We start from the raw sequence: 55097 nt of genomic DNA, 5'->3' as shown, positions 1-55097 counted from the left end.
TGGGCGCCCGCGTCCAGGAACAGGCCCGACACGGTCAGCCCGTCCACGTCCGCCGTCTTCACCAGCGGCACGCCGTTGTCCGAGCGCAGCGTCGGGAAGCCGATGCCCAGCACGACGGTGCCGGCGCGCTTGACCTGCAGCGTCTCGGTCAGCAGGTACTCACCGGGCGTGAACAGCAGATGCTTGCCGGCGGCCAGCTGCGCGTTCAGCGTGGCGGCCGTGTCGCCCGGTTTGGCGATGAAGAAGCGGGCGATGGGCAGGGTCTTGCCCGCCGTGAACGCGCCGCCAGCCCAGGAGATGCCGGCACTGTCACGCCGCAGCGCCGGCACGCGCACCGCGAAGCCGCCGTCCTTCTCGACGAACAGGAAGGGCTTCTCGCGCACCAGCGGCGTCTTGCCGACCTCGGTGAAGCGCCGGCCCGGCGTGGGGAACTCGCCCGCCGGCGCCTGCGGCACGCCGACGAACACCATGTTCCAGTTGGCGCCCGTCCAGCTCGCCCACTCGCTGTTGCGCGAGATCCATTGCTGCTGCGTCGCCGAGTTGACCTGGCCGTCCACCCGCACGTCCGAGAACCAGCCGCCGCTGGCCCAGCCGTTGTTCTGGTTCAGCCGCATGTGGCCGCGCACGTGCATGCGCCGGAACGGCACGGCCTGCGACACAGCCCACTGCATCGTGTTGTCGCCGATGCCCAGCGTGGGCGTCACGGAGAAGTTCTCGGCACCGCGCCAGAAGTTCTGCGTCGCGTTGTCGTTGTCCAGCAGCGCCGTGGAGCGCAGGTCGCCCACCACGTGTACGTCGTCGGGGTGGCGGCCCAGGCCCAGCACCTGCGTGTAGAAGCCCACCGGGATGCGCAGGTTCTCGTAGGTGCCCGGCATCAGCAGGATGGCGTCGCGGCGCGGGCCGAAGTGATTGGGCTGCTGGGCGGCGTAGATGGCGTCGATGCGCTGCTGCAGGCCGGGCGTGGCCGGGTTCAGCAGGTGGACGTTGGGGCCGAAGTCCGGCGGCGCGGCCAGGGCCGCCAGCGGCAAGGCCAGCGCGGCGCTGAGGACGCGGGAGGATGCGATCGAGCGGGACATGGCAAATGGAATCGGTTCCAATGTCCGCATTGAACCATGCCCGCCCGGCGTCGGCCGTCAGCGGAATCCCGGCCTCAGAAGCTGGAGCCGGGCTGCTTCAGGAACTCGGCCTCCTCCGCCGTGGACGCGCGGCCCAGGATGGCGTTGCGGTGCGGGTAGCGGCCGAAGCGGTCGACGATGGCTTTGTGCTTCAGCTCGAAGGCGTGCGTGTGCGCCGGCGCGCGGGCCTTCATCAGCGGCTCGGCCACCGCGTGGATGACGGCCGACTCGCTGTGCATGTAGGGCATGTAGAGAAAGGCGCGCCGCTCGGCGGGCAGCGCCAGGTCGGCGCCTGCCGCGACGGCCTCCTGCGCGAGCGCCAACGCCAGCGGGTCGGCCGAGAAGGCGTCTGGCGTGCCGCGGTGGACGTTGCGGGCGAACTGGTCCAGCACGATGACCTCGGCCAGCCGGCCCTCGGGCGTTGCACGCCACGAGAACAGCTCGCAGCGCCGCGCCTGCTCGTGCAGCGCGCCGAAGCGGGTGCGGATCAGGTCGTCAAACGCGGGATCGACCGTCCACCACTGGGCCGGCTTGATGTCGTGGAACCAGAAGTCGAGGACGGTGTCGGGCATGGGTTCGGGCCGGGTGGTGCGTCGCGTGCATCATCGCCGCCCCCTAGGGAGGCGCCCATATAAGACCCTCCCTAGCCTTCAACGCGCAAGGCCCGCCCGCCACCGACACGACGTGCAGCGCCTCAATTGCAAGCAGGCGCGAGCGACCGCGTCCTACAGGCCGGCGGCGCGCCGTCCGCTGCGCCGCGCCGAGGCCCCTGCCTAGATTGGAGGTTCAGCGGTGCGCATCCGGTGCACCGGCTTCGACGAAAGGAAACGCCATGAATGTCACCCGCCTCGCTTCCCTCACGCTGATCGCCGCCCTGGCCGCCCCGCTGGCCGTGCAGGCCGCCGACACCAAGCCCGCCGGCCCCACCAAGATGTGGGTCAAGGACTCGGTCGTCACGACCAAGATCAAGGCCCAGCTGGCCGCCAGCAAGGTCTCGTCGCTGGCCATGGTGCATGTGGACACCGATGCCGACGGCTTCGTGCAGCTGACCGGCAAGGTCGCCAGCCAGGCCGAGAAGGACCGTGCCGAAAGCATCGCCAAGGCCGTGGACGGCGTGAAGTCGGTCGACAACCAGCTGACCATCACGGCCAAGTAAGCCGGCCTGCTGGTTGCAAACCGATGCAGGCCCGCCGGGTTTGCACGGAGGCTGGCCGGTACAATTTCACGAGTCCCGAACGGCGGGCCTGCGCGAGCAGGCCCGCTCTTTTTTGCCCCGCAACACCATGTCTTCCCGCCGACTGCCGCATATCGATGTCCTGAAAGCGCTCGCCGCCCAGGTCATCGTGCTGCATCACCTCGTCAGCTATGGCCCCATCGCCCGCGCCGCACACGACGCGCTGCCGTTGCTGGCCGGGGCCATGCACCAGTACGGGCGCATGGCCGTGCAGGTCTTCCTCGTCGTGGGCGGCTACCTGAGCGCGCGCGGGCTGTCGCCACGCGGCGGTGCGCTGCGGGCGGCCGTGCCCGAGTTGCTGTGGCGCCGCTACCTGCGGTTGACGCTGCCTTTCCTGGCCGCGCTGGTGCTCACGCTGGCGGCCTGCGGCGTCGTCGCCTCGTCGTGGCCCGAGCTGGTGCCGACCGGCGTCAGCGCCGGCCAGCTGCTGGCGCATGCGCTGCTGCTGCATGACGTGCTGGGCTATGAGGCGCTGACCGTGGGCGCCTGGTACGTGGCCATCGACCTGCAGCTGTTCGCCTGCCTCGTGGGCCTGCTGTGGCTGGCTCGCAGCGGCTGGCGCCACCCGAGCCGGCTGCTGGTGGCCCCGCTGCTGGTGGCGGGGCTGGCGCTGGCGTCGGCGTTCGTGTTCAACCGCGACACCTCGCTGGACGCCTACGCGCCCTACTTCTTCGCCGCCTACGGCCTGGGCGCGCTGGTGCACTGGCTGGGCCTGTGGCGCCACCGGCGGCTGGGTTTCGTGATGCTGGCCGTGGCCTTCGGCGCCGCACTGGCGCTGGACTGGCGCGACCGCCTGGCGCTGGCGCTGGCCACCGCGCTGTGGCTGGCCTGGGCCGAGGCGCGGCACGCGCAGGGCCGGCCGCTGCTGCCGGGGCGCTGGGGGCCGGCGTTGGCGGCCTGGTCCACGCCGTCGTATGCGCTGTTCCTGCTGCACTTCCCGGTGCTGCTGCTGACCAACGCGCTGCTGGCCAGCCTCACCGACGCATCGCCCGAGACCGGGCTGATGCTGCTGGTGGTGACCTGGGCGCTGGCCAACTGGCTGGCGCTGCCCTTCCACCGCCGCATCGAGGCGCCGGCCGCGCGACTGGATCCGCTGGCCTGGCTGCCCCGGCTGCGCGCCGCCTGAACAAAGAAGGGCCGGCACGCGGCCGGCCCCGGTCTCAGGTCACTGAGGCCTTACAGGCAGCACAGCAGCTGCTGCACGCAGCAGGCGATGTCGCCGCAGCAGGCGTGCGCGGCCAGCGCCGCGGCAGAGCCGCCCAGCAGGGAGAGGGCCGCAACGGCCTTGATGAGCTTGGATGTCATGGTGTCCTTTCAAAGTTGATGAAGCTTGCGTGGCTGACATCCAGCGGGTCGGGCGGCTTCCACGGCTCACGGCGAGGGCCGGCATCGAAGGGCACGTCCGCCTCGGGCCATGCGAGTTCGTCCAGCCCCGGCGGGAGCGGCTGGCCGGCCGGCGGCGCCGGCTGCGGCGCGGCGCAGGCCTGGCAACTCGCGCTGGCGCACTGCACCATGCCCTTGCACCCCTGCAGGCAGCAGTCGCTGTACCCGGCCGCCACGCTCGCGGTGGCCTGCCCGACGACCCCCAGGCATCCCAGCAACACGACGAACACGGCCCACCACCTGCGCATGCCGCGGATGGTAGGCGCCGCCGCCTTCCGCAGGTTGACCCGGGTCAATGCGCCGGTGACCGCGTGCTAAGGTTTCGCGCTGCCTGCCGGAGGAGGCAATCCCCATGACCAGCTCACCCACCGCCGCGCCCAGCCGCGAGCAACTGCTGCACAGCCTGTACGAGGCCGCCGAGCTGGAGCACAACCTGATGTGCACCTACCTCTACGCGGCCTTCAGCCTGAAGCAGGGTGAGGCCGAGGGCCTGCAGCCGCAGGAAGCCGAGGCCGTGGCGCGCTGGCGGCGCGAGATCATCGCGGTGGCCGTCGAGGAGATGGGCCACCTCGTCGCCGTGTGGAACATCACCGCCGCGCTGGGCGGCGCGCCCCGCATCGGGCGCGGCAACTTCCCGCTGGACCCCGGCTACCTGCCGGCCCGCGTGGTCGTCAAGCTGGCACCCTTCAGCGACGCGACGCTGCAGCACTTCATCTACCTGGAACGGCCCGAGGGCAGCCCCGAGGCCGATGGCGACGGCTTCGCCGCCGAGCGGCTGTTCACGCGCGGCACCGATGCCCCGCGCGTGACGCCCATGGCGCGCGACTACGACACCGTGGGTCATTTCTACGGCACGCTGGCGGCCGACCTGCAGGCCTTCGTCGCCGAGCACGGCGAGGCCGGCAGCTTCTGCGGCGACCGCACGCTGCAGCTGGGCCCCACCGAGTTGACGCTGGGCGGCGCCCGGCCCGTGCTGTGCTCCAAGACGGCGCTGGCCGCGTTCGACGCCATCGTGCGCCAGGGCGAGGGCGCGCCCAGCGACAGCGAGACCTCGCACTACCACCGCTTCGCCGCCATCCGCGCCGAGCTGGCCGCACTGCGCGCCGCCAACGCGACGTTCGAGCCCGCCTGGCCGGCCGCCACCAACCCCGTGCTGCGCCGCCCGCCGCGGCCGGAGGGCCGGGTCTGGCTGGAGAACCCCGTCGCCGCCGGCACCGTGGACCTGGCCAACGCCAGCTACCAGCTGATGCTGCGCCTGCTAGCCCAGGCCTACCTGCTGCCCGGCCCGTCGGCCGAGAAGAGCCTGCACGTGGACCTGGCCATCGGGCTGATGCGCGCGTTCACGCCGCTGGCCGAGCACGCGGCGCGGCTGCCGGCCGGCCCCAGCCACCCCGGCTGCCACGCCGGCGCCAGCTTCACGGCGCTGCGTGACACGGCCGCCATGCCCCCCGGCCCCGCGGCGCGCCGCTTCGTGCGGGAGCGCCTGGCCCAGCTGGCCGGCACGGCCGCCGCGCTGCACGCCGCGCTGGGCGCCGAGCGCACCGGCCGCGCCGCGGCACAGCTGCAGGCGCTGAGCGAGCGCGCCGAGCGCGGGCTGGACCTGGCCGCTCCGGTCACCACCGCACCGGCACCGAACGTCGCCACCCCGCCGCCGCCCGCCGAGGCGGTGGACGGCGTCGAGATCGTGCAGGGCCGGGATGTGGAGCTGCGCTTCGAGGCCAGGCGCTGCATCCACGCGCGGCTGTGCGTGACGGGCGCGCCCAAGGTCTTCCTGGCCAACACGCCGGGCGCCTGGCTGTACCCGGACGCGATGCCCGTCGAGCGCCTCGTCGACATCGCCCATGCCTGCCCCTCCGGCGCCATCCAGGTGCGCCGCAAGGACGGCCAGCCCGACGAGGCCCCGCCGCCCGTGAACCTGCTGCAGGTGCGCGAGGCCGGCCCCTACGGCCTCCGCGGCGACCTGCGCCTGCGCGGCGCGCCGCTGGGCACGCGCGCCACGCTGTGCCGCTGCGGCGCCAGCAGGAACAAGCCGTTCTGCGACGGCAGCCACCACGACATCCCCTTCACCGCCACCGGCGAGCCTGCCACCGGCCTGCTGGGCCTGCCCACCGACATGCCGGCCGTCCGCAACGGCCGCATAGCCATCGAGCCCGAGCCCAACGGCCCGCTGCAGCTGCGCGGCCCCGTCGAGGTGGTCAGCGGCACGGGCCGCATGGTCTGCCGCGTCGCGCAGGCGCGGCTGTGCCGCTGCGGCGGCAGCGCCACCAAACCCTTCTGCGACGGAACCCACGCAAGCAATGGCTTTGTTGCCCCCTGAGCACAGCGAAACCCGCGACGCGCTGCAGCGCCTGGCGGCGCGCACGCTGATCTGGATCGTCATCATCGTCGGCACCGTGGCGGCCTGCATCGGCACCGCCGAGGCGCTGCTCAAGCTGCGCGCGCCCTGGGGCAGCCAGCGGGTGCTGGTGGGCCTGGCGCTGCTGGCCACGGGCGGGGTGGCGGCGCTGCTGTACCGCGCCGCGCGGCCGCGGCTGGCGACGACGCTGGTGCTGACCGGCACGCTCGTCAGCCTGGTGCTGCACGCCGCCCACATCGGCCTGGGCGTTCACACGCTGATCCTGGCCGCCGGCGCACTGCTGATCGCGCTGGCCGGCGGCGTGGCGGGCAACCGCGCGGCGGTCACGCTGACGCTGGTCTACCTGGCTGCCATCTCGGGCCTGGCCACGATGGAGTTCCAGGGCCTGCTGCCGGGGCTGAAGGCCCCGGTGCTGCCCCAGCTGATGGACCGCGTCATCGCCCATGTGCTCATCGCCGTCGGCGGCCTGGCGTCGGCGCTGCTGCTCAACCGCATCCTCGGTGCAGCCCTGGCACGCGCCATCGCCGAGGAGGCTCGCCTGGCCCGGCTGGTGCAGGCCGCGCACAACTGGGCCTGGGAGGCGGACGCGAACTTCCGCGTCACGTCGCTGTCCGACGAGTTCGAGCCGCTGTCGGGCCACAAGCGCGAGGACTTCCTGAAGATGGGCCAGGTGGGCGGCGCCATGCTCGTGCGCGACGCCGACTATCACGCGCTGCTGGAGGACATCCGCGCCAAGCGCGCCTACCGCGACCGCATCAACGGCTTCCGCACGCCCGACGGCCGGCTGCTGTGGACGCTGAGCTCCGGCGAGCCCGTGTTCGACGCCGGCGGCAGGCACGTGGGCTGGCGCGGCGTCAGCCACAACATCACCGGCGAGCGGCTCACGCTGCAGCAGCATCAGCGCACCGCCGACATGCTGGACCGCCTGCTGCGCGCCAGCCCCGACGCCATCTGCGTGGCCCGCATCGAGGACGGCCGCATCCGCTTCGCCAACTCCGGCTTCTGCACGCTGGTGGGACGCCACCGCGACGAACTCATCGGCCGCTCGGGCCGCGAGCTGGGCCTGTGGCCCGACAGCAAGGAGCCGCGCCGCCTGGCCGAGGAACTGGCCACCACCGGCATCGCACGCGACTTCCGCTCCGCCATCCTCGTGCACGGCCAGTGGCGCGACCTGCTCGTCTCCGCCGCGTCGCTGGACTGGGACGGCGAGCCCGCCACCATGCTCATCGCGCGCGACATCACCGAGCGCGAGCGCGCACGCATCGAGGCCGACGCCATCCTGGACCACGCCAGCGTCGGCATCGCGATGACACGCGGCGGCCACTTCGAGCGCGTCAACCGGCACTGGCAGCAGATCTTCGGCGGCGCCGAGCCGCTGCCCGCCGAAGGCCAGCCCGGCCTGCCGGAAGGCGCCGACGCCGAGCAGGCCTTCGAGTGCGACTACCTGCGCCCCGACGGCCGGCGCATCACCGTGCGGCTGAACGCGCGCCGCCTGCCCGCGCTGTCGGGCCGCCAGGAGACCGACGCCGAGCACGCCACGCTGTGGGTGGCCGAGGACATCACCGAGCACCGCCGCCAGCAGCGCGAGCTGCAGGCCGCCAAGCAGCAGGCCGAAACCGCCAGCCACGCCAAGAGCGCCTTCCTGGCGACCATGAGCCACGAGATCCGCACACCGCTCAACGGCGTGCTGGGCCTGGCCCGGTTGCTGCAGCAGGGCACGCCCGACGACATCCACCGCGACAAATACCTCTCGCACCTCGTCGCCGCCGCCGAGTCGCTCAACGAGATCGTCTCCAACGTGCTGGACCTGTCCAAGATCGAGGCCGGCCACCTGGAGCTGGAGAAGATCGAGTTTGACCTGCACGCGCTGGCCCGGGCCAGCTTCGAGGGCTGCGCCGCGCTGGGCCGCGAGCGCGGGCTGGACATGCAGCTGGACCTGTCGCCCGAGCTGCCGCGGCTGGTCATCGGCGACCCGATGCGCGTGCGCCAGATCCTCGCCAACTTCCTCGTCAATGCGCTCAAGTTCACCGAGCGCGGCCACATCCGGCTCAACCTCGCGCCGGCCGGGCCGGACCGCGTGCGGCTGTCGGTGCAGGACAGCGGCATCGGCGTGCCGCCCGACCAGCAGGCGCGCCTCTTCCGCCCGTTCGCGCAGGCCGACGACTCGACGACGCGGCGCTTCGGCGGCACGGGCCTGGGCCTGTCCATCTGCCGCGAGCTGGCCGCGCGCATGGGGGGCCACGTCGGCGTGGACAGCGACGGCCGCCACGGCTCCACGTTCTGGGCCAACCTCAGCCTGCCCACCAGCCTCACCATCGACGACACCGCCACACGCCGGCGCATCCCCATCCCGCAGCGCCACCCGCTGGCCGGCCAGCGTCTGCTCGTGGCCGAGGACAACCCGGTCAACCGCCTCATCATCGCGGCACTGCTGCAGCGGCTGGGTGCCGAGGTCATCGAGGCGGAGGACGGCGAGCAGGCCATCGCGCTGGCCCGCGCCCAGGCCGGCCGGCTGGACGGCGTGCTGATGGACCTGCACATGCCCAAGGTCGACGGCCTGGAGGCCACGGCGCTGCTGCGTGCCGACCCCGCCACGGCCAGCCTGCCCATCCACGCCTTCACCGCCGCCGTGCTGGACCAGGAGCGCCAGGCCGCGCTGGCCGCGGGCATGAACGGCTTCATCGCCAAGCCGGTGGCCGAGGCGGAGGTCATCCGGGTGCTGGGGCGGCCGTGAGGGGCGCCCGGCGCATCGCCACGCTCGGTGGTCCCAGGGGCCTTATTCACCCTTGAACAGGTGATTGGCAGCCCGGCGGGTGCCCGCAGAATGCGCCCCGCATGCTGCCCATCGTCCTCCTCGACCGCACCGACGCCCTCGCCCCCGCGCTGGACCGCCCGCGCCCCGACCGGCTCGTCGCCGGCAACCCGCTGCGCCAGACCTGGGTGCTGCACGAGGCCGGCCCGGTCACGGCCGGCGTGTGGGCATGCGAACCGGGCCGCTGGCGCATCGTGTTCCCCGCCACGCGGCAGGAGTACTTCCACGTGCTCAGCGGCCAGGTGCGGCTGCACGGCCCGCAGGGCGCCACCGACATCGGCCCCGGCCAGGGCGGCGTCATCCCGCCCGGCTTCGAGGGCGAGTTCGAGGTCGTGACGCCGGTGCGCAAACAGTTCGTGCTGGTGGATACCGCCGCCTGAAAGGATTCCCGCCGATGACCACCGTCTGCCCCAAGTGCCGCGCGATGCGCCCCGCCGACACGCAGGCCCCCGCCTGGCAATGCCCGGCCTGCGGCGTGGCCTACGCCAAGGCCGGCCTGGCCACCGAGCCGCGCACTACGGCCCGCACCGGCAGCACGACGCGCACCGCCGCCGCCAGCAACGGCCTGCCGTGGCGTGCGCTGCTGACGGTGGTGGCCGTCATCGCCGGCCTGTGGTGGGGGCATCACGCGCAGCTGCACAAGCGCGACCTCGGCGCGCTGCTGGGCAGCGGCGACATGGACAACGCCGCCGTGCAGCGGCTGGCGGCCACCGTGCGCGCGGAGCAGATCGTCATGTACTCCACCAGCGAGTGCGGCTACTGCACGCAGACCCGCTCCTGGCTGAGCGAGCACGGCTTCGCGTTCACCGAGTGCAACATGAGCCGCGAGGCCCGCTGCGTGGACGAGTTCCGCGCCCTGGGAGCCACCGGCACGCCCTACCTCGTCGTGCGCGGCCCGCGCGGCGCCCACCACATGAAGGACGGCTTCGACAGCGACGAGCTGATCAAGGCACTGAAGGCTTGAAGAGCCCCCGTATTTCGGGCCGAGCGCCGGGCCGCTCCCAAGCCGGCCCGCCAGGGCGATGTGCGTGCGGCTCAATGCCGCACGCATCGCCGTCCCCTCGGGGGCTGAGGCCGGACACATTGCGCCCAGTGGGCGCGATGTGCCTGCCGAAGAGCTGCGGCGCCGCCGCAGCGCGGTCTGCAAGACCGACTGGACCAGCCCGCGTTCAGCGGCGCGGGCCCAGGCGAAGGGTCAACAGTCCTCCCGCTGCCGGTTCATGTCCGCCAGCGTCTTGCCGGGTTCGTCGCGGAAGCTCTCGTCCAGCACGTCCAGCGTCTCGATGCGATCGACGCGGAAGCTGCGGAAATCCTGGCGCAGCTCGCACCAGGCGGCCAGCGTCCACACCGGCCCCCAGAACAGGCAGGCCAGCGGGCGCACGACACGCTCGCTCTTCACGCCGCCCAGGTCCAGGTAGCCCAGCCTGAGCTTGCGCCTGGCTTCGGTGGCCTCGCGCAGCGCGGTCAGGTGGGCGCTGGTGGCCGGGTCCAGGGCCGGCAGCGGCGCGTACAAGGCCAGGCTCTCGGCCGCGGCGCGGGCGTCCAGCGGCAGCACGGCGAGGATCTTGGAGAGCGCGTTCTCGGCCTGGCGGGCCAGCGCCGCGTCCAGCCGCGACTCGGCCATGCGCACGGTGGCCACCAGCGCCTGCGCCTCCTGCTTGCTGAACATCAGCGGCGGCAGGTCGAAGCCCGCCCGCATGCGGTAGCCCACGCCCGCCTCGCCCTCGATGGGCACGCCCTGCTGGGCCAGCGCCGCGATGTCGCGGTAGACGGTGCGCATGGACACCTCCAGCCGCTGGGCGAGGTAGTCCGCCGTCGTGAGGCGGCGGCCGCGGATGAGCTGGACGATCTGGAAGAGGCGGTCGGCGCGTCGCATGGGCAGGCACTGTAGGGCAGCGGGCATGCCCCTTGCAGAAGGCATGGGTCAACGACAACGAGCATCATGGCCATCTACGCCTCCTCCCACGCCCGCGGCACGCAGCGGGTCGATGTGGTTTCACTGGGCGCTATCAGCGCCTCACAGGCCTGGTTCGCACCGGGCCAGCTGTTCGTGGCCCAGGCGCTGCGCCCCAAGGCGGGGAACGCTCAGCCCATGACCGTGCAGAGCTCCACCAGCGTGCCGTCCGGGCAGCGCACATAGGCCACGGTCTGGCCCCAGGGCTTGGTGACGGGCGCGGCCAGCGCCGTCGCGCCGGCGGCCACGGCGCGCTCGAAGGCGGCCGGCACGTCGGCGACGGTGAAGCCAATCTCCATGCCCAGCGGCTTCGCGCTCGCATCGGCGGCCACGTAGTCGTGCTGCACGCTGTCGCGCGCGGTCGCGTGGTCCACGAAGGCCAACGTGGTGCCGCCGGCACCGGTGTCCACCTCGCCGTAGGCGCCGCTCTCGTGCAGGAAGCGCGTCGGCAGTCCGAAGGCCCGCTCGAAGAAGGCCAGCGAGGCGGCGACGTCGGCCACGTAGACGAGGGTGTAGGCGAAGTTCATGGGGGTTCCTGGCGGAGGGACTGGCAAGGCCCGCATGCTCGCCGGGCCGGCTGCCAGCGCGTGTCAGCAGGTCGGTGGCGTCAGTCCTTGAGCACGCGATAGCCCACCCAGCAGCACGCGCTGCCAACGGCCATCCACAGCAGGCCGCCGACCCAGGCGCCCGCGGCGTCGCCGAGCAACTCCGTCGCCAGCATGGCCAGCCCGCACACCGCCTTGCAGCTGCTGCCCTCGGGCTGCACGCCAGCGCCCACGAGCAGGCTCACCCCGGCCAGCACGCCCGCCAAGCCCAACGCCAGGGCCAGGCCGCCAAACAACTTCGCGTCACGTCGCATCGCCGTCACTCCGCCAGCACCTGCCGCACCGCCCGGTCCCACTGCGCGAGCCGCGCGCCGGCCTCGTCGCGCGACATGCGCGGCTCGAACGCGCGGTCCAGCTGCCAGATGGACCCGACCTCCTCGGGCGAGCCGTAGACACCCGCGCCGATGCCGGCCAGCAGCGCCGCGCCCAGCGCCGTCGTCTCGATGACCTTCGGCCGCAGCACCGGGAGGCCCAGCAGGTCGGCCTGGAACTGCATCAGCAGGTCGTTGGCGCTGGCGCCGCCGTCCACGCGCAGCTCGGTCAGCGCGGCACCGTCGTTCTGCATGGCCTGCAGCAGCTCGGCGCTCTGGAAGGCGATGCTCTCCACGGCCGCGCGGGCGATGTGGCCGCGGGTGCTGCCGCGCGTCAGGCCCACGAGGGCGCCGCGCGCGTCGGCCCGCCAGTGCGGCGCGCCCAACCCGGCGAAGGCCGGTACCAGCGTGACACCGCCGCTGTCGGGCACGCTCTCGGCCAGCGCCTGCACCTCGGCGCTGCTGCGGATCAGCCCGAGCCCGTCGCGCAGCCACTGCACGACCGCGCCGCCGACGAACACGCTGCCCTCCAGCGCGAACTGCGGCACCGCGCCCACCTGCGCCGCGCGCGTGGTGATGAGGCCATGGGCCGAGCTGCGCGCCTGCGCGCCGGTGTGCATCAGCAGGAAGCAGCCGGTGCCGTAGGTGTTCTTGGCCTGGCCCGGCGCGAGCGCGGCCTGGCCGAACAGCGCGGCCTGCTGGTCACCCGCGATGCCGGCAATGGGCGCGCCGAACTCGGCCGCCGTGCCGAACGCGCCCGCCGACGGCCGCACCTCGGGCAGCAGCGCGCGCGGGATGCCGAAGATGCCCAGCAGCTCGTCGCTCCAGTCGCCGCGGTGGATGTCGAACAGCAGCGTGCGCGACGCGTTGCTGGCGTCGGTGGCGTGGACCTGGCCATCGGTGAGCTTCCACAGCAGCCAGCTGTCCACGGTGCCGAAGGCCAGCTCGCCGCGCTCGGCGCGCGCACGGGCGCCGTCGACGTGGTCCAGCAGCCAGCGCAACTTGGTGGCGGAGAAGTACGGGTCCAGCACCAGGCCGGTCAGCGCGCGGATGCGCGGCTCCAGGCCCTGGCGCTTCAGGTCTTCGCAGAACTCCGCCGTGCGGCGGTCCTGCCACACCAGCGCCTTGTGCAGCGGCTGGCCGGTGCGGCGGTCCCACAGCACGACGGTCTCGCGCTGGTTGGTGATGCCGATGGCGGCCGGCTTCACACCGGCCTTGGCGATGGCCTCGCGGGCACAGGCCAGCTGGCCCTCCCAGATCTCGGCGGCGTCGTGCTCCACCCAGCCCGGCTGCGGGAAGTGCTGCGTCAGCTCGCGCTGCGCGGCGGCCAGCAGCCGGCCAGAACGGTCGAAGACTAGAGCGCGCGAACTAGACGTTCCCTGATCCAGCGCCAGCAGTGCATCCATGACTGTCATTCACTTAGAGTCGTTGCATGAACGATTTTGACGTGGTGGTCGTCGGAGGCGGCATCAACGGCGCAGGCATGGCACGCGACCTGGCCGGACGCGGCTGGCGCGTGCTGCTGGCCGAACGCGAGGACCTGGCGCAGCACACGTCGTCGGCGTCCACCAAGCTCGTGCACGGCGGGCTGCGCTACCTGGAGACCTATGAATTCGCGCTGGTCGCCAAGGCGCTGCGCGAGCGCGAGGTGCTGCTGCGCAGCGCGCCGCACCTGATCCAGCCGCTGCGCTTCGTGCTGCCGCATGCGCCGCACCTGCGGCCGGCCTGGATGATCCGCCTCGGGCTGTTCCTGTACGACCACCTCGCCAGGCGCGAGCTGCTGCCTGGCTCGCACGGGCTGAAGCTGGCGGGCAGCGCCTACGGCGCGCCGCTCAAGCCCGAGTTCACGCGTGGCTTCGTCTACTCCGACGGCTGGGTGGACGACGCCCGCCTCGTCGTGCTGAACGCGCGCGATGCGCAGACCCGCGGCGCCGAGGTGCTGACGCGCTGCGCCGTGACCGAGGCCCGGCGCCTGGCAGACCACTGGCAGGTCGCGCTGCAGAACGGCCGTTCGCTGCGCAGCCGCGCCCTCGTCAACGCCGCCGGGCCGTGGGCCGAACGCTTCCTGCGCGACCACACGCAGGGTGCCGACGGCCGGCCACTGCCGGCACGCGGCCTGCGCCTCGTGAAGGGCAGCCACATCGTCGTGGACCAGCGCTTCACGCACGACCACGCCTACATCTTCCAGAACGCCGACGGCCGCATCCTGTTCGCCATTCCCTACGAGGGCCGCTTCACGCTGATCGGCACGACGGACGTGGAGCTGCCGGAGCACGAGGAACCGCCGTCGCGCGCGCAGATCGCGCAGGACGAGACCGACTACCTGTGCGAGCAGGCCAGCCGCTACCTCGCGCGGCCCGTGACGCCGGCCGACGTGCGCTGGACCTATGCCGGCGTGCGCCCGCTGCTGGACGAAGGCGGCTCGGCGTCATCGGTGACGCGCGACTACCTGCTGGAGGCCGACACCGACGGTGGCGCACCGCTGCTGAACGTCTGGGGCGGCAAGCTGACGACCTACCGCAAGCTGGCCGAGGACGGCGCCACGCAGCTGGGCGCGATGCTGGGCGACCCGCGCCGGCCCTGGACGGCCGGCACCCGGCTGCCCGGCGGCGACCTCGGCCGGCACGGCGTGGACATTGCGGCCTTCACGGCCGAGCTGCAGGCCCGGCACACCGGCCGGCCGCTGGCCACGGTCGCGCGCCTGGCCCGCGCCTACGGCAGCGACGCCGCGGCGCTGCTGACGGCACCGGGCGCCGAGGTGGCGCCGGGGCTGTTCGAGTCCGAACTGCGCCATCTGGCGGACGCCGAATGGGCGCGCAGCGCCGACGACGTGCTGTGGCGGCGCAGCAAGCTGGGCCTGCACTACACGCCCGAGCAGCGCGACGCCGTGGCCGCCTGGTTCGCGTAGGCGACCGCGCCAGCGCCTGGCATGGCCGATGATGCCGGCCATGCTCCTCGGTCTGTTGTTCGCCCTGGCCGCCGGCCTGATGTGGGGCCTGGTGTTCGTCGCTCCCGTCATGCTGCCCGGCTATGCGCCGGCGCTGCTGACCGTGGGCCGCTACCTGGCCTTCGGCCTCATCGCGCTGCCACTGGCGCTGCTGCTGGATCGCCGCGCGCTGCGCGAGCTGCAGCCCGGCGACTGGCGGGAGGCCGCCAAGCTCAGCCTCGTCGGCAATTTCCTGTACTACCTGTGCCTGTCGGCCGCCATCCAGCGCGCCGGCGCGCCGCTGCCGACGATGATCATCGGCACGCTGCCGGTCGTCATCGCGGTGTGCGCCAACCACCGCAACCGTGTGCGCGACGGCCACCTGCCTTGGGCCAGGCTGGCGCCGTCGCTGGCGCTGATCGCCGCGGGCCTGGCCCTCGTCAACCGCGACGAGCTGCAGCACCTGCAGGCGCAGGCTGGCGACCCGCGCCGCTACGCGGAGGGCGCACTGCTGGCGATCGCGGCGGTGGCCTGCTGGACCTGGTACCCCATTCGCAATGCCGACTGGCTGCGCGCGCATGCCGACCGCTCGCCGCGCGCCTGGGCCACGGCGCAGGGACTGGTGACGCTGCCGATGGCACTCATGGGCGCCGTGCTGCTGGGCCTGGTGATGCTGGCCGCCCCCGGCACGCTGGTGCCGGCGGACTTTGTCCTGCCGTTCGGCGAGCGGCCCTGGGCCTACGTGGGCCTGATGGCCGCCATCGGGCTGTGCTCGTCGTGGCTGGGCACGCTGTGCTGGAACGAGGCCAGCCAGCGGCTGCCGACGTCGCTGTCGGGCCAGCTGATCGTGTTCGAGACGCTGGCCGCGCTGGCCTACGCGTTCGCGTGGAACCAGCGCACGCCGCCGCCGGCCACGGTGGCGGGTGTGGTGCTGCTGGTGGCCGGCGTGGCGTGGGCGCTGCGCATCAAGCCGCAAAGACCTCAATGACGCGCTGGCCGTCGAAGCCGTCGGCTTCACCACGGCGGAAATGGCCCCGTGCGTTGCTGACGATGCGCGTATCGCCCAGCCGGTAGTCGTGCCGGCAGTGCAGGTGGCCGTGCAGCCACAGCTGCGCGCCGGGCAGCAGGTCTTCGTCGTCGTTGCAGAAGCTGGCCGTGCCGGGCTGGCGGCCGTAGCGCGGGTCGGCGCTCTTCAGGCTGGGCGCGAAGTGCGTGATGACGACCGTCGCGTCCCAGTCTCCCGTGCGCGCCAGCTCGCCGGCCAGCCAGGCGCGGCTTTCCAGCGCCAGTGCGCGCACGGCGTCCACGCCGAACGGCTCGCCGTGCCGCGTGGCCTGCATGACCTTCTGGAAGTAGCCGCCGGCCCGCATCGCGCGCTCGCGGCCTGCAGGGCCGAAGGCGTCGAAGTCGCACCAGCGCGTGCAGCCGACGAAGCGCACGCGCCGGCCCTGGGCATCGGCGATGACGACGGCGCCATCGTCCAGCATGCGCAGGCCCAGCGCTTCGACGTGGGCCCGCAGCGCCTCGCGGGCATCGTCCACGTCGCGGCCGTCGACCTCATGGTTGCCGGGCACCACCAACACCGGCACGGGCCAGCCGCGGAACAGCGCGTAGCTGCGCCACGTGGTGTCAATGTCACCGGCCAGGATCAACAGCTCGGCGCCCGGGGCGGGCGCCGGCTGGTAGCTCTCCGTTTCGAGGTGGAGGTCCGAGAGCAGCTGTAGCTTCAATTGCTACCGTGGCACTGCTTGTACTTGCGGCCCGAGCCGCACGGGCAGGGATCGTTGCGACCGACCTTGGGCGTGTCACGCCGGATGGTCTCGACGCGGTAGCGCTCGGCTTCGGTCAGGTCGGCCAGGTCGGCCACCGTGACGACCAGCTCCTCGATGGCGTCGTCCAGGTCCTTGAGCGGATGCTCGCGGTTCAGCGTGGCGACGACTTCCTTCTCCTCGGCCGTCTCGGCCGGCAGGTGGCGGTACAGCCGAGCCATCGCGGCGGCCACGTCGTCGTTGGGCATGTCCGCCAGCTCGGGGAAGCACAGCGCCGCATGCTGGAAGCCGGCCACCCAGGGCATCAGCGCCCGCGACAGGGGGCCCAGCTCGTCGTAGCTGGCGCGGGCGGACTTCTCCTCGTCGGTGGCGTCCTCCGGCAGCGGCTCGGGCTGCTGCTCCTCGTCGACCTCCAGGATGACGGGGTCGAACCAGCCGTCTTCCACCAGGCTCTTGTTCAGCGCGGCATGGCGGCGCTCGACGAGCTGGGTCAGGCGGTCCAGCCAGGCGGCGTCCACGCTGTCGGGCAGCAGGCCACCGTCGTAGTCGAAGATGTTGGGCAGCCACTCGTCCGTCTCGATGAGGCGCGGCTGCACGATGACGCCGCACAGGTAGCCGTCCAGCATGGAGGCGTCCAGCGGCTGCAGCGGCTCGGGCGTGGCGGCGAGGAGTTCGTCGAGTTCGGCGAACTCGGCGTCGGTCAGGTCTTGGGTGCTCATGGCGGGCATTGTCGGCCCAGCTTCCGCCTCAGGTCGAGCGAACCACCAGCTCGGTCGGCATGATCTCGCTGGCCGCGTCCTGGCCACCGATCAGATCGAGCACCTTGCGCGCCAGCAGCACGCCGCCGTGGTGCCAGTCCTGGCGCACGCTGGTCAGCGGCGGCGCAAAACTCTGCGCGGCGGGCGAGTCGTCGTAGCCGATGACGGAGACCTGCGCCGGCACGGCCAGGCCGGCGTCGGTGAACGCGCGCACCGCACCCATGGCCAGCAGGTCGCTGGCGGCGAACAGGCCGTCGGGCACCCTGCCGCCCCGGCCCAGGTTCGCGAGGTGCGCCTGCACGGCCGTGAAGCCGGCGCCGAAGGTGAATGCCGCGGGCGTCAGCGTCTGCGCCTTCAGGCCGGCCTTCTTCAGCGCGCGGGCGAAGCCCTGCTGGCGGTCGCGGATCTCGGCGTGGCGCACATCGCCCAGGAACAGCAGCTCGCGCCGACCCAGCGCGATGAGCCGATCGGCCGCGCAGGCGCCGCCATGCGCGTTGTCACCGCCGACGACGACCGCGTCGCCCCGGCCGTGCTCGGCGCCCCACACCACCAGCGGCAACCCCATGGCCGCGGCCGACTTGACCGCCGAGCCGTTGGCGCCCTGGCCCAGCAGGATGAGGCCATCCGCCGACGCGGCCATGCCCTGGCCGGGGCTCTGCATGGCCGACAGCAGCACGCTGTAGCCGCGCGACGTCAGCTCCTGCGTGATGCCACCCAGCAGCTGCAGCGGGTAGGCGTCGGTCATGGGGCGGTCGGTATCGGGCTGCATCTCCAGCATGACGGCCACCATGTGGCTGCGCCGCAGCCGCAGGTTGCGGGCATGGTGGTTGAAGCGGTAGCCGGCGGCCTCGGCCAGCGTCTTGATGCGCTCGCGCGTGGCGGGCGTCACCGACGGGCTGTCACGCAGCGCGCGCGAGACCGTGATGGTGGAGACGCCGGCGAGGGCGGCGATCTGCTCCATCGTGACTGCAGCCCCTCGACCGACGAGTGCGTCGGTCGATCCCCCGAGGGGATGCGGGCCGGCTTGGGAGCGGCCCGGCGCGCGGCCCGACTTCGGCTTGGCCTCCACCCTCAAACCGCTTTCTGTTCCAGCACGTAGTTCGCGCCGTCGTACTGCCCCAGCCGCTCGACGAGCAGCGGCAGGCATTCGGCCAGCTCGTCGTGCAGCGTGAACGGCGGGTTGGCGACGAACATGCCGCTGCCCATCATGCCGAAGCCCTTGGCGTCGGCCTGCGTGACGGTCAGGCGCACGTGCAGCCAGCCTTTCTTGGCGGCGGCGTCGGCGCTGGCCTTCAGGCGCTGCGCGAGCTGGGTGGACTCCAGCAGCTGCAGCTGCGGGTACCAGACCATGACGACGGTGTCGGCTGCGCGCTCCAGCGCCTCGCGCAGCGCCGACAGCACCTTGCCGTAGTCGGTCTTGATCTCGTAGGACGGGTCCATCAGCAGCGCCGCGCGGCGCGTGGGCGATGGCAGCTCGGCCTTGATGGCGCCGAAGCCGTCCCGGTCGCTGACCTGCGTGTTGGCGCGGCCCTCCAGGTAGCTGGCGAGGATGCGGTGGTCGGTGGAGTGCAGCTCGTAGACGCGCAGCCGGTCGGTCTCGCGCAGCAGCATGTTGGCGATGGCCGGCGAACCCGGATACTGGCGCAGCTGGCCGTCGGGGTTGAAGGCGCGCACCAGGTCCATGTAGTCGGCCAGCGGCGCGGGCAGGTCGGTGGCGTCGTACAGGCGCGAGACGCCGGTGCCGTACTCGGCATTCTTCTGCGCGTAGCGGCCCTCGACGGAGTAGCCCCCGGCGCCGGCATGCGTGTCGATGAGGGTGTAGGGCTTGTCCTTCTCCCCCATGTAGCGCAGCACGCGGGTCAGCACCAGGTGCTTGAGGACGTCGGCATGGTTGCCGGCATGGAAGGCGTGGCGGTAGGCGAGCATGTCAGTGGCGCCCGGCCGCCCGTAGGCACTGACGCGCCCCCTCGGGGGGCAGTGAGCGGAGCGAGCGTGGGGGTCGGTTCATCCCCTGATTGTCGCTAACACATCACGCATCAACCCCGCGGAGACGGGGAAAGCGGGCCGGCGCCAGACTTGCGCCCGTTCGATTCGTCCCCATTTCACGACCATGACTACCCTTTTCGACCCCGTCCGTCTCGGCGACATCGAGCTCGCCAACCGCATCGTCATGGCGCCGCTGACGCGCAACCGCTCGCCGAAGCAGACGCCCCACGCACTGACCGTCGAGTACTACCGCCAGCGCGCCAGCGCCGGCCTGCTGATCACCGAGGCCACGCAGATCCGCCCCGACGGCCAGGGCTATTTCGACACGCCCGGCATCCACACGCCCGAGCAGGTCGCGGCCTGGAAGCAGGTCACCGACGCCGTGCACGCCGAGGGCGGCAAGATCGTCGTGCAGCTGTGGCATGTGGGCCGCATTTCCGTGAACAGCCTGCAGCCGGGCGGCCAGGCGCCGGTGTCGTCGACGAACCGCGCCGCCAAGACGCGCACCTACGCCGCCCACGGCGAGCTGGTGCCCACGGCCGAGCCGCGCGCGCTGCGCACCGACGAGATCCCGCAGCTGATCGCCGACTATGTGCAGGCGGCGAAGAACGCCATCGCCGCGGGCTTCGACGGCGTGGAGGTCCACGCGGCCAACGGCTACCTGCTGGAGCAGTTCCTGCGCGACAGCGCGAACGACCGCAACGACGAGTACGGCGGCTCCATCGAGAACCGCGCGCGGCTGCTGGTCGAGGTGATGACCGCCGTGGCCCACGCCATCGGCCCGGGACGCACGTCGCTGCGGCTGTCGCCTGTCACGCCGGCCAACGACATCGGGCAGGACAGCAACCCGCAGGCCCTTTTCAACTACGTGGCCGAGCAGCTGGCGCCGCTGAAGCTGGCCTTCCTGGAGGTGGTGGAAGGCGCCACCGGCGGCCCGCGTGACCACGCGCCGTTCGACTACGCCGAGCTGCGCCGCCGCTTCATGGGCCCCTACATCGCCAACAACGGCTACGACCGCGCGATGGCGCTGGACGCCGTGGCCAGCAACCGGGCCGACGCGGTGGCCATCGGCCGGCCGTTCATCAGCAACCCCGACCTCGTCGAGCGCATCCGCAACGACCTGCCCTGGGCCGCACCGCAGAAGGAAACCTTCTACGGCGGCGGTGCCGAGGGCTACACGGACTACCCGATGGCCAAGGCGGCCTAACTCTGGAACGCGCCCGGGTGCCTGGCCGGCCCGGCCAGCGCCACGGTGGTGTGCGGGTGGCGGTACTCGCGTGTCGGCGTGAGCTTCAGGCCGCCGCCCTCGCCCGCATCCTGTGCCTTGCCGCGCAGCGACGACCCGGGCTTGAGGCGGAAGTCCTCGCGCTGGGCCTGCACGAACTCGTGCCAGTCCGCGCGGTGGTTGGCGCGGCGCGTCCAGTGGCCGTCGGCCGCGAGCTGCGGTGCGCCCACCAGCAGGTTGTTGGCGAGCACCACGGCCGCCTCGCGCGGCGACACGCGCAGCCAGATGCCGCCGCCGGGCCGCTGATCCACCAGCGTGTTGTGGACAAGATAGAGCGCCTGCTTGATCCATGAGCCACCCTCGGCGCCGAACGAGATGACGTGCGGGTTCTCGGTGGTCGAGCTCTGCATCAACAGGTTGCCCATGACGACCGCAACGCCGCCGTTGGGGAACTCCAGCTCGTAGCTGGCGCGGCCGCCGATCTCGTCGGTGAGGCGGTTGTAGAGGATGTGGTTGACGGCCGCACGGCTCTTCAGCAGGTGGCCCAGCATGCCGCCGTGTACGTAGCAGCCGGCCATGGCCAGCCGGCCGATGGCGCCGACGTAGAGGTTGTGCGTCTTGCCGTCGCGCCACGGGATGGGGCCGAACTCGCAGTCCACGAGGTCCAGCGTGATGCGCTCGTCGTTGGCCGTCAGCAGGCCGTTCTCGTTGTCGCGGAAGCCGCAGTCCACCAGCGTCAGCGAGCCCGCCTCCAGGCGGATGCCGGCGCCGTTGCGGTCGGGCACCGAGCAGCCGATGAAATCGAAGCCCTCGATGCGCTGGCGCTGGCCGGTCGTCACGAACAGACCCTTGCCCTGCACGTGCGCTCCCGCTGCGATGACACGCACGCGGCCACCCACGGCGCGCAGGGTCAGGTCGTGCTGGGGCCAGGCGGCCACGTCAGCGATGTAGTCGCCCGCCTCCACCTCCACCAGCGTGCCGTCCTTCGCCTGCCGCGCGGCGGCGGCCAGCGACTTGACGGCCTGGCGCGGCCCGACCTTCAGCGTCGGGCCGGCATGCGCCGCGAACGGCAGCAGCCCCGCGGCGGCCAGCAGCGCGCGGCGGCGCGTCATGCCTTCCTGCGCATTTTTGCTTTGAAGAGCTCGGCGATGCCCACCTCGCGCGGCCCCGGCACCAGCTCGAAGGCCTCGCCCGCGGCGATCGTGCCCTCGCGCTTCACGGCCAGGTAGAAGCCGCAGTAGCCGCTCTGCGCCATCATCTTCACGGCATGCGCGAAGCCCAGGTGGGCGGCCAGCTTGAAGCAGGGCTGGCGCGGCTCGGACACGACCAGCTCGCAGTCCGGAAAGCGCAGCACGTCGCCGATCCACGCGCGCGTCTCCAGCAGACCTTGCAGCGTGAGGTTCTCACCCAGGCTGCCGGGCGGCAGGTCACCGGCTACCTGGGCCTGCTGGCGCATCGCGGCCCAGACGGCGTAGTGCTCCTGTGGGTAGGCATAGACGGCCTTGCTGAGGCCGCCGTGCACGCTGGGGTCGGCCTGCTCGTCGCCGGCGAGGCCCAGCGGCCCGACGGCGATGCGACCCTCGCGCGGGCGCTTGCGGATGGCGGAATCGAGACGCTCGCCGTTGGTCGCGACGAAATGCTCGACGCGGGCGGTGTTGACGCTGAGGAGCTGCATGGCGCGCATTGTCCGAGACGGCGGGTGAGTCATTTCGGCGCCTTCGCCTACAAGGAAGGTCACCCCCGGCATCTAGGCTGCACCGGTTGTTTTTGAAGGGAGAGCGCATGACTGCACTCGACAGCGGCGCCAGGGTGTGGGCGGGCCTGGCCGTCACGCCGTCCAGCGAGCTGATGTTCGTCGTCGGCGTGCTGCTGGCCGGTGCGCTGGCCGGTGAGTTCATTGCGGCCACGACGCGCCTGCCGCGCGTGGTGGGCTACACGCTGGCAGGCTGCCTCGCGGCGGCCTTCGGCCACGGCGTGGCAATGCCGCTGAACGGCGCGGCGCAGACGGTGACAGACCTGGCGCTGGGCCTGCTGCTGTTCGAGATCGGCAGCCGCGTGAACCTGCGCTGGCTGCGCCGCAACCCGGGCCTGCTGGCCACCAGCCTGGCCGAGTCGCTGCTCAGCGCCGTCGCGGTGGCGGTCGTGCTGCGCTTTTTCGACGTTGGCTGGCAGACGGCCATCGCCTGCGCCATCCTGGCCATGCCGGCGCCCGCCGCCGTGTCCGGCCGGGTGTCCCTGGAGCTGGGCGCCGAAGGCCAGGTCACGCAACGCGCCCAGCTGCTGACGGCGCTGAACACGGGCTACGCCGTCGTCGCGCTGACACTGATGCGCACCTGGTGGGCCGCTGACGACGGCGGCAGCCTGCCACAGGCGCTGGCCGGCCTGGCCATCTCGCTGCTGACGACGCTGGGCGTGGCCGCGCTGCTGGCCGGTGCCGTCTACCTGGCCGCGCGCCGGCTGGATTTGCGCAACGAGAGCGCGGCGCTGCTGCTGTTCGGTCTCGTCGCGTTTGCCGTGGTCGCCGCGCGGTCCATCGGCGTGTCAACGCTGCTGATGCCGCTGCTGGCCGGCCTGCTGCTGCGCAACACCAGCGAGCGGCCATGGGTGTGGCCGCGCCATTTCGGCACATCGGGCGGCGCGCTGGTGCTGATGCTGTTCGTCATCGTCGGCTCGGCCTGGTCGCCCTCGGTGCTGGTGGCCGGCGGCTTCGCGGCGCTGGCACTGATGGCGGCGCGCTTCCTGGCCAAGGCGCTCACCATCATCGCGCTGGCGCCGGCGGCCAGGTCCACGTGGCGGCAAGGCCTTTCGCTGGCCATCACGATGACGCCACTGTCGGCCACGGCGCTGGTCATGCTCAGCGAGCTGATGCGCGCCGAGCCCGAGCTGGCCGCCGGCGCGGTGCCCATCATCCTGGCCAGCATCGCGGTGCTGGAGCTGGTCGGTCCCATCGCCGTGCAGTTTGCGCTGCGGTTGGCCGGCGAGCTGCCGCCCGCGCCGCGGCGCGCCCGGCAGAAGAAGAAGGAGGCGGGCGAATGAGTCTCGGCGTTTTCTCCACATCACAACCGCTGACGCTGGGCGTCGAGCTGGAGCTGCAGATCGTCGCCAACGACGACTACGACCTTGCGCCCGTGTCGGGTGACCTGCTGCGCCTCGTCAAGAAGCACAGCCTCCCCGGCAATGTGACGCCGGAAATCACCAGCAGCATGATCGAGCTGTCGACCGGCGTGTGCACGGGTTTCAGCCAGGTGCTGTCGGAGCTGGGGCAGATCCGCGACGCGCTGGTGGACTGTGCCGAGCAACTCGACGTGAGCCTGTGCGGCGGCGGCACCCACCCCTTCCAGCACTGGAAGCGCCAGCGCATCTTCGAGACGCCGCGCTTTCACGAGCTGAGCTCTCTGTACGGCTACTTGTCCAAGCAGTTCACCATCTTCGGCCAGCACGTGCACATCGGCTGCCCCAGCGCCGACGAGGCGCTCGTGCTGCTGCATGGCATGAGCCGCTTCATCCCGCACCTGATCGCGCTGGCCGCGTCGTCGCCGTTCGTGCAGGGAGAGGACACCGGCTTCGACTCCGCACGGCTGAACTCGGTGTTCGCGTTCCCGCTGTCCGGCCGCGCGCCGTTCGTGCAGACCTGGGATGACTTCGAGACCTACTTCACCAAGATGACCCGCACCGGCGTGGTCGCCGGCATGAAGGACTTCTACTGGGACATCCGCCCCAAGCCCGAGTTCGGCACCATCGAGGTCCGCGTGCTGGACACGCCGCTGACCATCGAGAAGGCAGCCGCCATCGCCGGCTTCATCCAGTGCCTGGCGCGCTGGATCACCGTGCAGAAGCCGTTCACGCTCAGCGAGGACGACTACCTGCCCTACACCTTCAACCGCTTCCAGGCCTGCCGTTTCGGGCTGGACGGCACCTTCGTCGACCCCGAGACCGGCGAGCACCGCGTGCTGCGCGACGATCTCATCAGCGTGCTCGGCAAGCTGGACACGCACGCCGGCGACCTGCGGGCCGAGGCGGCGCTGCAGTACCTCCGCCGCGAGATCGACGGCGTCGGCAACGACGCCGCCTGGCTGCGCCGCATCGAGGAAGAGACCCACCTGCTGCCCGAGGTGGTGCGCCGCGCGACGAAGCGCTGGCACGGCTAGGAAACCGCGCCTGCTGCCGAGCGGGCGCTAGGGAGAGTCGCCCTTCCCGCGAGGCTTCAGTGCCGGCGCGGCGAAGCCGAGCGGCGTGGTGAGCAGACTGCGCAAACGCTTCAGGTTGCGCCTGAGGGCCACCACCTCGGAGCGGGTCGGGAACGACACCGGCTCGACGGGCGCTGCCTCATCAATCTCAGCCAGTCGGGACCAATGAAAGCTGTGGGTCATGGTCGCGTCCTCCGGGCGTGGTCGCCAAGCCATCCTGCACGGCGGGCCACGGCAACGTTGTAGGACGACTGAGCGGCCAAGGCAAGACCACGCCTTGTTTCACCGAATTTCGCCGCACCACCAGCCTCTGTTCGCGACATGCGTGAGCGCAATCTCCCGCCAGCATGGAGTTATTCCGGTTTTGCATGGCCCCACCCGTCTCGGTGGTTACGACGTGATTACATTGGATTCCACAATCCCGGCCCAGGCCAGGTGTGCTTGGGCCAGCTCCGACAGCTGCCCCAAACACATCCCCATGATCGGAGCTTTTCCCATGAACCAACCCGTGATGCAGGGCCTGCGCCTGAACCTGCCCGCCTACGTCAAGAACGCCCGGCTCATCGCCTGGGTGGCCGAGATCGCGGCGCTGACCGAGGCCACCGACGTCTACTGGTGCGACGGCAGCACAGACGAGTACCAGCGCCTGTGCGAGCAGCTGGTGGCCGCCGGCACGTTCAAGAAGCTGAACCCCGCGCTGCGCCCCGGCAGCTACCTGGCCAACTCCGACCCCAGCGACGTCGCCCGCGTGGAAGACCGCACCTTCATCTGCTCCGAGAAGAAGGAAGACGCCGGCCCCACCAACAACTGGATGGCTCCGGCCGAGATGCGCGCGCTGCTGCAGACCGGCGAGAACGCGCTGTTCAAGGGCTGCATGAAGGGCCGCACGCTGTACGTCGTGCCGTTCAGCATGGGCCCGCTGGGCAGCCCCATCGCCCACATCGGCGTGGAGCTCAGCGACAGCCCCTACGTGGCCGTCAACATGCGCACGATGACGCGCATGGGCCGCGCCGTCATCGAGCTGCTCGGCACCGATGGCGACTTCGTGCCCTGCGTGCACACCGTGGGCGCGCCGCTGGAAGCCGGCCAGGCCGACGTGTCCTGGCCCTGCAACAAGACCAAGTACATCGTCCACTACCCCGAGACGCGCGAGATCTGGAGCTACGGCTCGGGCTACGGCGGCAACGCGCTGCTGGGCAAGAAGTGCTTCGCGCTGCGCATCGCGTCGACGATGGGCCGCGACCAGGGCTGGCTCGCCGAGCACATGCTGGTGCTGGGCGTGGAAAGCCCGTCGGGCAAGAAATCGCACGTCGCCGCCGCCTTCCCCAGCGCCTGCGGCAAGACCAACTTCGCGATGCTGATCCCGCCGGCGGCGTTCAACGGCTGGAAGATCACGACCATCGGCGACGACATCGCCTGGATCAAGCCGGGCGCCGACGGCCGCCTGTACGCTATCAACCCCGAGGCGGGTTACTTCGGCGTGGCGCCGGGCACCAACTCGCACACCAACCCGAACTGCATGGCCAGCCTGCAGCGCGACGTGATCTTCACGAACGTGGCGCTGACCGATGACGGCGACGTCTGGTGGGAAGGCATGACCGACACGCCGCCGGCCCACTGCATCGACTGGCAGGGCAAGGACTGGACGCCGGCCATCGCCAAGGAGACCGGCGCCAAGGCCGCGCACCCCAACGCCCGCTTCACGGTGGCCGCCACCAACAACCCCGCGCTCGACGAGAACTGGGACAACCCCGCCGGCGTGGCCATCGACGCGTTCATCTTCGGCGGCCGCCGCTCGACGACCGTGCCGCTGGTGACCGAGGCGCGCAACTGGACCGAGGGCGTCTACATGGCCGCCACGATGGGCAGCGAGACCACCGCCGCTGCCGCCGGCCAGCAGGGCGTGGTGCGCCGCGACCCGTTCGCGATGCTGCCCTTCATGGGCTACAACATGAGCGACTACTTCCAGCACTGGCTGGACCTGGGCGCCAAGCTCGAAGCCTCGGGCGCCAAGCTGCCGGCCATCTACTGCGTCAACTGGTTCCGCAAGGGCGCGGACGGCAAGTTCGTCTGGCCCGGCTACGGCGAGAACATGCGCGTGCTGAAGTGGATGCTGGACCGCCTGGAAGGCACCGGCGGCGGCCAGGAGCACGTGTTCGGCGTGACGCCGGGCTATGACGACCTGAACTGGCAAGGGCTGGACTTCACGCCGGCCCAGTTCGAGGCCGTCACGCGCATCGACGCCGCCGAGTGGCAGGCCGAGATGAAGCTGCACGACGAGCTGTTCGCGCAGCTGGCCCACCACCTGCCGGCCGCGCTGCCGGCCACCAAGGCCCAGATCGAGGCGCGCCTGGCCCAGCTCGGCTGACGCTGCAGCTCCCCCTCCAAGGGCGCCTTCGGGCGCCCTTTTTGCTGGCGGCGCGGCGGGCCGCCACCACCGGCCAGCGCTGTCACTTGGACCGCAATCGATGTCATCGATGTCAGTCGTTCACCACACTGGTGTTTACCCAAATGACATCGATAACATTTGCCCGCAAAGTTCGCCCCATCGAAAGTCGGTGACGGCCGCGCCGGCTTTTGGGATGGGACGCGCCGGACGCGCCGCCGCCTGCGAGCGGACGGGTTCAGCGCTGCCACGACAACAACCACCGGAGACATCCATGCCCACCTCCCTCGCCGCGCCGCGCGCCGGCATCCGCTTTCGTCCCCAGCTGATCGCGCTCGCCGCTGCCGTGCTGTGCGGCGCCGCACTGGCCCAACAGCCCGCCCCAGCCGCCCCCGCCGCGAAGGCCGCCGAACCTTCTCCCGAGGTCAAGGAACTCGAAGCCGTCGTCGTCACCGGCACGGCGCGCCGCGAAGGCGTGCGCAAGCTGGAAGCCGGCTTCTCCATCACCACCGCCACCGAAGAGCAGATCAAGGCCGCCGCACCCACGAGCACGGCCGACATCCTGAAGACCGTGCCCGGCATCTTTGTCGAGACCTCCGGCGGCCAGGCCGGCGCCAACATCCGCGTGCGCGGCTTCCCGACACCCGGTGACGGCCCCTACTCCACGTTCCAGCTCAACGGCGCGCCGCTGTACCACCTGCCCACGCTGAGCTTCTTCGAGCACTCGCAGCTGTTCCGCCTGGACGACACCATCGAGCGCATGGAAGTGCTGCGCGGCGGCCCCAGCCCCGTGTTCGGCAGCGGCCAGCCGGGCGTGACGGTCAACTTCATCCAGAAGGACGGCCGCACCCCAGAGGCCGGCCTGCGCATCACCACCGGCACCGGCAACCTCAAGCGCATCGACGGCGTCTATGCCGGCAAGCTCGGCGGCGACTGGAACGTCATGGTGGGCGGCTTCTGGCGCCAGAGCGACGGCGTGCGCGACACGCAGTTCCCGGCCGACGACGGCGGCCAGGCCAGCCTCGTGCTGAGCCGCAAGCTGGACAACGGCAGCCTGCAGCTCTACGCCCGCGCGCTGCGCGACCGCAACGCGTTCTTCACGGCCATCCCGGTGGTGGGCGGCGCCGACGGCAAGAGCGTGTCCAGCTACCCCGGCTTCAACGCCAGCAAGGACTACTTCTACGGCAACGAGCTGCGCAACATCGTGCTGGAGACGGGCCGCCTCGTGGGCAACACCGTCCAGCGCAGCACCGTCACCAAGGACCTCGCCGACGGCCGCGGCGCCGACGTGCAGACCTACGGCGCCAACCTCGACACCAAGCTGGGCGACTGGACGCTGACCAACAAGCTCAGCCACACCACCGGCGACACGCCCACCTACGCGCTGTTCTCCGGCGCCAACCCGCAGACGCTCTCCAGCTACATCGCATCGCAGGTCGCCGCAGCCAATGGCAACGCCGCCGTCGTCACGGCGGCCGGCCGCGCGGCCACCACCGGCACGGCCACGTTCACCAACGGCGGCGGCGCCGTGGCGGGCACCACGCCGGTCATCGTCAACGGCATGTGGGTGGTGGACAAGGCGCTGCGCTCGACCAGCAACGAGACGCGCCTGTCCCGCGAGATCGCACCGGGCAACAACCTCACCGTGGGCCTGTACCTGGCCGGCTACAGCTCGCACGACCAGTGGACGCTGGGCCAGGCGCAGCTGATGACGGTGCAGTCGCACGCCCGCCTCATCGACGTGGCGCTGGACAACGGCGTCAAGGTGTCGCGCAACGGCTTCGTGCCGCCGCCGTTCTCGTTCAACCTGGACGCGAACTACAGCGGCAACACCCGCGCCTTCTTCATCGCCGACGAGTGGCAGCTGAACAAGGAGCTGCGCGTGGACCTGGGCGCACGCCGCGAGACGCAGCGCATCACCGGCACCATCGCCAACGTCAGCAGCGGCGACCTGGACAACGACCCGACCACGCTGCACAACAACAACCTGTCCTACTTCAACGGCACCAACACGCTGATCGACAGCAAGCTCAGCCGCAGCTCGTTCACGGCCGGCGCCAACTACGCGTTCAGCCGCGAGTTCAGCGCCTTCGTGCGCGCCAACAAGGGCCACCGCCTGCCCGACTTCGACGTGCTGCGCGGCCGCGGCGCCAACGAGAGCCGCGACTCCGTCGAGGACATCACGCAGTACGAGATCGGCCTGAAGACCGCCACCAAGCTCTACAGCGCCTTCCTGACGGCCTACCAGAACCGCCTGACCAACTCGCAGACGCAGCAGTTCACCAACGCCGGCAACGTCGTGCTGCGCCCCAGCAGCAAGGCCACGGGCGTGGAGTTCGAGCTGGCGCTGCGCCCCGGCTACGGCTTCGAGATCGCCGCAACGGGCAACTTCCAGGACGCCAAGTACCGCGACTTCCAGCAGTACAGCGGCAACCGCGTCGAGCGTGCGCCCAAGTTCCAGGCCCGCCTCACGCCCAGCTGGCAGACGCAGACCGACCTCGGCCAGTTCCGCGCGTTCGCGACCTTCAGCCACGTGGGCGAGCGCTTCGCCGACCAGACCAACACGCTGAAGCTGCCGAAGTACCAGACAGTGGACGCGGGCGCTGTGTTCACGATGGACAACGGGCTGGAGGTCCGGTTGACCGGCACCAACCTGACCAACAAGATCGGCCTGACGGAAGGCAACTTCCGCGTGCCGGGCCAGGGCGTGGGGCAGGACGGCGTATTCCTGGCACGGCCGCTGTTCGGGCGGGCCTACGAGCTGTCGGTGGGCTTCCAGTTCTGAGTGCGCATGAACCCGCTGCCAAGCCCGGAAGCCGCCTGGCAGCGGCTGTTCATTCACTCCCCCTTTGAGCCCGCCGAGCAGCGCAAGGCCTTGAGGGCGCGTGCGCAGCACGCTTCAACCACTGACTCCGCGCAACTGTTTGAGCGCAGCGTAGCGAAGCGAGTTTTGCGCGGGCCCTCAAGGCCTGAGCAGCGCAGGGCTGCCCGCTGCGAAGCAAAGGGCCGGGCGGATCGGGGGCGACTTTTTGCCTTCTTTTTGGTCGCTCAAAAAGAAGGTCGCCCGCCGGGGCGACGTCCCGGCATGGGCCTCCCGCGCCAAGCCGCACCCTCACACTCATGACCCACTCCCTCACCGCCGAGACGACGATGAAGCCCACCGGCACCTTGCGCATCCGCCTCGCCATCATCCTCACCTACATGCTGTTCGGCGCCCTGCTGAACAGCGTCGGTGCCGTGAACCTGCTCGTCGTGCAGACCCTGGGCGTCGCCCGCCAGGACGCTGCGCTGCTGGACGCGTGGAAGGACCTCCCCATCGCCCTCACCTCCTTCCTCGTCGCGTCGCTGCTGCCGCGGCTGGGCCTGAAGAAATCCATGCTGCTCGCCCTCGCCGCCGTCGGCGCGACGTGCCTGGCCATGCCGGCGCTGTCCGCCTTCTGGGCCATCAAGCTGCTGTTCGCCACGCTGGGCGCCGGCTTCGCGCTCGTGAAGGTGTCGGCCTATTCCATGATCGGCCTCGTCACGCACGACCGCGCCGGCCACGCGCGTTTCACGAACCTGCTGGAAGGCCTGTTCATGGTCGGTGTGCTGGCCGGCTTCCTGCTGTTCAGCCAGGCCGCGCACGCCGACGGCACCGGCTGGCTGCAGGTCTACCCGCTGCTCGCGGCCATCGCCGCCGGCGCGTTCATGCTGCTGCTCGTCAGTCCGCTGGACGAAGGCCCCATCCAGTCGCCCGGCACCACGCTGCGCGACGACCTCACCGCGATGGCGCCACTGCTGCGCATGGCGCTGGTCGTCGTGTTCCTGCTGTCGGCCTTCCTGTACGTGCTCATCGAGCAGGGCATCTCGACCTGGCTGCCCAGCTTCAACAACGAGGTGCTGCACCTGCCCACCGCCATGAGCGTGGGCCTGGCCGTCATCATGCCGGCCACCACGGCGCTGGGGCGCCTGACCAGCGCCGCCGTCATCGGCCGGCTGGGCTGGTTCGCAGTCGTCATCGGCTGCCTCATCGGCATCGCCGCGCTCATCCTCGCCACGCTGCCGCTGGCGCGCCACGTTGCGCCGCTGGGCGCCGACGTCGGCTGGTTCAACGCGCCGCCCGCGGCCTACCTGCTGCCGCTGACGGGCCTGCTGCTGGCGCCCATCTACCCGGCCATCAACTCCGCCATGCTCAGCGCGCTGCCGCAGCGACAGCACGCGGCCATGACCGGCCTCATCGTCGTGTTCTCCGCTTTAGGCGGCACGCTCGGCAGCTTCATCACCGGCCGCCTGTTCGTCGCCTTCGACGGCCTCACCGCCTTCGGCCTGCTCCTCGTTCCCACCGCCGCCCTCGCGCTCGCGCTGACGCGCCTGCGCCGGCATCTCGCGCCATGACCTCCTCCTCCCCGCGCCCCGGCGACCTGTTCGCCGCCGCGCCCCTCCATGCCACCGTCACGCAAAGCGCCGCGGCCACGCCCCACGCGCTGTACGGCGAGCTGTTCGTCGCCGTGCAGATGGGCCGCGTGTTCGGCGACGGCAAGAGCTTTGTCGACGCGCGGCCGCGCAGCGCACCGGCGCTGATCCGCGCCCGCTTCGACGCCGAACACCGCCTGCCTGGCTTCTCGCTGGCCGATTTCGTGCATGCCCACTTCGTGCTGCCCGGCCACGACGCCGTCAGCGGCCCGCAGCTGGGCATCCGCGAGCACATCCGCGCGCTGTGGCCGCTGCTGGTGCGCGAGCACACGCAGGCGCAGCAGGGCGACAGCCTGCTGCCGCTGCCCCACCCCTACGTGGTGCCCGGCGGGCGCTTCCGCGAGCTGTACTACTGGGACAGCTACTTCACGATGCTGGGCCTGGTGGCCGACGGCCGGCGCGACCTGGCCGAGGACATGCTGGCCAACTTCGCGCACCTCATCGCCCGCCACGGCTTCGTGCCCAACGCCAGCCGCAGCTACATGCTGAGCCGCTCGCAGCCGCCGTTCTTCTTCAAGATGGTCGAGCTGCTGCACGCCGACGACCCCGCGACCGGCTTCGCCGTGCACCTCGCCTCGCTGCGGGCAGAGCACGCGTTCTGGATGGCCGGCGAGGCCACGCTGGCGCCGGGGCAGGCGCATCGCCGTGTCGTGCGGCTGGCCGACGGCGCGCTGCTGAACCGTTACTGGGACGACCGCTGCACGCCGCGCGAGGAAAGCTGGCGCGAGGACGTCGAGACGGCCGAGGCCAGCGGCCGGCCGCACGAGCAGGTGTGGCGCGACCTGCGCGCCGGCGCCGAAAGCGGCTGGGACTTCTCCGGCCGCTGGTGCGCCGACCCGGCCGACATCGCCACCATCGAGACGACGGCGCTCGCGCCGGTGGACCTCAACGCGCTGCTGGCCGGCCTGGAAGCCGCCATCGCTCTGGGCGCCGCGCGCGCGGGTGACACGGCAACTGCCCAGGCCTTCAACGCCCGCGCCACCACGCGCCGCCAGCTGCTGCAGACGCGCTTCTGGCGTGCCGACGTGGGGCCAGGTCACTATGCCGACCTGAACTGGCGCGATGCCGCCGACCCGCGCCCGCTGACCGCCGCCGCGCTGGTGCCGCTGTACCTGGGCCTGGCCACGCCGGCACAGGCCGATGCGATGGCTGCGCAGGTGCGGCGCCACCTGCTCGGCGCCAACGGCCTGCTGACGACGGCGCTGGCCACCGGCCAGCAGTGGGACGCTCCCAACGGCTGGGCGCCGCTGCAGTGGATGGCCGCGCAAGGCCTGGCACGCCACGGGCACGGCGAACTGGGCCGTGACATCGCCGCGCGCTGGTGCGCCAGCGTGCACCGCGTCTACCTGGCCACCGGCCGGCTGCTGGAGAAGTACGACGTGGCCGAGGACCGCCCCGGCGGCGGCGGCGAGTACGAGACGCAGGACGGCTTCGGCTGGACCAACGGCGTGTTCGTCGCGTTCAAGGACGGCTTGCTGAAAGCTTAGGGCCTGTCCGCGCCGCCGCAAGGGGTCGCGGACAGGCCCTGGCCCCCTGAGGCTTGGGGGACGGGAACCCCCAAGCTGTCACGGCCCCCGGCTAAGCTGGGCCTCGACATGCCTGCCGACACCCCCGCCCTCAGCCCCGCCGCCCTCGCCCGCTGCATTCCGTTCGTGGTCTTCATGGCGCTGCTGGCGCTGCGGGGCTACCTGCCCGACACGCTGGGCATCGACACCCGCTGGATCTACGGCGGCCAGGCGCTCATCGTCGCCGGCCTGCTGGCGTACTACTGGCGCAGCTACGGCGAGCTGGTGCGGCAGAACCTGCCGGACGCGCGCGAGACCGGCTGGGCCGTCGTCGTCGGCATCGCCGTGTTCGCCATCTGGGTGCAGCTGGACGCGCAGTGGATGCAGCTCGGCAGCGCCACGGCCAGCTTCGTGCCGCTGGACGCCGATGGCCGGCTCATCTGGCCGCTGATCGCGCTGCGGCTGATCGGCGCGGCACTCGTCGTGCCGGTCATGGAGGAGCTGTTCTGGCGCAGCTTCCTGATGCGCTGGGTGCAGAACCCCGCGTTCGAGCGCGTGGACCCGCAGACCGTGGGCATCAAGGCCATCGTGCTGTCCACCTTCGTCTTCACGCTCGCCCACACGCTGTGGCTGGCCGCCATCGTCGCCGGCCTGGCCTACGCCTGGCTGTACCGCCGCACCGGCAAGCTGTGGACGGCCGTCATCGCGCACGCGGTGACGAACGCGATGCTGGGCGTGTGGGTCATCCGCACCGGACGCTGGGAGTTCTGGTAGCGCGCCGGTCGGGGTCACAGCGGGCTGCTACCTGCCGCGCCGCCATCGTTCGAACAATCGCGGCACGGCACCGGCTCCGGGCGGAGCGGGCCGGCTCAAGACTGGAGACGACGATGACGCGCAAGATCCTGATGCTCTGCGGCGACTACGCGGAAGACTACGAAACCATGGTGCCCTTCCAGGCCCTGCAGGCGGTGGGCCACACGGTGCACGCCGTCGCGCCGGACAAGCGCGCCGGCGACTGGGTGCACACCGCCATCCACGACTTCGAAGGTGCCCAGACCTACAGCGAGAAGCCCGGCCACCGCTTCACGCTGAATGCCAGCTTCGCCGACGTGAACCCCGCGGCCTACGACGCGCTGGTCATCCCCGGTGGCCGGGCGCCCGAGTACCTGCGCATGAACAGCGCGGTCGTCGACATCGTCAGGCACTTCCTGGCCGCCGACAAGCCGGTGGCCGTCGTCTGCCACGGCGCGCAGCTGCTGGCGGCCACCGGCCTGCTGAAGGGCCGCCGGGTGTCCGCCTACCCGGCCTGCCAGGTGGAAGTGGAGCTGGCCGGCGCCGAGTACGTCGGCATCCCGGTCGACCAGGCCGTGACCGACCGCAACCTCGTCAGCGCCCCGGCCTGGCCCGCGCACCCGGCCTGGATCGCGCAGTTCCTGCAGGTGCTGGGCACGCGCATCACGCACTGAGCGTCTAGAGTTGGGGGCTGCCTTCCCAGGAGACGACGCATGTGCGAGGTGTTCATCAGCGCCGACCCGCAGAGCTACGACAGCCGCACGCGCTCGGTGCGGCTGCACGGCGTCGTCACCAGCATCCGGCTGGAGAACCTGTTCTGGCAGGTGCTGGAGGAGATCGCCGGCCGCGACGGCCTGGGCGTGGCGCAGCTGATCGAGAAGCTCTACGACGAACTCGTGATCGCGCGCGGCGAGGTGGGCAACTTCGCGTCCTTCCTGCGCGTCAGCGCGCTGCGCTACGAGGCCTTGCTCGCGCAGGGGCGCATCCCGGCCGACCGCAGCATCCCGCTGCGCACGCTGGACGCGCCCACCGTGCTGCGCGACCTGCACACGGGCTGGGGCGGCACGCCGCGCGGCCTGACGAACTGACTCAGCGGGCGCGCGAACCGGGCGACCGGGCCAGCCCCAGGCCCGGCCGCTCCAGGTCGCGGAAGGCCTCGAACACCCACGACCGCAGCCCGATGACGACGCTGTAGGGCCGCTTCTCGGCCGATGGCAGCTTCTGGTCCAGCAGGTGCTGGCGGGCGAAGTCGTCCGCCGCGCGCTGCAGCCGCTCGGCCAGCTCGCGCGCATGGCCGGCGCCGAACTCGCCGTGCACCAGCGTCAACAGCTCGCCGTCGCCGTCGAAGCCGCCGGCGAAGAAGTCCGCCATCACGCGCTCGCGGAAGAACGTCATCACCGGCCCCTGCGGCCGCCAGCGCAGCGTCTTGGCGACCTTGAGCCGGTAGCGGTTGTGCGGCCGCAGCTCGATGACGCCCAGCCGGTCCAGCTTCACCAGCGCGGCCACGGCGTCCGCCTCGCTGAGCCGGTAGCGGGCCAGCACGTCCTCCAGCGCCCACAGGCTCAGGCAGCAGATGGCCACCAGCAGCAGCTTGGGGTCGGCCACGACGGCCTTCTCCTGCTCCAGGCTCAGCTCGCGCTGCGTGGGCGCCTGCGCGGCCATGCGCGCGGCCAGCTCGGCGAACTCCAGCTTCAGCACGCGGCAGATCTCGTCCACGCGCGACAGCGGCATCTCCCCGCCCGGCGCCAGCATGCGCTTCACACTGGACTCCGACAGCTCCAGCTCCCGCGCCAGCTCGGCGTAGCTCAGGCCCTGGCTCTTCAACTCGGCCTTGATGAGGGCCACGAGGGATTGGGTGCTCGACATGGGCGCGAACGGTAGCGCATGGCGCGCCTCGGGGCGACCGGCGGCCCGCCATCAACAGCAGATTACGGCCTGCCGGTGTCACCAAACGCTACCGAACGTCGCTCGCCGCGCGCCTCGGAACTATTCCCGAGGGCAGCACCGCCGGCTTCGCGCAAGATCGCGGCCATTCCAGAACCCAGGGAGTCCCCCAGCATGTCCTCGTCCCCCTTCATCCGCCGTGACACCAGCGCCTGGCGCCTGCAGGTCTGGGTGTCCTTCGGCCTCAGCGTCATGCTGTGCGGCTCGGGCCTGGCCTGGCTGCCGGGGCAGGACCTGGACCGCGCCTTCATGGTGATGGGCTATGTGTTCTGCCTGTCCACGGCGTTCGCGCTCGCCAAGTTCATCCGCGACAACCAGGACCGCCCCGTCGACACGCCCATGTGGCGCATCGTCGTCTGGACCGGCTTCGCGCTGGCCATGGGCCTGACGGGCTGGGGCCTGTGGCGCATGGAGATACAGCCGGTGTGGAAGGCCTACCTGGGCGTGTGCTGGCTGTACCTCATTTCGAACGTCTTCACGCTGGCCAAGATGCTACGCGACGCGCACGAAGCCGACCTGCTCGAAGCCCGCATGCAGGGCCGCCGCGAGGCCGCCATGCCCGCCGACGGCCAGGCCCAGTAACCCCGGGAGCCCTTCATGAAGCACCTGTTCGCCCTCACCAGCCTGTGCCTGGCCTTGAGCCAGCCGGCGCTGGCCCACACCAGCCCGTCCGAAGCCAGCGCGGCGCTGTCGTTGGCCCCCGTGGTGCTGTCGGTCGGCGCGGTCAGCGCCACCGGCGTGGCGCTCAGCGCGCTGCCGGTGGGCATCCTGTCGGCCGGCGTGACGCTGGTGGTCGTCAGCGTGGAGGTCGTCGGCGGCGCCACGGTCTGGGTGCTGGAGCGCGCGTCCGACGGCGCGCGCATCAGCATCAAGGCCTCGGGCAAGCTGGCCGAGGGCATCGTCGTGTCCACCGGCGCGGCGGTCACGGTGTCGGTCATCGGCGCGGGCACCGTGCTGTCGGTGGCCGGGGAGGTCATCGCCTTCATCCCCAACGAGATCGGCAAGGCGCTGCTGCACAACGAGCAGGTCACCCGTTGAAGCCCGCCCTGGCGCTGGCGGCGCTGGTCGTCGCCACGGCCGCGCACGCCGGCCGGCCGTGCGAGGAGAAGCAGCCCACGGTCCGCCAGATCGAGCAGGGCCTGAACCTGGCCCAGGCCACGGCGCGGCAGCTGGACGCCAGCGGCGCGCAGGTCGTCATCCTGGCGCGGGCCGGGCAGGACCTGTCCAAGTACGGCCTGCAGTGGTCGCACCTGGGCTTTGTCTACAAGGACCCGCAGGCCGGCGTCTGGCGCGTCGCGCACAAGCTCAACCAGTGCGGCACCGACCACGCGGCGCTGTACCGCCAGGGCCTGGGCGAGTTCTTCCTCGACCGCCCGCACCGCTACGACGCCGCCTTCGTCGTGCTCAAGCCCGAGCTGCAGCAGGCGCTGCTGCAGGTGCTGCCGCAGAACGCCTTCATCGCGCGCTTCAACGAGCGCCGCTACAGCATGGTGGCCTACGCGTTCGGCACCACCTACCAGCAGAGCAACCAGTGGGTGCTGGAGACGCTGGCCGGCTCGGCCGCGCCCGGCATCAACAACCGCCGCGACGCGCAGGCCTGGCTGAAGGCCCAGGGCTACCAGCCCACCGACCTGCACCTGTCCACGATGACGCGGCTGGGTGGCCGGCTCACCAAGGCCAACATCGCTTTCGACGATCATCCGAGCGCGCGCCGCTTCAGCGGGCACATCGACACGGTCACCGTCGACTCGATGTTCGCCTGGCTGCCGCGTGCCAATCTTTCGGAACCTCCGCAGCTGGTCAAGCCATGAGCCAAGAGCATCCCAATCAGTTCGCCCTGCTGGGCCAGCGCCGCTTCGCGCCCTTCTTCTGGACGCAGTTCCTCGGCGCCGCGAACGACAACGTCTTCAAGTTCGCATTCACGCTGATGGTGACCTACCAGTTGCAACTGGACTGGCTGCCGCCCAGCATGGCGGGCCTCGTCATCGGTGCGCTGTTCATCCTGCCCTATGTGCTGTTCTCGGCCACCAGCGGCCAGCTGGCCGACAAGCACGACAAGGCGCGGCTGATGCAGCTCGTGAAGAGCCTGGAGATCGCCATCATGGCCATCGCCGCGTGGGGCTTCTACGCGGCCAACGTGCCGGCGCTGCTGGGCTGCGTGTTCCTGATGGGCCTGCACTCCACGCTGTTCGGCCCGGTCAAGTACGCCTACATGCCGCAGCAGCTCAGCGAGCGCGAGCTGACCGGCGGCAACGGCATGGTGGAGATGGGCACCTTCGTGGCCATCCTGCTGGGCCAGCTGGCCGGCGGCATCCTCGTCGACACGCCCATCGTCGGCCCGGAGAACGTCGCCCGAGCCTGCCTGGCGCTGGCCATCCTTGGCCGCATCGCTTCGCAGTACATCCCCGCCAGCCCGTCGACCGATCCGAACCTCGTCATCAACTGGAACCCCTTCACCGAGACCTGGCGCAACCTCAAGCTGGCGCACGAAGGCCTGGCGGTGTTCCGCTCGCTGCTGGGCATCTCGTGGATGTGGTTCTTCGGTGCCGTGTTCCTCAGCAACTTCCCGGCCTTCGCCAAGGAGGTGCTGCACGGCAGCCCGCAGGTGGCGTCGCTGCTGCTGGCGGTGTTCTCCATCGGCATCGGCATCGGCTCGCTGCTGTGCGAGATGCTGTCCAAGCGCCACGTCGAGATCGGCCTCGTGCCGCTGGGCGCCCTCGGCATGAGCATCTTCGCCATCGACCTGTACTTCGCGTCCACCGGCCTGCCGGCCAGCGCGCCGTACACGGTGAGCGCCTTCCTGGCCGTGCATGCGCACTGGCGCGTGCTGGCCGACCTGACGCTGCTGGCGCTGTTCGCCGGCCTGTACAGCGTGCCCATGTACGCGCTGATCCAGCTGCGCGCGCAGCCCACGCACCGCGCCCGCATCATCGCGGCCAACAACATCCTGAACGCGCTGTTCATGATCGCCAGCTCCGTCATCGCCGGCGCGCTGCTGGGCGCGGGCCTGACGATCCCGCAGGTGTTTCTGGCCGTGGGCCTGGCCAACGCGGTCGTCGGCATCTACATCTTCCTCATCGTGCCGGAGTACCTGCTGCGCTTCGCGGCCTTCGTGCTCACAAGGCTGATCTACCGCTTTCGCATCGTCCATGACGAGCGCATCCCCACCACCGGCCCGGCCGTGCTGGTGTGCAACCACGTCAGCTTCGTCGACGCCGTGCTGCTGATGGCCGCCAGCCCGCGGCCCATCCGCTTCCTGATGGACCACCAGATCTTCAAGATCCCCGTGCTGGGCTGGATGTTCAAGCTGGCCAAGGCCATCCCCATCGCGCCGGCCAAGGCCGACCCGGCCACGTACGAAGCCGCCTTCGCCGCCGCCCGCGCCGTGCTGGCCGATGGTGAGATGGTCTGCATCTTTCCCGAGGGCGGCATCACGCGCGACGGTGAACTGCAGCCCTTCAAGGGCGGCGTCATGAAGCTCATCGACGGCCTGCCCGACGTGCCGGTCATCCCGATGGCGCTGGGCAACCTGTGGGGCAGCTTTTTCTCGCGCGTGGAAGGCGGCAAGGCGATGGTGAAGCCGCTGCGGCGCGGGCTCTGGAGCCCCATCAGCCTGACGGTGGACGCGCCGATGAAGCCGGCGGACGTGACGCCCGACGTGCTGCGCGCGCGCGTCGCGGGCCTGCTGGCATGAACCCGCTGGCACGCGGCCTGCTGACCGCTGTGCTCGGCGCCGGCGCGCTGGGCTTTCTGGCCATCAGCGCTTGCGCCGGCTACGTCACGCTGACGGCGCTGGACATCCCGGGCCGGCCCTTCCTGGTGCTGGCGCTGCCCTGCCTGGTGGGCGGCTTGGCCCTCGCCTGGTGCTGTGCGTTCCTGATCAGCCGCCTGCCGAAAGGACCGCGGCCCCCGAAGGACCTCTCATGACCGAGAACACCGACTCCAAGTTCTGGCGCTTCCTGGCCATCGCGCTGCTGGCCGCGGCCACGCTGGGCTTCGGCCTGGCCGGGCTGTGCGGCGCGGCGTTCACGCTGATGGCGCTGCCCGACGTCCTGTCCAGCCGGTCCGGCAGCTACGCCGGCGCGGCGCTGATCATCGCCGTTCCCAGCCTGCTCATCGGTGGCGCGCTCGCGTGGTGGTGCGGGCGGCTCCTGCGTCGCGCCTGGCTGCGGCGCACACGTCCATGAGCGACGGACTAGCACGCGCCTGGCGCTTCATCACGGCTTGCCTGCTCGTCGTGGCCGCGCTGGGGTTCGGGCTGGTGGGGCTGTGCGGCGGCGTGTTCACGGTGATTTCCGCCACTGCCAACGGCGCCTTTCTGGGCATCGCCCTGCCGTCGCTGCTGATCGGCGGCGGACTGGCCTGCCTGTGCGCGTGGCTGCTGCTGCGCTCGCCGCGCGAAGACGCTTGATCGCCAGCGCCACCGCCGCCGCCTGGGCGCACACCGCCTTCGCCTGGGCCGGCATGGCGCTGGGCGCGGCGATGTGGCGCCGCACACTGAAGGGCCAGCAGCGCGGCGGCGCGCTGGCGCCAGGGAACTTCGGCGTGCTGGTGGGGCTGCTGATCGGCGCAGCGCTGGGCAACAAACTCGTCTTCCTCATCGAGCGGCCGGACATCGCACGGACGCTCTGGGAGAGCCGCTCACTGGCCTGGCCGGGCCAAAGCATCGTCGGCGGCCTGCTGGGCGGGCTGATCGGCGTGGAGATCGCCAAGAAGCTCACCGGCCAGACCCGCAGCACCGGCGACGCGATGGTGTGGCCCATCGCGGTGGGCTTGGGACTGGGCCGTGTCGGCTGCTTCCTCGCCGGCCTGCATGACGACACCTACGGCCTGCCCACCGCCCTGCCCTGGGGCGTGGACTTCGGCGACGGCACGCCGCGCCACCCGACGCAGCTGTACGAGATCGCCGTCGTGCTGCCGCTGGGCTGGCTGCTGCACCGCGCCCGCTTCGCCACGCCGGGCCTGGCGTTCAAGCTGTTCCTCGCCGGCTACCTGCTGTGGCGCCTCGCCATCGAGTTCCTGAAGCCCGTGCCCGTGGCGTACCCGCTGGGCCTGTCGGGCATCCAGTGGACCTGCCTGGTCGCGCTGGCCGTCTACCTGCCCCTCACGCTGCGCGCCGCGCGCTGAACCGCATGACCCGCAAAGTCCGCCCCTACCTGTTCTACGACACGACGCAGTCGGTCTGCACGACCTGCCTGCGGCCCTGCGAGGCCAAGATCGTCATCAAGGACGAGCAGGTCTTCATGGACAAGTGGTGCCCCGCGCACGGCACCGAGCGCGTGCTCGTCAGCGACGACGCCGACTACTACCGCCTGTGCCGCGAGGTGTACGTGAAGCCGCCCGAGATGCCGCAGCGCTTCGCGACGCCCATGCACTACGGCTGCCCCTACGACTGCGGTCTGTGCCCCGACCACATGCAACACAGCTGCCTGTCCATCGTCGAGATCAGCGACCACTGCAACCTGCGCTGCCCCACCTGCTACGCGGCCTCCGGGCCGGAGCGGCTGACGCACCGGTCCCTCGCCGAGGTCATCGCGATGCTGGACGCCATCGTCGCCAGCGAGGGCGAGGCCGATGTGGTGCAGCTCTCCGGCGGCGAGCCGACGCTGCACCCGCAGTTCTTCGACATCCTCGACGCCGCCCGCGCCCGGCCCATCAAGCACCTGATGGTCAACACCAACGGGCTGCGCATCGCGCAGGACGCGGCCTTCGCCGAGCGGCTGGCCAGCTACGCGCCGGGGCTGGAGGTCTACCTGCAGTTCGACTCCCTCAAGCGCGACGCGCTGATGGACCTGCGCGGCGCCGACCTGCGCCGCCCGCACGACGAGGCGCTGGCGCGGCTGGAGGCGTTGGGTCTGTCCACCACGCTGGTGATGACGGTCAAGCGCAGGGTCAACGACGACGAGATCGGCGACGTGATCCGCCACGGCCAGTCGTTCGCCTGCGTGCGCGGCGTGACGCTGCAGCCCATCCAGAACGCCGGCCGCGTGGAGGCCTACGACGCGGCGAAGCACCGCCTGACCGTCAGCGAGCTGCGCCGCCGCATCGCCGAGCAATCGGGCGTGTTCACCACCGCCGACGTGCTGCCCGTGCCCTGCAACCCCGACACGCTGGCGATGGCCTACGCCATCCGCGGCGAGGGCGGCCTGGTGCCGCTGACCCGCTACCTGGACGCGCAGACGTTGCTGGCCGGCGAGCGCAGCACCATCGTCTTCGAGGGCGACCCGGCGCTGAAGGCCGCCGTGTTCAAGCTGTTCTCCACCAACCATTCGCCCGAGAGCGGCGCCAACTGCCTGTCGGAGCTGCTGTGCTGCCTGCCGCGCGTCGACGCGCCGCGCTTGAGCTACCGCGACGTGTTCCGCGTGCTCATCGTGCAGTTCATGGACGCGCAGTCGCTGGACATCCGCGCGCTGAAGAAGAGCTGCATCCACATCGCGTGCCCCGACGGGCGGCTGATCCCGTTCGAGGCCCACAACCTGTTCTACCGCGACGAGCGGCAGCAGCAGCTCGCCGCCATCCGCGCCGAGATCGACCAGGGCCGCGCCTGGCGCGCCGGCGCGGCCCCGCCCGCCCCCGTTCCGGTGCGCGTGACCGTGGGCTGAGCGCCACGGCGCAGCGGACAAGTTCACGGCCGCGGCGCCGGGGCGCGCGCGGCGCGGTGGGCAAGCCGGGCGGCGGTGCCCACAATCGACGCACCGCACCGCCTTTGGAGCCCCGATGAAAGCCATCACCCTGCTGCTGGCCGCTGCCGGCCTGGCCCTGCCCGCCCTGGCGCAGACGGAATACCACTTCTCGCCCGTCAACCAGGCCAACATCGCCACGGCGGCGTCGTACTGGAACCCCATCGTCGCCTATGTGTCCGAGAAGAGCGGCGTCAAGCTGTCGCTGAAGCTGGGCCGCACCTCGGCCGACACCACCGCCTACGTGCTGGCGCAGGAGGTGGAGTTCGCCTTCACCAACCACCTGTTCAGCCCGGAACGCGAGCAGATGGGCTGGAAGGTCTTCGGCCGGCGCAACACGCCGCCGCTGCACGGCCAGATCGTCGTCGCCGCCGACTCGCCGGTGAAGAGCCTCGCCCAGCTGGATGGCAAGGAGATCGGCTTCCCTGGCCCCGAGGCCTTCGTCGCCTACAAGACCACCTACGCCCAGCTGCTGCAGCAGAAGGTCAACGTGCGCGCCGTGTTCGGCGGCAACATGGACGGCGCCTTCGCCCAGCTGTTCAGCGGCAAGGTCGCCGCCGTGGGCGCCAATTCGCAGCTGGTGGAGGGCTATACCAAGCGCGAGGGCAAGCAGTTCCGCGTGCTGTGGAGCTCGGAGCCGTACCACGACCTGGCCCTGATGGTGTCGCCCAAGGTGCCGGCGCGGGACGCCCAGGCCGTCGCCAAGGCCTTCATCGGCATGGCGCAGGACCCCCAGGGCCGCGAGATCCTGGCCAGCGGCGCCAAGCTGGTGGGCCTGCCGGCCGACGCGGTGTTCGTCGCCTCCGACGGCCACGAATACGCGTCCTACCGGCGCTTCTACCAATCCGCGCCGGCCACGCTGCGCTGAACGTACGGACCGGCGCGCCCCCCCCCATGAGCCGTATCGACGCCCTGCTGCCGCGCTCGCTGGTCAGCCGCGTCATGCTGGTCTACACGGTGGCGCTGACGCTGCTGGTGGTGACGGGCGTCGGCGTCTTCCTGGCCTACACCTTCCGGGCCACGCTGGACGATGCGGACAGCGGCGCGCAGGCGATGTCGGCGCTGCTGTCGCCCGCCGTCGCCGACTCCGCCGTCGTGGGCGACTACGACACCATCCGGCGCACGCTGGAACGCGTCATCACGCATCCGCTGTTCGAGCGGGCCGCCTTCATCGACCTCAAGGGCGGGCGCATCGAGGTCGTGCGCCAGGACCGCCCCGACCCCACGCCGCCCGACTGGCTGGTGCGTCACGTCGAATCGCGACAGTCGCCGGTCAACGCGACCATCAACGTCGGCGGGCGCGACTACGGCATCACGCGGCTGTCGGTCTGGAGCGACCGCGTCGCCGCCGACATCTGGCAGGTCATGCGGCTGGCCCTGCTGCTCGCCGCCCTCGGCGTGCTGGCGGGTCTGGCCCTGGTGTGGTGGCCGCTCAAGCGCTGGCTGGGCCAGCTCGACCGCGTCAGCGACCTCGGCACCCGGCTGCAGGAGGGTGGCCAGGCGCTGCTGCCAATGCCGGTGGACCAGGCACCGCTGGAGTTCCAGCGCACCTTCGAGGTGGTCAACCAGGTGGCGGCGTCGCTGCAGGCCGAGCGCGCGCAGGCGGCCGTCACGCTGGCCTCCATCGCCGAGGGCGTGGCCACCGTCAATCGCGCGGGCATCGTCGTGCTGACCAACCCGGTGCTGGGTGAACTGCTGGGCGGCGCCAGCGCGACGCTGCTGGGCCAGCCCATCGCGGCGCTGCTGCCCGAACTCGACGTGGACCCGACGGCACCGGACGGCTGGCTCGGGCACCGCTTCGAGCGCGGCAAGCGCATGCTCGAAGCCAGCCTGGCGCCGGTGCGTTCCGGCCCGGACGGCGACGCCGCCGGCGCCGTCATCGTGCTGCGCGACGTGACCGAGCGGCAGCTGCTGGAGAACCAGCTGCGGACCGAGCTGGACGCCCGCGCCCACGCGATGACGGCCATGAGCCAGATGCTGGGCTCCGCCGGCTCCGTCGCCGACGGCATGCGCGCCGGTGCCATCGAGCAGCTGTCCAGCCAGGTGGGCGACATGGTGGCGCGGCTGCGCCGCCAGACCAGCCAGCTGCACGCCATCTTCAACCTGACGCCGGACGGCTTCATCGCCTTCGATGCCCGGCACCGCGTGCAGTTCGTCAGCCCGGCCTGCGTGTTCCTGACCATGCTGTCCGACCGCCAGTTGCTGGGCCAGGACGAAGCCGGCCTGGAGGCGCTGCTGCAGGCCCGCTTCGCCGAATCGGATGCCCTGCGGCCGCTGCGGCTGCAGGAGTTGCGCGACGCACCGCGCATCGTGCAGATGGCCCAGCCGATGGCGCGCATCCTGTCGCTCGCGCTGCACGACGGCGGCGGCGCCGAGACGCCGCAGCTGCTGCACATCCGCGACGTCAGCCAGCAGTTCGAGCTGGACCGGCTCAAGAGCGAGTTCCTCTCCACCGCCGCGCACGAGCTGCGCACGCCCATGACCAGCATCTTCGGCTTCGTCGAGCTGCTCATCCACCGCGAGATGTCGCCCGAGCGGCACCGCGAGCTGCTGCAGCGCGTGCACCGTCAGAGCCGCGCCATGATGGACATCCTGGACGAGCTGCTGGACCTGTCACGCATCGAGGCCCGCCGCGCACTGGACTTCCAGTTCGGGCCGGTTTGCCTGAACGAGCTGCTGCGCCGCACCGTCGACGACTTCGGCGTTCCCGCGGGCCGTGAGGCGCCGGCGCTGCTGCCCGCCGCGCAGCCGCTGTGGGTGCATGCCGACGCCAGCAAGCTCGGGCAGGCGCTGCGCAACCTGCTGTCCAACGCCTACAAATACTCCCCCGGCGGCGGCCCCGTCACGCTGCGACTGCAGCCGGCGGACGATGGGCAGGTGGACATCGAGGTCGAGGACCGCGGCATCGGCATGACCGCGCAGGAGCTGGCCCGCGTCAGCGAGCGCTTCTACCGCGCCGACCGCTCCGGCGCCATTCCCGGCACCGGGCTGGGCATGTCCATCGTCAAGGCCATCATCGAGCTGATGGACGGCAGCCTGCTGCTGCGCAGCGAACCCGGCCGGGGCACCACGGCCACGCTGCGGCTGCGCGTCACGGCGACACCGACCGACGCCAGCCCCGCAACCGGCGCACCAGCCGCAGCTTGACGGCCCGCGCCGCGCGCCACACCGCGCTGGCACGCACCCAGGCCAGCAGATCGGCCTTCCAGGCCGTCCAGCGCGCATGCAGCCGCGCGAACCAGGCCAGCTGCATCAGCGCCGGCTGGATGAGCTGGAACAGCCACGCCAGCAGCGCGGTGCCGAACAGCTTGGCCGCGACGATGACGGCCACACCCAGCGTCACGCGGCCCTCGGCCACCAGCCACACGGCCAGCAGCTTGACCGGCAGGATCAGCACGCTGGGCAGCAGCAGCGCCACCAGCGCCCAGCGCGGCGGCAGCCGCCGCAACAGCGTCTCCAGCTGCCGGATGAACGGCAGCCTCGCCAGCAGCGCAAACGCCCGCCGCAGCGGCTCCCAGCCCCATTCCTCGAAGAGGATGAGCAGGGCCAGGACGACGCGGACGAGCCAGCGCAGCGGCGCCAGCAGCAGCTTCAGCATGCTCAGAGTTTGACCCGGCAGCGCAACCCTGCCGGAAGTTCACCCTTGGCGTTGGGAATCTCGGCCACGATGCCGAAGGTGCCCGCGGCCGCGTCGACGACGCGGTCCACCGTGCGCACCCTGGCCTGGATGGGCTTGCCCGAGAACGGCGCCTCGGGCGTGACGCTGACCATCTGCCCCGGCTTGACCGCCGTGAACGCCTTCACCGGCAGCAGCGCCTGCACCTTCAGCGGGTCGGTCTGCGCGATCTTCAGCACGGGCTTCTTGGTGTCGCTGCTGTCCATCAGCGCGCCGGGGTAGAGGTACTGGTCGACGACGACGCCGCTGAACGGCGCCAGGATCTGGCGGCGGCGCAGCTGGTCGACGGCCTGGCGGTGGTCCAGCCGCGCAATCTGGTTGTTCTCCGTGGCCGTCTTCAGTTCGGCTTCCGCCAGCTTGAGTTCGGCCTGCGCGTCTTCCACGGCCTGGGCGGAGACAAATTCCTCCGTCAGCAGGTCCTGCAGCCGGCGTGCCTTCTCGCGCAGCGCGCCCACCTTGGCGCGCGACATCTCGGCCTGCCCCTGCGCATCGGCGCGCGCCTTGGCCGACTCGGCCGCGCTGGCCTCCACGCTGCTCTCGATGCTGACGAGCACCTGCCCCTGGCGCACCGCCTCGCCACGGCGTGCGTGCACGCGCTCCAGGATGCCGACGACCGGGCTGCGGATCTCCACCGTCTGCGCGGGTTCGATCATGCAGTCGTACTCCTGCGCCGAGGCGGGCAGGCTCGGCAGAGCAAGGAGGGCAAGAAGGGCAGGAGAAAGAGGCGTGGGCTTCATGTCGTGGAACCGGCAATGCCGATGATGCGGTGCAGTTCGCGGTCCTGCCGCAGGGTCTGTTTTCTCATCTGCCAGGCGCGGCGCTCGGCGTCGCGCTGCGCCAGGCGCACGGCCAGGGCCAGGCCTTGCCCGCGGGCGAGCGCGGCGCGCAGCGCGGGTGGCAGGGTTTTGAAGAGTGGGTCGTCGGCCGCCACCAGCGCCCGCACGGTGCCGGGCTGGCCCTGGCGGCCGCTGCGGCCGAACAGCTGGCGGTCCACGCGCGGCGACTCGTGGAACTCGGTGAGGACGACGTGCAGCCCGCCGGCGGCCAGCGCCTGCGCGTCGGGCTTGATGTCGGTGCCGCGGCCGGCCATGTTGGTGGCGATGGTGATGCGTCCCGACGCGCCGGCCCGCGACACGATGGCCGCCTCCTCGGCGTCCTGGCGCGCGTTCAGCACGGTGGCCTCCACGCCGCGCGCGGTGAATACCGCGGCGACGGCCTCGCTGGCCTCCACGCTGCGGGTGCCCACCAGCACCGCCTGGCCGCGCGCGGCGGCGGCCATGGCCTCGTCGGCCACGGCCTGCCACTTGGCGGCGGCATCCGGCAGCACGGCGGGCGGCAGCTCGCGGCGCTGGATGGGCTTGTTCGTCGGCAGCCGGCGCACGCGCAGCCGGTAGGTGGCCCACAGCTCACGGGCCGCCTCGGCGGCGGTGCCGGTCAGCCCGGCCAGCAGGTAGTAGCGGCGGAAGAAGCGCTGGAAGGTCATGCGCGCCAGCGTGTCGCGGCCCGCCGTGAGCTTGACGCCCTCCTTGGCCTCGATGAGCTGGTGCAGGCCCTGCTCCCAGCTGCGGTCGGCCATCACGCGGCCGGTGCTCTCGTCGACGATCTGCACCTTGAGGCCCTCCTCGGGCTTCTCGCCGGGGGCCAGGATGTAGTGCTGATCGCGCTCGTAGAAGTGCAGCGCCGTCAGCGCCTGGCGCAGCAGCTGCTCGCGCCACGGCCGCGCCCGCCACACGGGCCGCACGCCGTCGGGCAGCGGCGGGCAGGCATCCAGCGCGCCGGGCTTGAGCTCCACCTCGCGGGTGGCCAGCTTCAGCGTGAAGTGCTGGCCCTCGCGCAGCTCGCGCGCGGCGGCAATGGCCCAGGCCAGCAGCGCCGGCTCGTGGATGCCTTCGGACTCCTGCGAGATGATCATCGGCGTGCGGGCCTCGTCGATGAGCACGCTGTCGGCCTCGTCGACGATGGCGAAGTGCAGCGCCGGGATCAGCGGCTCGGCCGACTCGCCGCGCACGAAGCCGCGCAGGCCGGCCACGCGGCCCGGCAGCAGGCCGTGGCCGGCGAGGCGGTCCTTCAGGTAGTCGAACACCAGCTCCTTGCCGCTGACGTAGCAGACCGCATGCCGGTAGGCGGTGCGGCGCTCGTCGGGCTCCATGCCGCCCTTGACGAAGCCGCCGGCCAGGCCGAAGAACGCGAACAGCGGCGCCATCTCCTCGCAGTCGCGCTGCGCGAGGTAGTCGTTGGTGCTGACGACATGCACGCGCGCGCCGCTGGCGGCCATCACCGTGGCGGCCAGCGCGGCCACCAGCGTCTTGCCCTCGCCGGTGCGCATCTCGGCCAGCTGGCCGGTGATGAGCAGGCGCGCGCCGGCGAACTGCACGGGGTGCGGCCACAGGCCCAGCCGGCGCCGCGCCGCCTCGCCGACGGCGCCCAGCGCGCGGGCCAGTGCGGCGCCGTCGTGGGGCGCGGCGCGCAGCGCGGCCATCGCGTCCAGCAGCTGCCGCACGACGGCCTCGTCCTCTGCATCGCGCAGCGGCTGCGCGGCGATGGCGGCACTCAGCGCGGCCACGCTGGCGGCCGACTCGCTCCGCACCGGCAGCCAGCCGGCCACGTCGCGCAGCCAGCGCTCCAGCTTCTGGTCACCCTCGGCGCCACGCTCGTCACGCAGCGTGTCGGCGCGGCGGAACTCCGGGCCGGCCAGGGCCTTGAGCCAGCGCAGGTCGGCGGCCAGGCTAGACATTCAGCCTCGCGAGGAAGGCCTGGCGCAGCCGCAGCAGCCACTGCGCCGCCAGCGGCGTGGCGCCCAGGTCGAAGCGCACCCAGACCTTGTCGCCGAACACGGCGCTGGGCGACGGCCGGGCCAGCTGCAGCTCGATGTCGAACACGCGGCGCAGGCTGTGCTTGCCGCCCTCCTTGGACGGGTCCACCGCCACCTCGCCGCCGCCCGACGAGCCCAGCGCCGGCGACACCAGCTCGAAGCCGCCACCCGGCACCTGGCGGCGCACGCTCGCGTCCTGCGTGGCGTGCGGCCACTGCATCAGCCGCACCTGCACGCCCCCCGGATTGGAGGAAAGGCGGTGCTTCACGAGGTCGGCATCCTCCTGCGACACAGCCACGCGCACGCGGTCGGTCGGCCCGGCGACGAGGTAGCCCAGCAGCTCGCCGCGCTTGACGGCGCGGCCGGTCAGCTCGGTGGGCGCGTCGGGCACCCAGCGGCCGGCGACGTTGGCCGCCACGTCCAGCGCGGCGACGCGGGCGCGCGCTTCCTCGTAGCGCTGCTGCCGCGCGGCCAGCTCGGTGCGCAGCGGGATGGCGCGCGCCGGCTCGGCCACCTCGGCGCGGCGCAGCGTGGCCTCGGTCTGCGCCAGCGCCGCGGCGGCCTGCGCGAGCTCGGCCTGCAGCGGCAGGTTGTCGATCCTGAGGATGGCGCCGCCGCGCGCCACCGCGCTGCCCGGCGCCGCCTTCACGGCGCTGATCTGGCCGGCCGCCTCGGCGCGCACCAGCGCCTCGTCCGGCAGCCACACCACGCCCTGGTGCACCGAGTAGAACGGCAGCGGCACCAGGCCCAGAAAGCCCAGCACGCCCGCCGCCAGCAGCAGCGCGCGGCGCTTGGCCAGGTCGCGCCGGCGCGCCAGCGAACCGCCTTCGTCCAGGTGCTTCCAGGCCTTCCACAGCGGCATCACCAGCGCCTGCCAGCCCGCCATGATGGCCATGATGGCGCCGATCAGCAGGTACTCGCTGGCGACGAACCAGATCAGCCCGACCGTGATGAGCAGCCGGTAGACGGGCGCGATGGCGCCGTAGAGGAACAGGATCCAGCGCTCGCCGTCCGACACCATGGGCGGTTCAGCGTCGCGCGCGCCGAACAGCCAGCGGTCGCTGAGGTAGACCCAGTAGGCCTGGGCGCGCTGCGCCAGGTTGGGCAGCTCCAGCAGGTCGGTCGCGATGAAGTAGCCGTCGTAGCGCATCAACGGGTTGCCGTTGACCAGCAGCGTCGACACACCGGCGATGAGGATGACGTTGTAGGCCACCGCGGTCAGCAGCCCCGGCTCGGCCGCCAGCCACACGAACAACGCCACGGCGCCTAGCGCCAGCTCGGCCAGGATGCCCGCCGCCGCCACCTGCGCCCGCGCCCACTTGGACGGGAAGCCGTAGGACGACGTCGCGTCCACATACGGCACCGGCGTGAACAGGATGAACAGCAACCCCACCTCCCGCACCGTGCCGCCATGCGCCTTCACGGCCAGGCCATGCGCCCACTCGTGCACCGCCTTGACGACGGGGTAGACGAACCACAGCAGCACCAGGTTGCTGGCGGACAGCACGCGGTCCGACAGGTTCTGCGTCAGCGCCTGCCAGTGCTGCGCGCCCAGCACCGCCGCGGGCACGACGAGGGCCAGCCACAGCAGCAGCACCGGCAGGCTGAACAGCGCACGTGCCAGCACGGTCTGCCGGTCGAACCACGCGTCGGGGTGGAACAGCGGCAGCCGCAGGCTCATCAGGTTCAGCCAGTTCTGCTTGAACTTGGCCTTGCGCTGGCGCTGGAAGCGCTCGAACACCTCGCCGGCGTCGGGCGAGACCTGCGTCTGCAGCAGGTCGTTGGCGTGCAGCGACGACACCAGCTGCACCAGCTCATGCTGCGAGATCGTCGCGCCGTCATCGCTGGCCGCGGCGCAGGCGGCGTCCCAGACCTCGTCCAGCGTGCGGCGCCCGTCGCACAGCGACAGCACGCGCCACACCTCGGGCGTCATGCGGTGAAAGCGCTGCGCCACCGGGTCGGACAGCAGCACCCACGAGCGGCCGCGCAGCCGGCGGTGCAGCGGCTCGACGCCGTCACGCAGCCGGGGGCGCAGGTGGCGCAGCGCGTGCCAGTGCTCCGAAAGCAGCGCCTGCATGTCAGCTCCCGGGCCGAGCGCCGGGCCGCTCCCAAGCCGGCCCGTCCTGGCGATGTGCGTGCGGCTCAATGCCGCATGCATCGCCGTCCCCTCGGGGGACCGGCCAACGTACTCGTTGGACGAGGGGCGCCATGTCGTCTATATCCAGTACTGCCAGAGTTTGAGACGCAGCCAGTCGACGGACTCGCGCGTCCAGATCGTCAGCAGGTTGGACCGACCGACAACCACCTTGGCCACGCCCTGCATGCCGGGGCTCAGCGCCGGCACCTCGCCCCGCCACGCGGCCTCGGCGCGGAAGCCGTTGGCACCGTCCTGCACGCTGGCGGTGGCCGTCACGCGACTGAGCTCGAAGTCGTGGCCGGCATGCGGCTGGCCGGCCAGGCGCAGCACGCCGGGCTGACCCACGCGCACGCGGGCGATGTCGCGCTCGGGCACGTGCAGCACGACGCGGTAGCCCTCGGCGGCAATCTCGAACATCTCCTTGCCCAGCTCGGCCGGGCTGCCCAGCTGCTGCACCCAGTCGCCGCTGACGACCAGGCCATCGATGGGCGCCACCAGCTGCGCGCGCGCCAGCTTGGCCTCCACCAGCGCGAGCTGGCCTTCGGCGCCCTGCAGCTCGGCGCTGGCCAGCGCGACGGACGCGGCCTCGCGGTCGGCCATGGCCTGGCGCAGCTTGGCGGCGGCCTGGTCGCGCTCGCCGCGCAGCCGGGCCTGGTCCAGCTTCAGCTCGCGGTCATCCAAGCGCAGCAAGACCTGGCCCTGGCGCACGCGGTCGCCCGGCCGCACCAGCGCCTCGGCGATGAAGCCCTCGAACGGCGCCGTGACGAGCTGGCGCGTGCGGCCCTCGATGACGGTGTGCGCGGTCACGCGGTCGTCCACCGGCACCAGCAGCAGCACGACGAGCACGACGGCCACGGCCGCCGCACCGACCTTCCAGGCCCGATGGCCAGGGCCGCGCAGGCGGTCCACCACGCGGCGCAGCGCGCGCCAGGCCTGCACCGGCAGCGGCAGCTCGGCCGTGCGCCAGTGGCGCAGCAGCGGCTCGGCCAGCGTGGCGCTGGTGCGCAGCACCTGCTGCGCGGCCGGCGACGCGTCGCCCTGCGCCACCAGCACGGCCGCCACCTCGCCCCGGTCCAGCAGCGGCAGCGCCCAGACGCCGTCTTCCACCAGCTCGCGGCCCTCGACGAAGGCGCGCTGCGCCACCTCGCCCGCCGCCCGCAGCGCGGGGCTGCCGGTCTCGGCGTGAGACACGTCGGCCGCCACCCACCAGTGCGTGCGCTCGTGGCGCACCTCGAACAGCGACAGCCGCAGTTCCCCTTCGGCCGGCAGTTCCCGCCGTGCCCAGGCCGCCGTGCGGTTGACCCAGTCCTGCGCCGCGGCGCGCGCGCGACGGTGCGATGCCACGTGGCCCATCAGCTCCAGCAGCTCGGCCGCGCGCTGGTTGTGCGCGAGGCTGGCGGCGCTCAGCGTCAGCTGCAGCCAGCCCAGCGACAGCAGCAGCAGTTGCAGGCTGCGGTCGTTGTGCGGCGGGCTGAGCAGCGCGCCCACGATGCCGGGCTGGCCGCTGGGCAGGGCCAGGTGGGTGGCCACCATCAGCTCGCCGGTGGCCACGCGGCTCAGCGCGACGGGGCTGTCGCGCGTCACGCGGGCACGGGCCTCGGCCCAGGCGTCGGCCACGTCGGCGCGCTCGAACGGCGCGCGCCAGGCGGCGTCGGCCGCGTGCAGCGCGACGCCCTGGCAACCCAGGCCGGCCGCGTGCAGCCGCTGCAGCCACATCGCCAGCGCCGGCGCCAGCTCGGCCGCCTGCGCGACGGGCGCGGGCGGCGGCAGCACGAGGTCGTGGTCGTCGGCCGTCATGAGCCGCTGCGCTCGCGGGCGCGGTTGAGGTCGACCGGCCGGTGGGCCACGAGCTGCGCGTCCAGCGCCTGCCAGTCGGCCTCGCCGAGCTGGCCCGACAGCGCGCGCAGCCTGAAATAACCCGCCCAGGCGTCGTGCCGGGCACGGGACAGGTCACGCCGGGCCTCGAACAGCTTGCCCTGCGCCTCCAGCACGTCGGCGTTGGTCTTGATGCCCACCTCGAAGCCGCGCTGGTTGGCGCGCACCGACAGCGCCTGCGAGCGCTCGGCCGTGGCCAGCGCCTTGGCCTGCGACAGCGCCGACAGCGTGGCGACGAAGGCCTGGCGCACGCCGATGACCAGCGTGCGGCGGGCCAGGTCCAGCTCGCTGGCGGCCTTGTCGCGCAGCGCCAGCGTCTCGACGACCTTGGACTGCGTGGCGCCGCTGGCGAACAGCGGGATGGTCAGCGTGGCACCGATGGCCGACGAGTTGCCGCGGCGCGGGAAGATGCTGGTGGCCGTGCCGGTGTCGCTGGAGTGGGTGTAGTTGTAGTTGATGTCCACCGTGGGCGCATGGGCCAGCGAGGCCTTGCGCGTCTCGGCCTCGGCGGCGTCCACGGCCAGCCGCGCCTGGCGCAGCTGCGGGCTCTCGGCCTCGGCCTGGGACAGCCACTCCAGCACGCTGTCGGCCGGCAGCACGGGCAGCGCCTCGGGCGCCACGGCGCGGGCCAGCAGCGCCGGCACGGGGCCGTTGGCCACCTCGGCCAGCACCTGCTGGCGCAGGTCCAGCTCGGCCTCGGCGGCCAGCAGCTGGGCGATGGCGTTGTCCACCCGCGCCTCGGCCTCGCGCACCTCGGGTGCGGCCGCACGGCCGACCTGGAAGCCGCGCCGCGCCGCGGCCAGCTGCTCGCCGTAGGCCTCGCGCAGCGCCGTGGCGTGAGCCACCACGTCGCGCGACTTGAACACCTCCAGCACCGCCTCGGCCAGCCGCTGCTGCGCCTCCAGGCGCGACTGCAGCAGCGCATTGCCGGCCTGCTCCAGCTGGCTGCGCGCGGCCTGCAGCGCCGGGTACAGCGCGCCGCGCCAGACGGGCTGAGTGACCTGGAAGGCGTACTGGTCGGCGCGAAAGGGCCGCGTCTGGCCGGCCGGCAGCTCCTGGTAGCGCGTCTCGGTGGACGTGGCGGTCAGGTTGGCCGTGGGGCCGTAGGCGGCGCGCGCCTGCACCAGCCGCTCCTCGGCAGCGCGCAGCGACGCGCCGGTGGCCCGCACGGCGGGGTCGGCCGCCAGCGCGCGGTCGGCGAGCTCGGGCAGCGTCTGCGCCGCGACCGGCAGGGCAACGAACAGGGGCAGGAGGCGGGTGAGGCGTCGGATCACGGCAGGCCCAAACGAAACGCGCCGGCCAAAAAGGCCGGCGCGTGAGTGTCCGTGAAAGCGTCAGTCGCGGCGGCGGCGGCGCGCCAGCGCGGCCCCGGCCACCGCAATGCCGGCCAGCACGGCGCTGGCAGGCTCGGGCACCGTGTTGGGCGTGCCGGTGTCGGGCAGCACGAAGGTCAGCTGCAGGTAGTCCACCGCGCCACCGTCGGAACCATCCGCCGGGCGGATCTCGAACTTGTCGTTGACGCCAGTCAGCAGGTTCAGCAGGTCGATCAGGTCGAAGCTGTCTTCGACAACCTTGTTGAACTGCTCGGTGCCCGGGTCGCCATCGGAGATCTTGCCGACGAACTCGCCGTTCAGGTACAGGCTGGCCTGGCCGCCGAAGCCCCAGCCACCGCTGACGACCTTCAGCACGGCGCTGTCGACCAGGTCACCGCTGTAGCCGGTGTTCAGCAACGCGCTGAAGCCGCCCTGGGCGATCCACGCATCGGCTTCGGAGCTGTCGCCAGCCGAGGGCAGGTCATTGAACAGGAAGAACTCGCCAACGCCGAGAGCAGGCGTCACACCGAAGCCGTTGATGCCGCCGTACAGCGTGACGACGGTGGGCGCCGCCTGGGCGGAACCGGCCAGGGCGCCCAGCGACAGCAGGGCGGCAGACAGCCAGCGGCGGGAAGATGAGGCGAGGGTCATGGGGAAGGTCCGAAAGTCGGGCGCGCCAAAGCGCGGATAACGCATCCTAGGGAAGCCGCCGCGCGGCGACTATCCCCGGAGCACGGGACGCGGGCGTGGTGCCCAGGCGACGAAACGAGGGCGGTCACTTGCCCCCCACCAGCTGCTGCCACTGCGCCTTGGCGCGCTCTTCCAGCTCCTTGAGCCAGGCATCGCTGAGCGCGCGGGCGCGGTCGGCCTCGTCCTGGGCGATCTCGGCGGCGGTGCGCGGCAG

52 protein-coding genes (1 of these 52 running past the window's edge) are annotated in these 55097 nt (G+C 71.7%); 29 read left to right on the top strand and 23 right to left on the bottom strand.

Annotated features, from left to right (window positions below; genetic code table 11):
• Positions 1-1076 carry the 5' portion of a hypothetical protein gene (locus ACG04Q_RS22750; protein WP_394513799.1) on the bottom strand. It extends 658 nt beyond the left edge of the window, so only the first 1076 of its 1734 coding nucleotides appear in the window; it begins with the start codon at positions 1074-1076; its stop codon lies beyond the left edge, outside the window.
• A 74-nt stretch (positions 1077-1150) separates the two neighbouring features.
• Complete coding sequence (locus ACG04Q_RS22745) at positions 1151-1687, bottom strand: DUF924 family protein (protein ID WP_394513798.1); 537 nt, start codon at positions 1685-1687, stop codon at positions 1151-1153.
• A gap of 260 nt (positions 1688-1947) precedes the next feature.
• On the opposite strand from ACG04Q_RS22745, the gene ACG04Q_RS22740 reads away from it, so the two are divergent.
• Together ACG04Q_RS22740 and ACG04Q_RS22735 are read left to right on the top strand one after the other, a co-directional pair.
• Positions 1948-2271: a BON domain-containing protein gene (locus ACG04Q_RS22740; protein ID WP_394513797.1), complete on the top strand. Its 324-nt coding sequence runs from the start codon at positions 1948-1950 to the stop codon at positions 2269-2271.
• A 127-nt stretch (positions 2272-2398) separates the two neighbouring features.
• On the top strand, positions 2399-3475 hold the full coding sequence (locus ACG04Q_RS22735; RefSeq protein WP_394513796.1) for an acyltransferase family protein: 1077 nt from the start codon (positions 2399-2401) through the stop codon (positions 3473-3475).
• Positions 3476-3525: 50 nt separating this feature from the next.
• Here the strand turns inward: ACG04Q_RS22735 and ACG04Q_RS22730 are convergent, their stop codons facing one another.
• Together ACG04Q_RS22730 and ACG04Q_RS22725 are read right to left on the bottom strand one after the other, a co-directional pair.
• The gene (locus tag ACG04Q_RS22730) at positions 3526-3654 is read right to left on the bottom strand and encodes a hypothetical protein (protein ID WP_394513795.1); all 129 of its coding nucleotides are present in this window, start codon (positions 3652-3654) and stop codon (positions 3526-3528) included.
• Entirely contained in the window at positions 3651-3980 is a 330-nt protein-coding gene (locus ACG04Q_RS22725; RefSeq protein WP_394513794.1) for a hypothetical protein, read from the bottom strand. Before ACG04Q_RS22725 ends, ACG04Q_RS22730 begins: the two co-directional genes overlap by 4 nt.
• 104 nt (positions 3981-4084) lie before the next feature.
• Here ACG04Q_RS22725 and ACG04Q_RS22720 point away from each other — a divergent pair, with 104 nt between their 5' ends.
• The 4 genes from ACG04Q_RS22720 (at position 4085) to ACG04Q_RS22705 (ending at position 9864) form a co-directional block, all read left to right on the top strand.
• Complete coding sequence (locus tag ACG04Q_RS22720; protein WP_394513792.1) at positions 4085-6049, top strand: ferritin-like domain-containing protein; 1965 nt, start codon at positions 4085-4087, stop codon at positions 6047-6049.
• Positions 6039-8822 (top strand): PAS domain-containing hybrid sensor histidine kinase/response regulator, encoded by a 2784-nt coding sequence (locus tag ACG04Q_RS22715; protein WP_394513791.1) that lies wholly within the window; start codon positions 6039-6041, stop codon positions 8820-8822. The genes ACG04Q_RS22720 and ACG04Q_RS22715 overlap by 11 nt, the downstream gene beginning before the upstream one ends.
• A gap of 101 nt (positions 8823-8923) precedes the next feature.
• Positions 8924-9280, top strand: coding sequence for a cupin domain-containing protein (locus tag ACG04Q_RS22710; protein ID WP_394513789.1), 357 nt, complete (start codon positions 8924-8926; stop codon positions 9278-9280).
• Between the two features lie 14 nt (positions 9281-9294).
• The gene (locus ACG04Q_RS22705; protein WP_394513788.1) at positions 9295-9864 is read left to right on the top strand and encodes a glutaredoxin family protein; all 570 of its coding nucleotides are present in this window, start codon (positions 9295-9297) and stop codon (positions 9862-9864) included.
• 231 nt (positions 9865-10095) lie between these two features.
• Here ACG04Q_RS22705 and ACG04Q_RS22700 read toward each other — a convergent pair whose 3' ends face one another.
• From ACG04Q_RS22700 to glpK, 4 genes are all read right to left on the bottom strand, one after another.
• Positions 10096-10776 (bottom strand): helix-turn-helix transcriptional regulator, encoded by a 681-nt coding sequence (locus ACG04Q_RS22700; RefSeq protein ID WP_394513787.1) that lies wholly within the window; start codon positions 10774-10776, stop codon positions 10096-10098.
• A 209-nt stretch (positions 10777-10985) separates the two neighbouring features.
• Entirely contained in the window at positions 10986-11381 is a 396-nt protein-coding gene (locus ACG04Q_RS22695; RefSeq protein ID WP_394513785.1) for a VOC family protein, read from the bottom strand.
• Between the two features lie 80 nt (positions 11382-11461).
• Complete coding sequence (locus ACG04Q_RS22690) at positions 11462-11713, bottom strand: hypothetical protein (protein WP_394513784.1); 252 nt, start codon at positions 11711-11713, stop codon at positions 11462-11464.
• A gap of 5 nt (positions 11714-11718) precedes the next feature.
• On the bottom strand, positions 11719-13176 hold the full coding sequence (gene glpK / locus ACG04Q_RS22685; RefSeq protein WP_394513783.1) for a glycerol kinase GlpK: 1458 nt from the start codon (positions 13174-13176) through the stop codon (positions 11719-11721).
• 26 nt (positions 13177-13202) lie between these two features.
• Between glpK and glpD the strand changes: the two genes are divergently transcribed.
• Together glpD and ACG04Q_RS22675 are read left to right on the top strand one after the other, a co-directional pair.
• Positions 13203-14678, top strand: a complete 1476-nt coding sequence (gene glpD, locus ACG04Q_RS22680) for a glycerol-3-phosphate dehydrogenase (RefSeq protein WP_394513782.1) — start codon at positions 13203-13205, stop codon at positions 14676-14678.
• Positions 14679-14718: 40 nt separating this feature from the next.
• A complete protein-coding gene (locus ACG04Q_RS22675; protein WP_394513781.1) occupies positions 14719-15684 on the top strand; it encodes a DMT family transporter in 966 nt (321 codons plus the stop codon).
• On the opposite strand, the gene ACG04Q_RS22670 is transcribed toward ACG04Q_RS22675, so the two are convergent.
• The 4 genes from ACG04Q_RS22670 to ACG04Q_RS22655 all read right to left on the bottom strand — a co-directional run bounded on the left by ACG04Q_RS22670 (position 15662) and on the right by ACG04Q_RS22655 (position 19149).
• Positions 15662-16426 carry a metallophosphoesterase gene (locus ACG04Q_RS22670; protein ID WP_394513780.1) on the bottom strand — a complete coding sequence of 255 codons (765 nt, stop codon included), beginning with the start codon at positions 16424-16426 and terminating at the stop codon, positions 15662-15664. The two genes, ACG04Q_RS22675 and ACG04Q_RS22670, sit on opposite strands and share 23 nt — an antisense overlap.
• Complete coding sequence (locus ACG04Q_RS22665) at positions 16423-17184, bottom strand: UPF0149 family protein (protein WP_394513779.1); 762 nt, start codon at positions 17182-17184, stop codon at positions 16423-16425. Before ACG04Q_RS22665 ends, ACG04Q_RS22670 begins: the two co-directional genes overlap by 4 nt.
• 28 nt (positions 17185-17212) lie before the next feature.
• On the bottom strand, positions 17213-18184 hold the full coding sequence (locus tag ACG04Q_RS22660; RefSeq protein ID WP_394513778.1) for a LacI family DNA-binding transcriptional regulator: 972 nt from the start codon (positions 18182-18184) through the stop codon (positions 17213-17215).
• A gap of 110 nt (positions 18185-18294) precedes the next feature.
• Positions 18295-19149 (bottom strand): 23S rRNA (adenine(2030)-N(6))-methyltransferase RlmJ, encoded by an 855-nt coding sequence (locus ACG04Q_RS22655; protein ID WP_394513777.1) that lies wholly within the window; start codon positions 19147-19149, stop codon positions 18295-18297.
• 184 nt (positions 19150-19333) lie between these two features.
• Between ACG04Q_RS22655 and ACG04Q_RS22650 the strand changes: the two genes are divergently transcribed.
• Positions 19334-20416 carry an alkene reductase gene (locus ACG04Q_RS22650; protein ID WP_394513776.1) on the top strand — a complete coding sequence of 361 codons (1083 nt, stop codon included), beginning with the start codon at positions 19334-19336 and terminating at the stop codon, positions 20414-20416.
• On the opposite strand, the gene ACG04Q_RS22645 is transcribed toward ACG04Q_RS22650, so the two are convergent.
• Both ACG04Q_RS22645 and ACG04Q_RS22640 read right to left on the bottom strand, forming a co-directional pair.
• Positions 20413-21546, bottom strand: coding sequence for a hypothetical protein (locus ACG04Q_RS22645; RefSeq protein WP_394513775.1), 1134 nt, complete (start codon positions 21544-21546; stop codon positions 20413-20415). The two genes, ACG04Q_RS22650 and ACG04Q_RS22645, sit on opposite strands and share 4 nt — an antisense overlap.
• On the bottom strand, positions 21543-22109 hold the full coding sequence (locus ACG04Q_RS22640) for an MOSC domain-containing protein (protein WP_394513774.1): 567 nt from the start codon (positions 22107-22109) through the stop codon (positions 21543-21545). Before ACG04Q_RS22640 ends, ACG04Q_RS22645 begins: the two co-directional genes overlap by 4 nt.
• A gap of 107 nt (positions 22110-22216) precedes the next feature.
• Here ACG04Q_RS22640 and ACG04Q_RS22635 point away from each other — a divergent pair, with 107 nt between their 5' ends.
• Together ACG04Q_RS22635 and ACG04Q_RS22630 are read left to right on the top strand one after the other, a co-directional pair.
• Positions 22217-23470: a cation:proton antiporter gene (locus tag ACG04Q_RS22635; protein ID WP_394513773.1), complete on the top strand. Its 1254-nt coding sequence runs from the start codon at positions 22217-22219 to the stop codon at positions 23468-23470.
• Positions 23467-24582 (top strand): YbdK family carboxylate-amine ligase, encoded by a 1116-nt coding sequence (locus ACG04Q_RS22630; RefSeq protein WP_394513772.1) that lies wholly within the window; start codon positions 23467-23469, stop codon positions 24580-24582. The genes ACG04Q_RS22635 and ACG04Q_RS22630 overlap by 4 nt, the downstream gene beginning before the upstream one ends.
• A 27-nt stretch (positions 24583-24609) precedes the next feature.
• Here ACG04Q_RS22630 and ACG04Q_RS22625 read toward each other — a convergent pair whose 3' ends face one another.
• Entirely contained in the window at positions 24610-24804 is a 195-nt protein-coding gene (locus tag ACG04Q_RS22625; RefSeq protein ID WP_394513771.1) for a hypothetical protein, read from the bottom strand.
• A 313-nt stretch (positions 24805-25117) separates the two neighbouring features.
• Between ACG04Q_RS22625 and ACG04Q_RS22620 the strand changes: the two genes are divergently transcribed.
• From ACG04Q_RS22620 to ACG04Q_RS22590, 7 genes are all read left to right on the top strand, one after another.
• Positions 25118-26989 carry a phosphoenolpyruvate carboxykinase (GTP) gene (locus tag ACG04Q_RS22620; protein ID WP_394513770.1) on the top strand — a complete coding sequence of 624 codons (1872 nt, stop codon included), beginning with the start codon at positions 25118-25120 and terminating at the stop codon, positions 26987-26989.
• A 292-nt stretch (positions 26990-27281) separates the two neighbouring features.
• Positions 27282-29792 carry a TonB-dependent receptor gene (locus ACG04Q_RS22615; protein ID WP_394513769.1) on the top strand — a complete coding sequence of 837 codons (2511 nt, stop codon included), beginning with the start codon at positions 27282-27284 and terminating at the stop codon, positions 29790-29792.
• A gap of 335 nt (positions 29793-30127) precedes the next feature.
• Complete coding sequence (locus ACG04Q_RS22610) at positions 30128-31381, top strand: MFS transporter (RefSeq protein ID WP_394513768.1); 1254 nt, start codon at positions 30128-30130, stop codon at positions 31379-31381.
• Positions 31378-32946 (top strand): alpha,alpha-trehalase TreF, encoded by a 1569-nt coding sequence (gene treF / locus ACG04Q_RS22605; protein WP_394513767.1) that lies wholly within the window; start codon positions 31378-31380, stop codon positions 32944-32946. Before ACG04Q_RS22610 ends, treF begins: the two co-directional genes overlap by 4 nt.
• Before the next feature lie 108 nt (positions 32947-33054).
• On the top strand, positions 33055-33738 hold the full coding sequence (locus ACG04Q_RS22600) for a CAAX prenyl protease-related protein (RefSeq protein ID WP_394513765.1): 684 nt from the start codon (positions 33055-33057) through the stop codon (positions 33736-33738).
• Positions 33739-33851: 113 nt separating this feature from the next.
• Positions 33852-34430, top strand: coding sequence for a DJ-1/PfpI family protein (locus tag ACG04Q_RS22595; RefSeq protein ID WP_394513764.1), 579 nt, complete (start codon positions 33852-33854; stop codon positions 34428-34430).
• 39 nt (positions 34431-34469) lie between these two features.
• Positions 34470-34844 (top strand): ribbon-helix-helix domain-containing protein, encoded by a 375-nt coding sequence (locus ACG04Q_RS22590; RefSeq protein WP_394513763.1) that lies wholly within the window; start codon positions 34470-34472, stop codon positions 34842-34844.
• A 1-nt stretch (position 34845) separates the two neighbouring features.
• Here ACG04Q_RS22590 and ACG04Q_RS22585 read toward each other — a convergent pair whose 3' ends face one another.
• Complete coding sequence (locus ACG04Q_RS22585) at positions 34846-35622, bottom strand: helix-turn-helix domain-containing protein (RefSeq protein ID WP_394513762.1); 777 nt, start codon at positions 35620-35622, stop codon at positions 34846-34848.
• Between the two features lie 192 nt (positions 35623-35814).
• On the opposite strand from ACG04Q_RS22585, the gene ACG04Q_RS22580 reads away from it, so the two are divergent.
• From ACG04Q_RS22580 to ACG04Q_RS22530, 11 genes are all read left to right on the top strand, one after another.
• Positions 35815-36282, top strand: coding sequence for a YiaA/YiaB family inner membrane protein (locus tag ACG04Q_RS22580; protein ID WP_394513761.1), 468 nt, complete (start codon positions 35815-35817; stop codon positions 36280-36282).
• A 15-nt stretch (positions 36283-36297) separates the two neighbouring features.
• On the top strand, positions 36298-36738 hold the full coding sequence (locus tag ACG04Q_RS22575; protein ID WP_394513760.1) for a hypothetical protein: 441 nt from the start codon (positions 36298-36300) through the stop codon (positions 36736-36738).
• Entirely contained in the window at positions 36735-37511 is a 777-nt protein-coding gene (locus tag ACG04Q_RS22570; protein ID WP_394513758.1) for a DUF2145 domain-containing protein, read from the top strand. Before ACG04Q_RS22575 ends, ACG04Q_RS22570 begins: the two co-directional genes overlap by 4 nt.
• On the top strand, positions 37508-39394 hold the full coding sequence (locus ACG04Q_RS22565; RefSeq protein ID WP_394513757.1) for an MFS transporter: 1887 nt from the start codon (positions 37508-37510) through the stop codon (positions 39392-39394). The genes ACG04Q_RS22570 and ACG04Q_RS22565 overlap by 4 nt, the downstream gene beginning before the upstream one ends.
• Positions 39391-39627 carry a hypothetical protein gene (locus ACG04Q_RS22560; protein ID WP_394513756.1) on the top strand — a complete coding sequence of 79 codons (237 nt, stop codon included), beginning with the start codon at positions 39391-39393 and terminating at the stop codon, positions 39625-39627. Before ACG04Q_RS22565 ends, ACG04Q_RS22560 begins: the two co-directional genes overlap by 4 nt.
• A complete protein-coding gene (locus ACG04Q_RS22555; protein WP_394513755.1) occupies positions 39624-39887 on the top strand; it encodes a hypothetical protein in 264 nt (87 codons plus the stop codon). The genes ACG04Q_RS22560 and ACG04Q_RS22555 overlap by 4 nt, the downstream gene beginning before the upstream one ends.
• Positions 39884-40111 carry a hypothetical protein gene (locus tag ACG04Q_RS22550; RefSeq protein ID WP_394513754.1) on the top strand — a complete coding sequence of 76 codons (228 nt, stop codon included), beginning with the start codon at positions 39884-39886 and terminating at the stop codon, positions 40109-40111. The genes ACG04Q_RS22555 and ACG04Q_RS22550 overlap by 4 nt, the downstream gene beginning before the upstream one ends.
• The gene (locus ACG04Q_RS22545) at positions 40108-40827 is read left to right on the top strand and encodes a prolipoprotein diacylglyceryl transferase (protein ID WP_394513753.1); all 720 of its coding nucleotides are present in this window, start codon (positions 40108-40110) and stop codon (positions 40825-40827) included. Before ACG04Q_RS22550 ends, ACG04Q_RS22545 begins: the two co-directional genes overlap by 4 nt.
• A 5-nt stretch (positions 40828-40832) precedes the next feature.
• Positions 40833-42302, top strand: coding sequence for a radical SAM protein (locus ACG04Q_RS22540; RefSeq protein WP_394513751.1), 1470 nt, complete (start codon positions 40833-40835; stop codon positions 42300-42302).
• 115 nt (positions 42303-42417) lie between these two features.
• Complete coding sequence (locus ACG04Q_RS22535; RefSeq protein ID WP_394513750.1) at positions 42418-43248, top strand: phosphate/phosphite/phosphonate ABC transporter substrate-binding protein; 831 nt, start codon at positions 42418-42420, stop codon at positions 43246-43248.
• A gap of 26 nt (positions 43249-43274) precedes the next feature.
• Entirely contained in the window at positions 43275-45527 is a 2253-nt protein-coding gene (locus ACG04Q_RS22530) for a sensor histidine kinase (RefSeq protein ID WP_394513749.1), read from the top strand.
• Here ACG04Q_RS22530 and ACG04Q_RS22525 read toward each other — a convergent pair.
• The 7 genes from ACG04Q_RS22525 to ACG04Q_RS22495 all read right to left on the bottom strand — a co-directional run bounded on the left by ACG04Q_RS22525 (position 45472) and on the right by ACG04Q_RS22495 (position 54844).
• The gene (locus ACG04Q_RS22525; RefSeq protein ID WP_394513748.1) at positions 45472-45978 is read right to left on the bottom strand and encodes a hypothetical protein; all 507 of its coding nucleotides are present in this window, start codon (positions 45976-45978) and stop codon (positions 45472-45474) included. The two genes, ACG04Q_RS22530 and ACG04Q_RS22525, sit on opposite strands and share 56 nt — an antisense overlap.
• 2 nt (positions 45979-45980) lie before the next feature.
• On the bottom strand, positions 45981-46709 hold the full coding sequence (locus ACG04Q_RS22520) for an efflux RND transporter periplasmic adaptor subunit (RefSeq protein WP_394513746.1): 729 nt from the start codon (positions 46707-46709) through the stop codon (positions 45981-45983).
• Positions 46710-46789: 80 nt separating this feature from the next.
• On the bottom strand, positions 46790-48790 hold the full coding sequence (locus tag ACG04Q_RS22515) for a preprotein translocase subunit SecA (protein ID WP_394513745.1): 2001 nt from the start codon (positions 48788-48790) through the stop codon (positions 46790-46792).
• Positions 48783-50945 carry a site-2 protease family protein gene (locus ACG04Q_RS22510; protein ID WP_394513744.1) on the bottom strand — a complete coding sequence of 721 codons (2163 nt, stop codon included), beginning with the start codon at positions 50943-50945 and terminating at the stop codon, positions 48783-48785. Before ACG04Q_RS22510 ends, ACG04Q_RS22515 begins: the two co-directional genes overlap by 8 nt.
• Positions 50946-51083: 138 nt before the next feature.
• Positions 51084-52802, bottom strand: a complete 1719-nt coding sequence (locus ACG04Q_RS22505; RefSeq protein WP_394513743.1) for an efflux RND transporter periplasmic adaptor subunit — start codon at positions 52800-52802, stop codon at positions 51084-51086.
• Positions 52799-54154: a TolC family protein gene (locus ACG04Q_RS22500; RefSeq protein ID WP_394513742.1), complete on the bottom strand. Its 1356-nt coding sequence runs from the start codon at positions 54152-54154 to the stop codon at positions 52799-52801. The genes ACG04Q_RS22505 and ACG04Q_RS22500 overlap by 4 nt, the downstream gene beginning before the upstream one ends.
• Before the next feature lie 60 nt (positions 54155-54214).
• A complete protein-coding gene (locus ACG04Q_RS22495) occupies positions 54215-54844 on the bottom strand; it encodes a PEP-CTERM sorting domain-containing protein (RefSeq protein ID WP_394513741.1) in 630 nt (209 codons plus the stop codon).
• Between the last annotated feature and the right edge of the window lie 253 nt (positions 54845-55097).

The sequence above is a fragment of the Pelomonas lactea genome, assembly GCF_043555885.1.
In the GTDB taxonomy this organism is placed as follows: Bacteria; Pseudomonadota; Gammaproteobacteria; order Burkholderiales; family Burkholderiaceae_C; genus Pelomonas; species Pelomonas lactea.
Note: the sequence above shows the minus strand (reverse complement) of the source record. Positions and strands in the feature narration are given on the sequence as shown.

Bases quoted from the DNA above. Each gene is read 5' to 3' on its own strand.
- ACG04Q_RS22745 (WP_394513798.1), bottom strand. From the start codon at position 1,687: ATGCCCGACACCGTCCTCGACTTCTGGTTCCACGACATCAAGCCGGCC.
- ACG04Q_RS22740 (WP_394513797.1), top strand. From the start codon at position 1,948: ATGAATGTCACCCGCCTCGCTTCCCTCACGCTGATCGCCGCCCTGGCC.
- ACG04Q_RS22735 (WP_394513796.1), top strand. From the start codon at position 2,399: ATGTCTTCCCGCCGACTGCCGCATATCGATGTCCTGAAAGCGCTCGCC.
- ACG04Q_RS22730 (WP_394513795.1), bottom strand. From the start codon at position 3,654: ATGACATCCAAGCTCATCAAGGCCGTTGCGGCCCTCTCCCTGCTGGGC.
- ACG04Q_RS22725 (WP_394513794.1), bottom strand. From the start codon at position 3,980: ATGCGCAGGTGGTGGGCCGTGTTCGTCGTGTTGCTGGGATGCCTGGGG.
- ACG04Q_RS22720 (WP_394513792.1), top strand. From the start codon at position 4,085: ATGACCAGCTCACCCACCGCCGCGCCCAGCCGCGAGCAACTGCTGCAC.
- ACG04Q_RS22710 (WP_394513789.1), top strand. From the start codon at position 8,924: ATGCTGCCCATCGTCCTCCTCGACCGCACCGACGCCCTCGCCCCCGCG.
- ACG04Q_RS22705 (WP_394513788.1), top strand. From the start codon at position 9,295: ATGACCACCGTCTGCCCCAAGTGCCGCGCGATGCGCCCCGCCGACACG.
- ACG04Q_RS22700 (WP_394513787.1), bottom strand. From the start codon at position 10,776: ATGCGACGCGCCGACCGCCTCTTCCAGATCGTCCAGCTCATCCGCGGC.
- ACG04Q_RS22695 (WP_394513785.1), bottom strand. From the start codon at position 11,381: ATGAACTTCGCCTACACCCTCGTCTACGTGGCCGACGTCGCCGCCTCG.
- ACG04Q_RS22690 (WP_394513784.1), bottom strand. From the start codon at position 11,713: ATGCGACGTGACGCGAAGTTGTTTGGCGGCCTGGCCCTGGCGTTGGGC.
- glpK (WP_394513783.1), bottom strand. From the start codon at position 13,176: ATGGATGCACTGCTGGCGCTGGATCAGGGAACGTCTAGTTCGCGCGCT.
- glpD (WP_394513782.1), top strand. From the start codon at position 13,203: ATGAACGATTTTGACGTGGTGGTCGTCGGAGGCGGCATCAACGGCGCA.
- ACG04Q_RS22675 (WP_394513781.1), top strand. From the start codon at position 14,719: ATGCTCCTCGGTCTGTTGTTCGCCCTGGCCGCCGGCCTGATGTGGGGC.
- ACG04Q_RS22665 (WP_394513779.1), bottom strand. From the start codon at position 17,184: ATGAGCACCCAAGACCTGACCGACGCCGAGTTCGCCGAACTCGACGAA.
- ACG04Q_RS22660 (WP_394513778.1), bottom strand. From the start codon at position 18,184: ATGGAGCAGATCGCCGCCCTCGCCGGCGTCTCCACCATCACGGTCTCG.
- ACG04Q_RS22655 (WP_394513777.1), bottom strand. From the start codon at position 19,149: ATGCTCGCCTACCGCCACGCCTTCCATGCCGGCAACCATGCCGACGTC.
- ACG04Q_RS22650 (WP_394513776.1), top strand. From the start codon at position 19,334: ATGACTACCCTTTTCGACCCCGTCCGTCTCGGCGACATCGAGCTCGCC.
- ACG04Q_RS22645 (WP_394513775.1), bottom strand. From the start codon at position 21,546: ATGACGCGCCGCCGCGCGCTGCTGGCCGCCGCGGGGCTGCTGCCGTTC.
- ACG04Q_RS22640 (WP_394513774.1), bottom strand. From the start codon at position 22,109: ATGCAGCTCCTCAGCGTCAACACCGCCCGCGTCGAGCATTTCGTCGCG.
- ACG04Q_RS22635 (WP_394513773.1), top strand. From the start codon at position 22,217: ATGACTGCACTCGACAGCGGCGCCAGGGTGTGGGCGGGCCTGGCCGTC.
- ACG04Q_RS22630 (WP_394513772.1), top strand. From the start codon at position 23,467: ATGAGTCTCGGCGTTTTCTCCACATCACAACCGCTGACGCTGGGCGTC.
- ACG04Q_RS22625 (WP_394513771.1), bottom strand. From the start codon at position 24,804: ATGACCCACAGCTTTCATTGGTCCCGACTGGCTGAGATTGATGAGGCA.
- ACG04Q_RS22620 (WP_394513770.1), top strand. From the start codon at position 25,118: ATGAACCAACCCGTGATGCAGGGCCTGCGCCTGAACCTGCCCGCCTAC.
- ACG04Q_RS22615 (WP_394513769.1), top strand. From the start codon at position 27,282: ATGCCCACCTCCCTCGCCGCGCCGCGCGCCGGCATCCGCTTTCGTCCC.
- ACG04Q_RS22610 (WP_394513768.1), top strand. From the start codon at position 30,128: ATGACCCACTCCCTCACCGCCGAGACGACGATGAAGCCCACCGGCACC.
- treF (WP_394513767.1), top strand. From the start codon at position 31,378: ATGACCTCCTCCTCCCCGCGCCCCGGCGACCTGTTCGCCGCCGCGCCC.
- ACG04Q_RS22600 (WP_394513765.1), top strand. From the start codon at position 33,055: ATGCCTGCCGACACCCCCGCCCTCAGCCCCGCCGCCCTCGCCCGCTGC.
- ACG04Q_RS22595 (WP_394513764.1), top strand. From the start codon at position 33,852: ATGACGCGCAAGATCCTGATGCTCTGCGGCGACTACGCGGAAGACTAC.
- ACG04Q_RS22590 (WP_394513763.1), top strand. From the start codon at position 34,470: ATGTGCGAGGTGTTCATCAGCGCCGACCCGCAGAGCTACGACAGCCGC.
- ACG04Q_RS22585 (WP_394513762.1), bottom strand. From the start codon at position 35,622: ATGTCGAGCACCCAATCCCTCGTGGCCCTCATCAAGGCCGAGTTGAAG.
- ACG04Q_RS22580 (WP_394513761.1), top strand. From the start codon at position 35,815: ATGTCCTCGTCCCCCTTCATCCGCCGTGACACCAGCGCCTGGCGCCTG.
- ACG04Q_RS22575 (WP_394513760.1), top strand. From the start codon at position 36,298: ATGAAGCACCTGTTCGCCCTCACCAGCCTGTGCCTGGCCTTGAGCCAG.
- ACG04Q_RS22565 (WP_394513757.1), top strand. From the start codon at position 37,508: ATGAGCCAAGAGCATCCCAATCAGTTCGCCCTGCTGGGCCAGCGCCGC.
- ACG04Q_RS22560 (WP_394513756.1), top strand. From the start codon at position 39,391: ATGAACCCGCTGGCACGCGGCCTGCTGACCGCTGTGCTCGGCGCCGGC.
- ACG04Q_RS22555 (WP_394513755.1), top strand. From the start codon at position 39,624: ATGACCGAGAACACCGACTCCAAGTTCTGGCGCTTCCTGGCCATCGCG.
- ACG04Q_RS22550 (WP_394513754.1), top strand. From the start codon at position 39,884: ATGAGCGACGGACTAGCACGCGCCTGGCGCTTCATCACGGCTTGCCTG.
- ACG04Q_RS22540 (WP_394513751.1), top strand. From the start codon at position 40,833: ATGACCCGCAAAGTCCGCCCCTACCTGTTCTACGACACGACGCAGTCG.
- ACG04Q_RS22535 (WP_394513750.1), top strand. From the start codon at position 42,418: ATGAAAGCCATCACCCTGCTGCTGGCCGCTGCCGGCCTGGCCCTGCCC.
- ACG04Q_RS22530 (WP_394513749.1), top strand. From the start codon at position 43,275: ATGAGCCGTATCGACGCCCTGCTGCCGCGCTCGCTGGTCAGCCGCGTC.
- ACG04Q_RS22525 (WP_394513748.1), bottom strand. From the start codon at position 45,978: ATGCTGAAGCTGCTGCTGGCGCCGCTGCGCTGGCTCGTCCGCGTCGTC.
- ACG04Q_RS22520 (WP_394513746.1), bottom strand. From the start codon at position 46,709: ATGATCGAACCCGCGCAGACGGTGGAGATCCGCAGCCCGGTCGTCGGC.
- ACG04Q_RS22515 (WP_394513745.1), bottom strand. From the start codon at position 48,790: ATGTCTAGCCTGGCCGCCGACCTGCGCTGGCTCAAGGCCCTGGCCGGC.
- ACG04Q_RS22510 (WP_394513744.1), bottom strand. From the start codon at position 50,945: ATGCAGGCGCTGCTTTCGGAGCACTGGCACGCGCTGCGCCACCTGCGC.
- ACG04Q_RS22505 (WP_394513743.1), bottom strand. From the start codon at position 52,802: ATGACGGCCGACGACCACGACCTCGTGCTGCCGCCGCCCGCGCCCGTC.
- ACG04Q_RS22495 (WP_394513741.1), bottom strand. From the start codon at position 54,844: ATGACCCTCGCCTCATCTTCCCGCCGCTGGCTGTCTGCCGCCCTGCTG.